We start from the raw sequence: 55,438 nt of genomic DNA, 5'->3' as shown, positions 1-55,438 counted from the left end.
CGACGTCTTTGACCGGTTCCCGGACGTCCCGGTGTTTGTCGGCAGCGCCGCGCTGCTGGAAGACATCACCGGTTTCCACCTGCATCGCGGCGCCATGGCGGCCATGCACCGCCCGGCACCCGTGCCGCTGCCCGAACTCCTGGCCGGTGCACACCGGGTGGCGGTCCTCGAAGACATCGTGGACCACACGAACGTGGGTGCCATCTTCCGCTCGGCAGCCGCCCTCGGCGTGGACGCCGTGCTGGTCTCGCCACGGTGCGGGGACCCCCTGTACCGGCGCAGTGTCCGCGTGAGCATGGGTACCGTGTTCCAGGTTCCTTGGGCCCGCCTGGAGTCGTGGCCGGACGATCTCAAAGTCCTCCGGGAGCAGGGTTTCACGGTGGCAGCCATGGAACTCACGGGAGATGCCGTGGACCTCGATGAACTGGCCGCCCGCAACCCGGACAAGCTCGCCCTGGTGCTGGGCACCGAAGGTGCGGGCATGAGCCCGGAGACCCTCGCCGCCGTGGACCTCGCCGTCAAGATTCCCATGCGGGCGGGAGTCGATTCGCTCAACGTCGCGGCGGCTTCCGCCGTCGCGTTCTGGGAACTCCGCCCGAAGGGCTGACCCCGGTTCGTACCGGGAGCCTCTTTAGGCTAGGATTGAGTGTTGGTCCGGGCACCTGATGTTATTGATGTTGTTCCGCACCTTCATCCCATTCATACCTGGCAGCTGGCAAAATCCAGTTGTGCGAACGAAGGTCCAATTATGAAGTCTAATACTCACCCGAAGTACGAAGCTGTTGTTTTCAACGACCTGGCTTCCGGCGTCAAGTTCCTGACCAAGTCGACTGTGTCTTCCAAGAAGACCATCGAATGGGAAGACGGAAACACCTACCCGGTCATCGACGTCGAAATCTCCTCCGAGTCCCACCCGTTCTACACGGGCAAGCAGCGCATCATGGACTCCGCAGGCCGCGTCGAGCGCTTCAACGCTCGCTTCAAGGGCTTCGGCGGCAAGAAGTAATAACTTCTCCCCAAGGCAGTTGGAAAAGCCCGCATCCTCCGGAATTCCGGAAGGTGCGGGCTTTTGCGTTGGTGGGGCAGGATGGGATGCATGACATTCCCTTCTTTTGAGACCGGCGCGGCGGACGGCACTCACGACGACGGCGGCCGGCGCCACGGTGAGTACAAGGTCCCGGGCGGCAAGCTCGTGGTGGTGGATTTCGACGTCGTCGGGGGCCGCCTCGCGCACGTTTCCGTCAGCGGTGACTTCTTCCTGGAACCCGATGAAGCGCTGCTGGACATCAACCACGCCCTGACGGGACTACCGGAAACGACTGCGGCGGCGGACATCTCCGCCGCCGTGGCCGATGGCCTCCCCGACGACGCCGTGCTCTTCGGGTTTTCGGCCGACGCCGTGGCCGTCGCCGTCCGCAGGGCCCTGGCGAAGGCCACCGGCTGGGCGGACCACCACTGGAATGTCATCGCGCCCTCGGTCCTTCCGACCCACATCAACGTTGCCCTGGACGAGGTGCTCACTGAGGAAGTGGGGGCAGGGCGCCGCAATCCAACCCTCCGCTTCTGGGACTGGGAGGAACCGTCCGTGGTGATCGGCAGTTTCCAGTCGGTCCGCAACGAGGTCCATCCCGAGGGCGTGGCCCGCCACGGCATCAGCGTGGTCCGGCGGATCAGCGGCGGGGGAGCCATGTTCATGGAAGCAGGCAACTGCATCACCTACTCGCTGTACCTGCCCCAGACCCTTGTGGACGGCATCAGCTTCGCTGATTCCTACGCCTTCCTGGACGCCTGGGTCATGGCTGCGCTGAAGAAACTGGGCATCAGTGCCTTCTACGTGCCGCTCAACGACATTGCCACGGAGCAGGGCAAGATCGGCGGTGCCGCCCAGAAACGGCTGGCCAACGGCGGCATGCTGCACCACGTCACCATGAGCTACGACATCGACGCCGACAAAATGGTGGAGGTCCTCCGGATCGGCAAGGAGAAACTCTCGGACAAGGGGACCGCCAGTGCCAAAAAGCGCGTCGATCCGCTGCGCCGCCAGACCGGGCTGGCCCGGACGGAAATTGTTGAGGCCATGATGGATGTGTTCAGCGGCCGGTACGGGGCCACGCCCTCGGTCCTCACCGAGGCCGAACTTGCCGCCGCCCGTGACCGCGTGGCGGCGAAATTCGGCACCTCGGAATGGCTGCACCGGGTGTCCTAGTAATGACGTCGATTGCTCCGCAACTGCCGTTATGAGCGGCCTAAACGGCGGTTACGGAGCAATCGACGGTGCTTTCGCGGCTGCTGCCTGTGCCGTGAGGGAACGGTGGAGGTGGCTCCGCTGCTCGATGACGATCCGGCGAAGCGCCCGTGGAGCGTCCGGGTGGCCGGCCAGCCAGTTGTCCGTCCGGACGATCACGGGGTGGGTGGCCGGATCGCCCCCGTCCAAATCCTGGCCTGCCGGATAGAGCCCGCGGACAATCCGGCTGGCGATCTCGATGCTGCGCTCCGCCCAGACGTTCTCGAGGCACTCGAAGTACGGTTCCACAAACGGGTCCAGCAGGCCGTCCGGGGCCGTGTTGAATCCGGCAATCGTGGCGCTGAGCAGCTGGTTGGAGAGGGCGCTGCCTGCGACGGCGGCATCCCAGGCTGCGGCTTTGACCGCCGCCACCGGGCGGGCGGCGAGTGCCGTGGCATGGCCCGCACGGCCGGATGCCGTGGTGTCACGGGAAAGTTCGGCGTCGAGTTCGGCCTCCGTTGCCTGACCGTTGGCCGCCAAGGCATGCCACAGGCTCCAGCGGAGCTCGGGGTCCACGGCAAGGCCTTCGATGACCGTTGTGCCGTCCAGGATTCCCCTCAGCAGGTCCAGGCGGCCTGCCGACTGCCGGCTGGCGGCGGCGAGGGTCCTTGCCCAGGCGAGCTGGTGGTCCGAACCCGGCCGGGCTGCGGCAAGTTCCCCGGCAGCCGCGTCCAGGAAGCGGCGGCGCACCGTATCCCGTTCCGAAACCGGGACATAGCGGTCGATGGCAGTCGACGCGTTGCCCAGCACGTTCAGCAGGACGCCGATGCCGTTCTCGGCGGCGCCGAATTTCTCCACTGCCGCAACGTAGCTGTCCGCCGGTGCCACACCGTCGCGGGCGGCATCCCAGAGCGCCGTCCAGCAGAGCGCCCGGGCCATCGGGTCCTGCAGGGCTCCCAGGGACGCACGCGCGGTGGCTTCGGAGCGGAGATCAAGCCGCACCTTCACGTAGCTGAGGTCGTCGTCGTTGACCAGGAGGAGGGCGGGCACCGGCTTGCCCTCCAGTTCGGGAACCAGCGTGCTCTGGCCGGTCAGGTCGGTTTCCACGCTGTCCGTGCGGACCAGCAAACCGTCGGCGTCGAAATCGTACAGCCCGACCCGAAGCCGGTGCGGCCGCAGTTCCTGCCGTCCGGTGACCGGGTCCACTGCCTCCTGGACGAGGGCAACCCTGCCCAGCACGCCGTCGTGCTCATCGATTTCTGCCGTGACGGTGGAGATCCCTGAAGTCTGCAGCCACTGGCGGGCCCATGCCGCCAGGTCCCGGCCGGACGCCTCGCCGAGGGCGGCGAGCAGGTCCGCGAGTGTGGTGTTGCCGTACTCGTGGTCCCGGAAATACCGGCGCGAGCCGGCGATGAACGCCTCGAAGCCGACGTAGGCCACCAACTGCTTCAGCACGGACGCGCCCTTGGCGTAGGTGATGCCGTCGAAGTTCTGCTTGGCCGCTTCAAGGTCGGGAATGTCGGCGACGATCGGGTGGGTGGTGGGCAGCTGGTCCTGGACATAGGCCCACGCCTTGCGGTTATTGGCGAAGTTCACCCAGGCCGTGTCCCAGTCCGTGGCGCGGTCCACGCCCAGGGTGCCCATGTAGTCGGCGAAGGACTCTTTGAGCCAGAGATCGTTCCACCACTGCATGGTCACCAGGTCACCGAACCACATGTGCGCCATTTCGTGCATCAGGGTGTTGGCGCGTGCCTGGTACTGCGAATCAGCGGCGCGGGACGTAAACACGTAGTTTTCGGTGAAGGTGACCAGCCCGGGGTTTTCCATGGCGCCGAGGTTGTATTCGGGCACGAACGCCTGGTCGTACTTGCCCCAGGGGTAGGGGTAGTCGAAGAGGTTGTTGAAGAATCCGAGGCCCTGCTTGGTGAGCTGGAACAGGTGCGCGGTGTCGAAGGATCCCGCCATGGAATTGCGGCAGTAGAGGGCCAGCGGGATTTCCAGCGCTGTGCCGTCCTCAAGGGTTCCGCTCCAGTGGTCCTCGGCCTTGAAGTACGGCCCAGCCAGCACGGTGGTGATGTAGGTGGACATCCGCCGGGTCGGTGCGAAGTCCCAGCGGCTCGTTGCGGGATCGCTGGTCAGCTGGGTGCGGTTGGCCTCTGTGCCGTTGGAAGCGACCTGCCAGTCGGAGGGAGCCATCACATGGAACGTGAATTCCGCCTTGAGGTCGGGCTGTTCAAAGTTGGCGAACACGCGCCGGGCATCAGCCGGCTCGTACTGCGTGTAGAGGTAGCACTGGCCGTCGGCGGGGTCGAAGAAGCGGTGCATTCCCTCCCCGGACGTGCTGTACAGCGCCGTCCCGGTGACGGTGACCTGGTTTTCGGCCTGCAGGTTGTCAAGCCTGATACGGGATCCGTCCACGACGTCGGCGACGGACAGCCCCTTTCCGTTCAGGAACACGCTGTGCACGTCGCTGCTGATGAAGTCCAGGAATGTGGAGCCGCCGGGTTCCCGGGCGGAGAAGTTGATTACGCTGCGGCTGGTGTAGCCGGTGACCTCCGGATCCTGCGCCGTGCGGACGTCGAGTGAAACGTCGTAGCTATGGGTGGTGATCAGGGCTGAGCGATTTGCCGCTTCATCGCGTTGCAGGTTCTCATTCGACACCAAGCTATTGAATCATGGCGCAGGCGGTTCACCGGTGCCGCGTCGGTGCAGCGGCTTCGGTGCAGTTGTCCAGGCGGGACCTGGTCCGTCACGGCTGAACGATCAGCATGGCGGCCCCAAGGCCCAGGGCGGCGATCAGGAGCCACGCCGCGAGGGCTGCCAGCAGGGCCCTGGCGCCGGTGTGGAGCAGGGTTTGCACCCGCACCGCCGAACCCAGGCCGAAGAGCGCCGTGCCGAGCAGCACATCCTGCACGGCTGCTGCGGCCTCCAGCCAGCCGGGGGAGAGCCAGCCGGTGGACCGCAAACCCACCATGGCCACAAATCCAATGACGAACAGCGGGACGACGGGCGGCATCCGCAGCTCGGCGCCGTCGGTTTCGGAGGCCGGGCCGGCCGGCTCCGCACCTGCCAATCCATCCGGTCCGTCACCGTTCCGTCCGGCGCCGTTCCGGGTTTCGCGGCTGATGGCCGACCGCTGGTGGATCCCTGCGGCGGCCACCATGGGGGCCAGCAGGATCACCCGCGTCAGCTTCACGACGACTGCGATCGCCAGGGCACCGGTGCCTGCGGTCTGTGCGGTGGCCACCACCTGGCCGACGTCGTGCACCGACGCCCCGGTCCACGCACCGAACACTTCAGGGGTGAGCTGCAGCGGGTGCAGGAGAAGCGGCAGCACACCGATGGCCAGGGTGCCGCACAGCGTGACCAGCGCAACCGGCAAGACGGTGTCCACGTGGCGGATCCTGCGGACCGCAGCCATGGCGCCAATGGCGGAGGCTCCGCAGATCGAGAACCCGGTGGCGATGAGCAGGGAAGCATCGCGGGTCAGGCGGAACATCCGGGAAATCCCGTAGGTTCCGGCGAAGCTCACCAGGACCACCCCCGTGATCAGCAGCAGCGACTGCCAGCCGAGGCCCAGGACGTCCAGGACGCTGACTTTCAGTCCGAGGAGCACAATCCCGGCCCTCATCAGGTGCTTGCCGGCGAAGTCGAGTCCCGGACGAGCCCGCCCCGCCGTCCAGGTTCCGGTGCCGGGGAGGTTGGCAGAAAGCAGGCCAAGCACGACGGCGACGGTCATGGCGGGCAGGGCGGGCACCATTGCGTGTACGGTAAAGGCCACCCCGACGGCGAAAACGGCAGTGAGCAGTCCCGGCAACAGGGGTGGGATCCGTGCGGAGATCCGCCCGTGGGGGGCGGCGGGGAGTCTGGGCAATGGCACTCACCTACCTTGCCGGAACAGTGCGGAAAAACACGAACCGGCCGGGTGGCTTCAACACGCCCCAATGGGCATCAGTAATGAATTCGAAACAAAAAGGTGGTTGGCTAATGACCATGTCTGACCTATTCCAGGATTACTCCGAGGCCGCCGGCCGCACCGGCGCCTACGACGAGATGTTTGCCCCCGGCCAAGAAGCCAGGAAGTCCTACGGACAGGTCGCGGGTGCCCTCCGGGAACTTTCCCTCACCGATGTCACGGCCCGTGCCGATTCGATGGCGCGGACCTTCCTGGACCGCGGTGTCACCTTCGACTTCGCCGGGGAGGAACGTCCGTTTCCCCTGGATATCGTCCCCCGGGTGATCCCTGCCGACGAGTGGACCGTGCTGGAGAAGGGCGTAGCCCAGCGGGTCCGTGCCCTCGAGGCCTTCCTCAACGACGTTTACGACAAAATGACGGTGGTGGCCGACGGCGTCATCCCGCGCCAGCTCGTCACCACCAGCGCCCATTTCCACCGCCAGGTCCACGGCTTCGAACCGGCCGGCGGCGTCCGCGTCCACATCTCGGGGATCGACGTCGTCCGCGACGCCGCGGGAACCTTCCGGGTGCTCGAAGACAACGTGCGCGTCCCCTCCGGAGTGAGTTACGTGCTGGAAAACCGCCGCGCCATGGCCAAGGGCCTGCCGGAGGCGTTCGGCCAGCAACTGATCCGTCCGGTGGAGGAATACCCCCGCCGCCTCCTGTCCGCCCTCCGCAAGACGGCACCGTCCGGCGTGGACGACCCCACCGTAGTGGTCCTCACGCCCGGCGTGTTCAACAGCGCGTATTTCGAGCACACCCTGCTGGCCGGCCTTATGGGCGTGGAGCTCGTGGAAGGCCGCGACCTCATCTGCCGCGGCAACAGGGTCTACATGCGTACTACCGCCGGCGAACAGCGCGTTGACGTCATCTACAAGCGCATCGACGACGACTTCCTCGACCCGCTGCAGTTCCGCGCCGATTCCATGCTTGGCTGCCCCGGACTGGTCAATGCGGCCCGCGCCGGAGGCGTGACCATTGCCAATGCCGTCGGCAACGGCGTGGCCGACGACAAGCTCGTCTACAGCTACGTGCCCGACCTCATCCGCTATTACCTCAACGAAGAGCCCGTGATCGCCAACGTGGACACCTTCCGGCTGGAGGAGAAGGAAGCGCGCGAGCACGTTCTGGACAGGCTGGATGAACTGGTGGTAAAACCGGTGGACGGCTCCGGCGGCAAGGGCCTGGTCATCGGGCCCGACGCATCGAAGGAAGAACTTGAGGCGCTGCGTAAGCGCGTCATCGCCGATCCCCGTGGCTGGATTGCGCAGCCGGTCCTGCAGCTGTCTACGGTTCCCACCCTCAGCGGTGATAAGTTTGGCCCTCGGCACGTCGACCTGCGGCCGTTCGCCGTCAACGACGGCGACGAAGTCTGGGTGCTCCCGGGCGGACTGACCCGCGTGGCCCTCAAGGAGGGTTCGCTGATCGTCAACTCCAGCCAGGGCGGCGGGTCCAAGGACACGTGGGTGCTCTCGGACTCTCCCGAGGTTCCGGTGGAGCTCCTGCCCAGGCCGTCCATCACCGTCCGCGAGCGGGTTTCGGTGTGGCCGGTCGAAAGCAACTGGCGCGACCGCCAGACGGAGCAGCAGCAGTGAGCCGCCGCCGTCGGGAGCTCACCGCACCAGTTTCCCTATTTATGTACATGCAGATTTCGGACCCGCAGGAGGTAGCCGCGAATGCTTAGCCGTATTGCTGAGTCCCTATTTTGGATCGGCCGCTATGTGGAGCGGGCTGACGGTACCGCCCGCATCCTGGACGTCCACCTCGAACGCCTCAACCACCTGCCCACGGAGGAACGGGACAATGTGGCCCGGGAACTCCTGGCTGTTATGGGAGCCCGGCCCGAGAGCGACGAATTCGGCCTCGAGGAGCTGCTCCACGCTCTCGCCTACGACAAGCAGAGCGCCACATCGATCGCCGGGTCGCTGGGGGCTGCCCGCGAAAACGCGCGCCGTGCCCGCGAAACGGTTTCCTCCGGGCTTTGGGAAAGCCTGAACACCACGTACTACGGCCTGAACCAGCACCGCAAGGATGTCGTCGGCACCTACCGGTTCTGCCACTGGGTGCTGGAGCGCACGGCCATGGTCAGCGGACTGGCGGACACCACCGTCAGCCACGACGACAGCTGGTTGTTCCTGGCCCTGGGTCGTTCCCTGGAGCGTGCCGACATGACGGCACGCATGCTTTCAACCCGCGACGTGCTCTCCGCGGGCATGTCATGGGTCAATATGCTCCGTTGCGCGGGGGCATATGAGTCTTTCCTCCGGACCCGCAGGGCCGCCTTCGGGGACCAGCATGCCGCAGAGTTCCTGCTGCTGGACCGCCTGTTCCCGCGTTCCATCGTCTACGCCCTGCGTGATGCTGACGAGTGCCTGGCGAAGCTCGACCCTTCCGCCCAGCGTGTCGGTTTCATCAACGACGCACGCCGGATCGTGGGCCAGGCCCGCACCTTCCTCGAGTTCCACCGGACGGACGACCTCATGTCCGAACTGCCGGAGCACATGGAGCGCGTCCAGAAGGCTGTGTCGCAGGCGTCCGACGCCATTTCCCGTAAGTACTTCAATCAGGCGGACGAACTGGCCTGGGTGGGAGAAGTTTCATGACCCGGCTGAGCATCATCCATAAAACCGGCTACAAATACAACAAACGCGTCACGCTCTCGTACAACGAAGCCCGCATGACGCCGTTGACGGATCCGCAGCAGGTGGTGCTGGAATCGTCCATGAAAGTTGCGCCGTCGCAGGCTGCCATCAGCAGCTACCGCGACTACTGGGGCACGCGCGTTACGGCCTTCGACATGCAGATGCCGCATGAGTACCTGGAGGTGGTCTCCACCACGACGGTTGAAGTCCACCGTGCAGAGCGCGTCCCGGCGGAGGGTGACATCGTCTCCTGGGACGTGCTGCAGGCGCCTGAGACGCTCAACCAGTTCAGTGACTGGGTCCCGCAGTCCCGGCTGAGTGGTCCCGGAGACGAAGTCCTCGGCATCATTCCGGGAATCGTCGAAGGCAGGAACCCGCACGGGTCCGCCATGGCCATCTTCGAATGGATGCGCGGCGAGATGACGTACATGAAAGGCTCCACCGGCGTCACCACCAACGCCGCGCAGGCCTGGGGGCAGCGCCAGGGCGTGTGCCAGGACCTGGCGCACCTCGCGATCGGGGCGCTGCGCAGCTGCGGTATTCCCGCGCGGTACGTCTCCGGTTACCTTCACCCGCGTTCGACGGCGGACATCGGCGAAACGGTTGCCGGCCAGTCGCACGCGTGGCTGGAGTGGTGGGACGGCGAATGGCGCAGCTGGGACCCGACCAACCACAAACCGGCCGGCGACTTCCACGTCACCGTGGCACGCGGACGCGATTACCGGGATGTGCCGCCGCTCAAGGGCATCCTGTCAGGCGGCGGAGGGTCCGCGTTGAACGTGAGCGTGGAAATCACCCGCCTGGCCTAGCCAGGCACCCCTTGCGGGCCTATTCGTACCCGGACCGGGTGGCGTCATCCAGCGGCGTCCACCAGGTCAACGGGGGAGTGACCTTGAAACGGCGGCCCGTGACTGTGTCCGGCGTAATCCGGACGAAGTGCTCTTTCTTGCCGGCCTGCCAGGGGAAAAGCAGCAGTCCCACGGTGTCCAGAACCTCCTGCTGGTTCTTGACCGGGGCGGCCTGTCCCTTGATCACCACGCTCCAGGCGATGCCGCTGTCCGCGTCCACGCCGTCGGCCTCCACGGCCACCGGAGTGTCACCGGTGGCAGCCTGCAGCTTGGTGCCGTCCGCCGTGCGGAAGACGAGGGTTCCGTGGTCCACCTTGTAGTTGATGGGGAAGATGTCCGGGTGGTCGTCCACCCAGACGGCCAGCCGGCCCACTGAGACGCTCCGCAGCAAGCGCCAGCATTCGTGATTGTCAAGGTTTTCGACTTCGTGCGGATGGTCAGCGCCCGGTTTAGGATCAGTGCTCATGACGCCGAGCCTAGGCGAGGGAACGTCCGGAAAGCTAGGGCCCAAGGTCCCTGCCGCCAAATCGACAGCCTCACGCCATGTTGAATGCCTTAACGGTATTCTGGCCTCACGACGCCGGAGCGGACGGACGCGGTCAGGAGTGGTTTGTGGATAAGCATGCCGATGGCGACGGCCCCGAGCGATACACCGCGGCAAGCGGCACCAGGATCGAAGACCTGCTCAAGGACTTTGTGTCCCGGGCCGGTGAGCTCCTCCAGTTCCAGGAGCGCATGGGTGGCCTGCTCGAAGCGGTCGTGGCCGTTGCCGAGGACTTGAGCCTCGACGCCGTTCTGGAACGGGTTGTCCAGTCCGCCTGCCAGCTATTGCGCGCCCGTTACGGGGCCCTGGGTGTCATCGGGGATGACCGCGCCCTCAGCCACTTCATCACGGTCGGGATCGACGGCGAACTCGCAAAGCACATCGGCCCCCTCCCCACCGGCCATGGCGTCCTGGGATTACTGATCTCCGACCCCCGGCCGCTACGGCTTCATGACCTGCGGACCCATCCCGAGGCCTACGGCTTTCCCGAACACCACCCGCCCATGCAGTCATTCCTTGGCGTTCCGGTCCGGGTGCGGGACGTCGTCTTCGGAAACCTGTATCTAACGGAAAAAGTGGGCGGCGGCGACTTCACGGTGGAGGATGAAGAGCTGGCCGTTGCCCTGGCGGCCGCTGCCGGCGTCGCCATTGAGAACGCCCGGCTCTACGACGACGCCAGGCGGCGTGCCCAATGGCTTGAGGCGTGCATGGATGTTGCCGGGCTGATGCTGGGGACCGATCCGGCCCACTCCGCCGGACTTGGTCCCATCGCCGGAAGGGCCCTTCGGGAATCCGGATCCAAGCTGGCCCTGATCGTGGAGCCCGCTGCGGGCGGCGACGGCTACGTCGTCGCCGGGGCCGATGGCGAAGGTGCAGAGCTGTTTTCCGGCCTCCCGCTGTCCTTGGACTCGGATGCCCTCCGGGGCGTGCTCGAAGGCGGCGACCCCCTTCTCGTGGACAACGCCGCCGACGTGCTCGAAGTGCTGGGGGATACCGTTGCCGGACCGCTGCTTGCAGTGGCACTCAGCACCCAGGGCGCCCACCATGGCCTGCTCCTCCTCGTCCGGGACTCCGGGGCGGGCCCGTATGGCCGGATAGATGTGGAGATGGGTGCTGTTTTCGGGTCCCATGTGGCGCTGGCGCTGGAACTCGCCAGGGTCCACCGGCTGCGGGAAGAATTGTTGGTTTATTCGGATCGCGACCGTATTGCCCGCGACCTTCATGACCTCGTGATCCAGCGGCTCTTCGCCGCCGGCCTGAGCGTCCAAAGCCTGAACCGTTTCACGAAGGAAGGGCTTGCGCTGGACCGGATCCGCGCCATCACGGGGGAGCTCGATGAGGCCATCCGCAGCCTCAGGGACACCATCTACTCGCTCAGGACCGGCAACGGCGACACAGAGTCGCTCAGCGCCCGCCTCCGCCGCGTCACCCGGAGCGCGGCCAAATCCATGCACTTTACACCCGGACTCATCCTGGAAGGACCGGTTGACTCAGTCCTTCCTGACAAGGCCGAACATGTGGTGGCCGTTGTTTCGGAGGGGCTGAGCAATGCCATCCGCCATTCGGGAGCAGACTCGATCGAGGTGTCCGTTTCTGCCCTGGACGGCATGATGACTGTCCTGGTCACGGACAACGGCAGCGGGTTCAATGGTTCCACGAAGCGCAACGGCCTCAACAACATGGAGGAGCGCGCCAGGATATTGGAGGGAACCTGCACCATCACCGGCGCACCGGGCAGCGGGACAAGCCTTGAGTGGTCGGTTCCGCTTTAGTGCCTGTGCCCGTCTGTAGTGCGTGCTGCCTCTAATGCCTGTGCCCGTCGGACTCGCTGCCGGCTGAGTGGGCTGTGGACGAATGCGCCGCAGCGGAGTGCCCTGAAGGCGACGGGGCCGGCATGGAGCTGTTGGCAATGTACACCGCAGCCTGTGTCCGCCGTTCAAAGCCAAGTTTTGCCAGTAGCGAGGACACGTAATTCTTGACGGTCTTCTCCGCCAGGAACATTTCAGCGGCAATCTGCCGGTTCGTCAGGCCGCCGCCCACGAGTTCCAGGACGCGCCGTTCCTGCGGTGTGAGCCCGGCTATCCTAGGGTCCACCTGCTGGGGAGTAACGAGGCTGTCGACGACGCTGGCCGCCACGCCGTCGTCGAACAGCGACTCACCGGCCGCCGCACGCCGGAGTGCCCCGATGAGGTCCGTGCCGCCGATTTCCTTCAGGACGTAACCGCGGGCGCCGGCGAGTACCGCGCCCCGCAGTGCCTGCTCATCGTCGAAACTCGTCAGGATCAGGCAGTTGAGGTTCGGGTCCACCGACCGGACGTCCCGGCAGACTTCGATCCCCGTGCCGTCCGGAAGGCGGGCGTCGAGCACGCTGACGTCGGGGTGCAGCGCCGGAATCCGCCGCGTTGCCTCGACAGCAGACCCTGAGCTGCCCACCACCTGGAAACCCTCGCCCTCCAGGAGCTCCTGCAGCCCGCGCCTGACAAGTTCATGGTCATCGAGGATGAACACACGGATCAGGTCGGTATGCACGTCCTGTGCGGTGGGAACCTGGTCTGCCCGAGGAATCATGGTCCTCCTGTCCGGCGGCCGGAGCTGCCATCATCGGTCCGCAACCGGCTTGCGGTGCTGTGCAGATCCCATTATGTCTCTCCGGACCCGGTTTCCCTCATCCGGCTCTGCCATTCTCGTTGACGCCTCCGGACGCAACAAGGGTCCTTGGACCCACAGCGGGCATGACTTTAGGCCCTAGCACCGGGCGGTTCCGGCACACATCCTTGAAGAACCCCTGCCGCTCCGCGGCCGGGTTCTACGCGCGACAGCCCTGCGAAAGGGAACGACATGAATGAGGCCAGGGACGTCCGTACCATCGTTGTCGGAGTGGATGGGTCGGACGCGTCGGTGGAAGCCCTGAAGCGGGCGCAAGGCCTTGCGGGACAACTCGGAGCCCAGGTTGTGGCGCTGGCGTGCTGGGATTACCCGCCGGTATACGACGGCTACGTGGCCATGGGAATCAACGACTTCGATGTCCGTGCCGGGGAGATCCTGAACGACGCCGTAGCCAAGGCTTTCGGGCCGGAGACGCCGCCGAACGTCGAGGCCCGGCTGGTGCAGGGGCGCCCGCGCCATACCCTCATCGATGCCAGCCGGACTGCGGACATGCTGGTGGTCGGCCGTCGCGGCCACGGCGGCTTCGGCGGCCTGCTACTCGGGTCCGTAAGTTCGGCCTGCGTTGCGCACGCGCATTGCCCGGTCCTGGTAGTGCACACGCCGGAGAAGCATTGACGCCCCGAACGCAGGCGCTGCCTACTCGAAAGCCGCGCGCCGGGGATCGGAGAGCCGGGTGTTCCACAGGTCCGGCTTCTTGACCTTGAACCGCCGGCCCGTCAGGGCCTTTGGCGCCACGCGGACGTAGTAGTCCTTGTCGCCGGGCTGCCACGGTTCCAGGAAGAGGGCATCTACCTCGTCCTTTTCGTCCTGGGTCTCGATCAGTTCGGCTTCGCCGCGGGCTACGACGCTCCAGGCCTTCTCTTCATGGGCGTCATAGCCGTCGATTTCGAAGGCCACGGGCTTGGCGGTCATGGCGGCCCACAGCTTCGTCCCGCCGGCGGTTCGGAAGACGATGCTGCGGCGCTGGAGCACGAAGTTCACCGGGAAGATCTCGGGGTGGCCGTCGACGATGAGGGCGATCCTTCCCACCGTTTCCGTGTCGAGCATGACCCAGCACTGGTCAATGGACAGCTGGCCTTCGGGCGGCGTCATGTTGTTCATGTAAACCCACGTTACGGTCCCGCCGCCATGCCCATTAGGGCCATAGGGCCCCTAGCGGCACCACGACAGCCTCTGATAATGGACAGGCGCGTTGTGTCCCCCCGCCGGCGTTATGGCGCTACGGTCGTTGTGGCGCCTACCAGGGGCTGGGCTTGTAGTCCTTAAGGAAGACGCCGTACTGGTCCTCGCCGTTTTCCCCCATGACAATCGGGTCGTAGACCCTGGCTGCACCGTCCACGAGGTCCAGCGGCGCATGGAAGCCTTCCTCCATGAGCCTGACCTTGGTGAAGTGGGGCCGCTCATCGGTAATCCAGCCGGTGTCCACCGCGGTCATCAGGATGCCGTCGGCATCGAGCATTTCCTGCGCGCTGGTCCGGGTCATCATGTTCAGCGCGGCTTTGGCCATGTTCGTATGGGGGTGGCCCGGGCCCTTGTAGGCGCGGGAGAACTGGCCCTCCATGGCGGAGACGTTCACGATGTACTTCCGGTGCGCGGTGGACCGCTTCATGGCTGCACGCAGCCGGCTCACCAGCAGGAAGGGCGCCGTGACGTTGCAGAGCTGCACCTCGAGCATTTCCAGCGGATCCACTTCGTCCACCACCTGGGTCCAGCTGTTGATCGTGGCAAGATCCGGGACCAGTCCGCCGGCGTCAATGGCCGTGCCGGAGGCAATGCGCTCCAGCGATGCCGAGCCTGTCGAGAGGGCAAGGGAGGTGATGGCGTCCCCGGCCAGGACCGGGTGCTCCATGACGCTGCTGGCAAGGGCGAGCGGGTGCTTGTCGTGGGCATGGCCGAACGTCACCAGTTCCGGGCCGCCATTGGCTGCCTCAAGGGCTGCCGGCAAGGGCTCGTCCTCGGCATCAACCAGGGGTTTGTACGCGTTCCCGGACCGGCGGACTGTCTGGGCGGCGTTGTTGATGATGATGTCCAGGGGACCCGCAGCATCGAGGGAGTCGGTCAGGGCCATCACCTGGGAGGGATCACGAAGGTCAATGCCCACAATCCGGAGCCGGTGGAGCCAGTCCCCGCTGTCCTCCATCGCCGCGAAGCGACGTGCAGCATCCTTCGGGAACCGTGTGGTGATCGTGGTGTGCGCGCCGTCGCGTAGCAGCCGCAGGGCAATGTACATGCCGATTTTCGCGCGTCCGCCCGTCAGCAGCGCACGCCGGCCCGTGAGGTCGGTGCGCGCATCACGCTTGCTGTGGCTGAATGCGGCACATTCAGGGCACAGCTGGTGATAGAACGCGTCAACCTGCGTGTAGTGGTTCTTGCAGATGTAGCAGGGGCGGGACCTGATGAGGTGCCCGGCCACCTTCCCCGTCGCTGAGGGTTCCAGCTTGTTCCCGCGCGTTTCGTCGTCGATCCGGTCGGGTGCAGCCGTGGCCGTCTGGGCGATCACTGCCCGGTCCGACTCCGCGATCAGGTCGCGTTTGGTGACCCGTCGGTGTCGTTTGACAGCCTTGAACATCTTGCCGGTGGCGCGGCGCACCGAGACGTAGTCAGGGTGTTCCTCGTCGTAGGCGTGGATGGTGTTGAGAACCTTGAGGCAGGCCTGGATGTCCTCAGGCGTCAAATCGGGGGTGTTCATTGGTCCAATTTTACAGCCTGGGAATCCTACGGCCTGCCGTCAGGTTTCGGGGGACAGGGATCCGGTCCTAGTCGGCGACACTCACACCCAGTGTCGCTGCGTGGGCTTCACCCAGTTGGGTCACGGATTCCCGTGCGGCCGGGTAGTTTTCAGTGGCCGCCTTCACTGCGTTGGGCACCTGGTGAAGGTTGGCGGCTGACAGTGCGCGTTCGGCCTCGTCCGGTTCAGGAACTTCCTGGCCCTTGGACAACACGGTGATGCCCGAATCGGTGACTTTGAATCCGCGGGCGCGGTCGCGCTCCGGGTCCAGGCCGATCGCAGCACCGGCAGGCACCTTGACGTTTTTGTCGATGATGGCGCGGTTGACCACGGCGCCCTCGCCGATCTGCACCTTGTCCATCAGGACCGAATCAACCACCCGGCTGGACGTTCCCACGTAAACGTCGTTGGACAGGACTGAACCCTCCACGATGCCCCCGGAGATCACCACACCGCTGGCCACGATCGAATCGAGTGCCGTACCCACGGTGTTTCCCTTGCCGCGGACGAACTTTGCGGGCGGGGAAATGCTCTGCCGGGTGTAAATGGGCCATTCCGAGTTGTACAGGTTGAAAACCGGCATCGGGGAAATAAGGTCCATGTGCGCATCATAGAAGGAATCGATGGTGCCCACGTCGCGCCAGTAAGTGCGGTCCCGTTCGGTGGAACCCGGAATGTCGTTCAGCGTGAAGTCATAAACGCCTGCTTCGCCCTTGTTGACGAAGTACGGAATGATGTCGCCGCCCATGTCGTGCTTGGTGTCCAGGCGCTCGGCATCAACGTGCAGGGCGTCCACCAGTGCATCGGCATCGAACACGTAGTTGCCCATGGAAGCCAGGAACTGCGTCGGATCGGCGGCCAGGCCCGGAGTTGAGGACGGCTTCTCCACGAAGGCCGCAATCTTCTGGGGATCGTTCTGGTCCACTTCGATGACACCGAACTGGTCGGCCATGTTGAGGGGCTGGCGGACGGCGGCCACCGTGGCCTTGGCGCCGCTGGCCACGTGCTGCTCCACCATCTGCGCGAAGTCCATGCGGTAGACGTGGTCCGCGCCAACAACGACCACAATGTCGGGGTTGGCGTCATGGATCAGGTTCAGGGACTGGTAAATGGCATTAGCGCTGCCAAGGAACCAGCTCTTGCCCACACGCTGCTGCGCGGGGACGGATGCAATGTAGTTTCCCAGCTGCGTGGACATTCGCCACGTTTCGGAAATGTGCCGGTCCAGGCTGTGGGATTTGTATTGCGTCAACACCACAATCTGCAAGTAGCGGGAATTCACGAGGTTGGAAAGTGCAAAGTCAATCAGCCGGTAGCTCCCGGCAAAAGGCACGCCGGGTTTGGCCCTGTCCGCCGTCAATGGCATCAGACGGTTGCCCTCGCCGCCTGCGAGGACAATAGCCAGGACTTTCTTATTCAACGGCATGGTGGTCGCTCCTGTACGCCTTCGTATCTTTCCCCAATAGTCCGGCACGCCCGGACCCCTTCACACTAGAACAGATACGCCGTAAGGACTACCTTGGGTATCGTGCGAATAGACATTGTGACTAAAGAGTTCCCGCCCGAGATTTACGGTGGCGCCGGGGTCCATGTGGCTGAACTAAGCCGTGTGCTGGCCAAGCATGTGGATTTGCAGGTGCGGGCCTTCGGGGCGCCCCGGGATCCCGACTATCACGGGGCGAAGGTGACGTCCTACTCCGTTCCGGAGGATCTGGGGGCCGCCAACGCCGCCGTCCAGACGCTCGGGGTCGATCTGCGCATCGTGCCGGACATCGCGGGGGCAGACCTTGTGCATTCGCACACCTGGTACGCCAACATGGCGGGCCACCTCGCCTCGCTGCTGCACGGCATTCCGCATGTGTTGAGCGCGCATAGCCTGGAGCCGCTCCGGCCGTGGAAAGCCGAACAGCTTGGCGGCGGCTATGCCTTGTCCTCCTGGGTGGAAAAGACCGCCTACGAGGCCGCCGCTGCAATCATCGCCGTGTCCGAGGGGATGCGGCAGGACATCCTGCGCAGCTACCCGGACGTGGACCCGGCCAAGGTCCGCGTGGTGCACAACGGCATCGACGTCGAACTCTGGCAGCGTGACGAGGCAGATGACGCCATCCGCGCCCTGGGCATCGATCCGGCGCTGCCCAGCGTAGTTTTCGTAGGCCGCAACACCCGCCAGAAGGGCGTTCCGTACCTGCTGCGTGCCGCAGCCAAGCTGCCGGCCGATGTCCAGCTGGTCCTGTGCCTCGGCGCGGCGGACACTCCGGAGCTCGCCGCGGAAACTGCCCGCCTGATCGAGGAGCTGCAGACTCAGCGCAGCGGAGTTGTCCTTATTGAACGGATGCTTCCCCGCAACGAACTGATCCAGGTCCTCAGCCACGCAACCGCCTTTGCCTGCCCGTCCATCTACGAGCCGCTGGGCATCGTGAACCTGGAGGCCATGGCCTGCGGTGCGGCCGTGGTGGCCAGCGCCACCGGCGGGATCCCGGAGGTTGTCCGGCACGGCGAAACCGGACTGCTGGTGGATCTCGAGCAGGTCACCGACGGCACCGGAACCCCGCTGGATCCGGAGAAGTTCGTCAACGAATTCGCAGCCGCCTTGACCGAGGTGGTGTCCGATCCGGAGCGCGCCCGCGCCATGGGACAGGCCGGCCGCCGCCGCGCGGAGGAGCACTTCTCCTGGGACTCCATCACGCAAACCACCCTTGAGGTGTACCGCTCGGTCCTCGCCTAACGCGGTCCTTGCCCAAAAGGACTTAAACGACGACGGCGCCGCCCCCGCTTAAGGGGGCGGCGCCGTCGTGGTTTCCTGCCGGCGTGAGTTTTACCTAGCGGCGCGGAGGCTTGGAGTCACGCGCCTTCTTCGCAAGAAGGACTTTCTCGTCAACGGGGGCCTTGCCGTCGGCGCGCTGCGTACGGAAGTACGCCCGTGCTTCGTCCTGCCGTATCTGCTCAGCGCCGGTCGCAATCGCCGCCCGGAGATGTTCCGGTCCGTACCCGAAGGCATCCACCAAATCCACGGCGTGCGGCCGGATCTTGACCAGAAGCCGGTTGATATAGTCGCCCACCGTGCGCGCACGCTGCATCGACAGCCGCCCGTTCATGAGGTACCAGGACAGGTTCTTCTCGATGAGCGAGAGTCCGAACAGGTCCCGCAGCCAGGTCAGCACCCGCCTGGTGCCCGGGTCCTTCACGTTCGCCAGGGCCTCGGTGAAGGCCTCCCACTGCAGTAGTTCCGCATGTGCCTGCGCCGCTTCGATGAGTTCGTGCTGGTGCTGGTTGAACGCCTCGGCAGCCTTCTGCTGCGGCAGTTTGTTCGTCCCCTTCAGTGCGGCACCCGCTTCGGCAACCATCGTCTGCACCCGGTCGGTCAGCAGCAACCGCTGGGTGCCCTCGTCCCGCAGCGCGATGGCAGCCTTCTGGACGGAGCCCGTGTCGGCCACGAACTGGGCTACCTGGCGAAGGCCCGTCCGGTGGACCGCGGTCCCGGCGGCCTGGCTCACCACGTAGCGGGCCAACACCCCGACGTCGACGTTGCGGAATTCCTTGGCGTAGTCCGCCAGGAGCCGCTTGGCCACCAGCTGGAGCAGCACCGTGTTGTCACCTTCGAAAGTGACATAGACGTCCAGGTCGGCGCGCAGGGATGCAAAGCGGTTCTCAATCAGGAACCCGGCGCCGCCGCAGGCCTCGCGGCATTCCTGGAGCGTGTCGAGGGCATGCCAGGTGCTGAGCGGTTTGAGCGCGGCGGCCAGGGTCTCGAGGTCCTGGCGGTCCTCGTCGGTGTCGTGGGCGCCTGAGAACACGTCGTCGAACTTCTGGAGCAACTGCTCGTGGGCAAAGCCTGCGGCGTAAGTCGTGGCAAGACGGGTGAACAGCCGCCGCTGGTGGCGCTGGTAGTCGAGCAGCACCTCCTCGTCAGTGTGCGATGAAGCGTTGAACTGGCGGCGTTCAGTGGCGTACTGGATGGCGGTCTTAAGGGCGATCTTGCTGGCAGCCACCGCAGCACCGTCCAGCGAGACCCGGCCCTGGACCAGGGTTCCCAGCATGGTGAAGAAACGGCGGCCGGGGCTGGCGATGGGAGAGGTGTAGGCGCCGTCGGTGTCAACGTTGCCGTAGCGGTTGAGCAGGTTGGTCCGGGGGATGCGGACGTTGCTGAAATGCAGCCGGCCGTTGTCGATGCCGTTCAGGCCGCCTTTGACGCCGTCGTCCTCACCGCCGACGCCCGGCAGGAATTCCTTGGTTTCCGGATCCCGCAGGTCCACGTAGAAGGCGTGGACTCCGTGGTTGACGCCGCCGGTGACCAGCTGGGCGAACACCACGGCGCCAAGTCCGTCTATGGCGGCGTTGCCGATGTAGTCCTTCCATGCGGCACGGAACGGTGTGTTGATCACGAATTCCTGCGTGGCCGGATCAAAGGTCGCCGTGGTGGCAATGCTGGCAACATCTGAGCCGTGCCCGGTTTCCGTCATCGCGAAGCAGCCGGGGATGTCCAGATTCATGATGCCGGGCAGCCACTTGGCATGGTGTTCCTCCGTGCCCAGGTGCATCACAGCCGAACCAAACAGGCCCCACTGGACGCCAGCCTTGATTTGCAGCGACGGATCGGCCGTGACGAGTTCCTCGAACCCGGCGATGTTGCCGCCGTGATCATCGGAACCGCCCAGCGACGCGGGAAAGGCGCGGTGGACGGCACCGTTGTCCACCAGGTACTTGAGCTGGCCGAATGTGCGCTTCCGGTGCTCCGTATGGGTCAGGCCCTCCGTCTTGTACAGTTCGGGGCGGCCTGCCAGCTCGCGCGAATGCAGGCGGATCCGGGCCCACTTGCCCAGGAGCTGCTCACCAAGCGCAGCGACGTCGACGGACGGCGTCGCGTCGGCGCGGTGGTGTGCGCGGGCGGCGGGGCGGCTTGCCTGGCTGGCGGGGCGGTCAACTACGTCAGTCATGTCGATTCCTTCTTTGGTTCTGACAATTCACTAGGGGTCGGATTGAGTGGATCCAGGACTTCGAGTTCCGGGGCTATCCCGACGCACAGCCAGGCCGTGATCTGGCGGGCCATTGTTTCCTGGTCGGGTTTGTTCGTTGATTCCGGCGTGGCAAGCCACTGCTCCCCGGCGTTCCGGACGAGACCGATCGCCGCCGTGGGCCAATACCCGATCACGGCTTCTTTGCCTGCGCCGAGGTGTTCCCGCATGGGCCGGGCGATCATGTCGCGGACTTCTTCGAAGAAGTGGCCAAGGGCGCCGGCGGCGGCCATTCCTCCGGTGGTCGTTCCCGGCTCGCCCGCAGAGTAGGTGGTAACGAAGGTGTAGACGTGGGGGCTGGTTTCGGCCATTTGAAGGTACGCGGAGACCATGGCCAGAAGCCCTTCCCGCGGCGTTTGCGCACTTTGCGCGGCTTCCTGGATACGGCGCTGCATCTGGCTGAGCACTACCTCGCCCACTGCTTGCTGCAGCCCGGCCTTGTCGCCGAAATAGCGGTAGAACACGGACTTTGACGTGCCTGCTGCGGCCGCGATGTCCTCCATGGAAGCGTCGCTCCCCAGGGCATGGACCGCCTTTCGAGCCGATTTGATCAGTTCGCGCCGTCGCTCCTCACGGTGCGACTGCCAGCGGGCAGCGCGTCCGTCGACGGCCGTGCCGCTTGCGGAAATACCGCCGGGGGAGTTGCCGTCCCGGGGCTCGGGAGGATCAACGGGGGGAATGTTCACGATACTCAGCGTATCAGGTACGCTGGGTATCGGTAATCAGAGTTCAGCAAAAGGAGACAGCACATGTCCTTTACCGGACAGTCCGCCACCGGACCAGAGGAATCATCCACCAGCCAAGCGGCCACACATGGACGGGGCTCGTTGCGCAAAGCTGTGGTGGTCGGCGGAAACCGGATTCCGTTCGCGCGGACCGGCGGCGCCTACACCAAGTCTTCAAACCAGGACATGCTGACGGCAGCCCTGGACGGCCTGATTGCCCGTTTCGGCCTTCAGGACGAGCGGATCGGCGAGGTTGCCGCCGGCGCAGTGCTTAAGCACTCCCGCGACTTCAACCTCACCCGGGAGGCAGTTCTGGGCTCGGCACTCTCCGCGGAAACTCCCGCCTACGACCTCCAGCAGGCATGTGCCACAGGACTCGAAACGGTCCTGGGCCTGGCCAACAAGATCAAGCTTGGACAGATTGATTCGGCGATTGCCGGTGGCGTCGATTCCGCGTCCGATGCGCCGATTGCCGTGAGCGAGGGCCTGCGCGAGGTGCTGCTGGACCTCAACAGGGCCAAAACACTGCCCCAGCGGATTCAGGTCCTGAGCCGCCTGCGTCCCAAGGACCTGGCACCCGACGCACCCAACACGGGGGAGCCCCGGACCGGACTCTCCATGGGTGAGCACCAGGCGCTCACCACCGCACAGTGGAAGATCACGCGGGAAGCCCAGGACCAGTTGGCGTACAACAGCCACCGCAACCTCGCCGCCGCCTACGATGCAGGCTTTTTCGACGATCTGCTCACGCCCTATCGCGGCCTGACCCGGGACTCGAACCTCCGCGCTGACACCACCTTGGAAAAGCTGGCGACACTCAAGCCCGTCTTCGGCAAGAACCTCGGAGCCGAGGCAACCATGACAGCGGGCAACTCCACGCCGCTCACCGACGGAGCGTCCACCGTGCTGCTTGCCTCGGAGGAATGGGCGGACGCCCACGAACTGCCCAAACTCGCCACGGTGGTCGACGGCGAGGCGGCCGCCGTCGACTTCGTCCACGGCAAGGACGGTTTGTTGATGGCGCCGGCATTCGCAGTGCCGCGCCTCCTGGCCCGCAACGGCCTGACGCTCGATGACATCGACTTCTTCGAGATCCACGAAGCGTTTGCCGGCACCGTCCTCAGCACCCTGGCCGCCTGGGAAGACGAGGAATTCGGGCGCACTCGCCTGGGCCAGGACGGGGCGCTGGGCAGCATTGACCGGTCCACCCTGAACGTCAACGGTTCGTCACTGGCAGCGGGGCACCCGTTCGCTGCGACCGGCGGCCGGATCGTGGCCTCCCTGGCGAAGATGCTCCACGACAAGGGCCGGGTGGACGGACGTCCGGCCCGCGGCCTGATTTCCATCTGCGCTGCCGGCGGCCAGGGCGTCGTCGCCATTCTTGAAGGATTCTAAGGAGGCCGGCGTGACGGACAAATACACCCAATTCGTAAGCCATGGAATCGGCAAGGATGTTGCCAGGAAGTTGGGCCTGCCGCAGCCGGTAGTGCTCCGGCGTCACCAGCCGGGACAGCCCCTGGTCCCCGGTCCGATCCTGGTCCAGGGCTCAAGTGACGGCGCCGACGAACTGGCGGCCGCCCTTTTGTCCTGGGACCTCGACGTCCGCCGGCATGCGGTGCCCCGGGAAAAGCTGGGCGCCATCATCCTGGTTCTGGACGAACTGTCCCGCCCGGAGGATCTGGAACGGCCGGTCCTCGCCGCAGCGGCGTCCATCCGGGATTTGTCACCCAGCGCCCGGGTCGTGACGGTGTCCCGGACTGCGGCTGGTGCGCCGGGTCCGGCGTCTGCCGCAGCACGCCAGGGTGTGGACGGGCTACTGCGATCCCTGGCCAAGGAGTTGCGCGCCGGCGCCACGGCAAACGGCATCGTCCTTGCGGACGGGGTAACCACCACCAGTCCCAGCGCCCTGGGAGCACTGCGGTTCTTCCTCTCCGGCCGGTCGGCTTTCGTCGACGGCCAGTTCCTGACCGTCGCCTCCGGGGAGGGGACGCTGCCGGCCGATCCGGACAAGCCGCTGGCCGGAAAGGTCGCAGTCGTGACCGGTGCCGCCCGCGGCATCGGCGCGGCAATTGCACGCACGCTCCACCGGGACGGCGCTACCCTGGTGGTTGTTGACATTCCTGCCGCCGGCGACCACCTGGCCGCCGTGGCCAACGAGGTCCGCGGCACGGCACTGCAGCTCGACATCACCCGGGAGGACGCCGGGCAGCGGATCATCGACCACGCCGTGGGCAGGCACGGGCGCCTGGACATTGTTGTGCACAACGCAGGCATTACCCGGGACAAGTTGCTGGCCAACATGGATCCGGACCGCTGGAATTCCGTCCTTGCCGTCAACATCGCCGCCCAGCTGCGCATCAATGATGCCCTGCTGGCCTCCGAGCATTTCCGCAACTCTCCACGGATTGTTTCGGTTGCCTCCACCAGCGGTATCGCAGGCAACCGCGGTCAAACCAATTACGCGGCGTCGAAAGGCGGCGTGATGGGCATGGTGCGCGCCACGGCACCCCTCCTGGCGGAACGCCACGGATCCATCAATGCCGTTGCTCCGGGCTTCATCGAAACCGAAATGACTGCCCGGATTCCGTTTGCCACCCGCGAAGTTGCCCGGCGCCTGAACTCCCTCCAGCAGGGCGGCCGGCCCGGAGACGTCGCAGAGGCGATCGCTTTCCTGGCGAGCGATGCCGCCGGCGGCATTACCGGCGACGTGCTGCGGGTGTGCGGACAGAACCTGGTGGGCGCATGACCGGTGCCCAGCCCGTGATCCTCGGGGACATGCCGTCGTTATCCAAGCTCTATGTGAATGCCGCGGCCACCGCCGCACGGCGCCGGGTGCTGGGCACTGACGCGGGGATCACGCTTCCACCCTGCGGGCATGAAGTGAGGGGGGTGACGGCCGAGGTAGGAAACCTCACCGCCTACCAGCATCTGGTGGGCGAGACGGCAAGCGACATTCTGCCTGCCGGATTCATTCACGCCCTGGCGTTTCCGGTATCCATGAGCGTCATGAACCGCGACGATTTTCCGCTGCCGCTGCTGGGAATGGTGCACTTGGCCAACAGAGTGGAGCAGCACGGAGCCATCCTGTTCACTGAAGCCCTGGACATCACGTCTTGGGCAGAGAACCTGGGCGGCCACCGTGCCGGCACGCAGGTTGATATCGTCGCGGTGGTCCGGCGAGCCGGTGAATCCACGGTCCTTTGGAAGGGAACTTCCACATACTTGGCCAAGGGCGTCTTCCTCCCCGGCATCGACAAGCCCTCAGCACCGGCTGAACCTGCGACGTTCTCAGCGCCGGATCCCACGGCGCTGTGGCAGTTGGGGGTTGACACGGGAAGGGCCTACGCGGCCGTGTCCGGCGACTTCAACCCCATCCACCTGAGCGTGCTCTCGGCCAAAGCCCTGGGTCTACGGCGTTCCATAGCGCACGGCATGTACCTGGCCTCGCGGGCACTTGCCGACGTGGGCGCCGTGAAGGGGGAGTCCTTCCGCTGGGATGTGGCGTTTGAAGCGCCGGTGTTCCTGCCGGCACGCGTCGCACTGGACATCAGTTCGGTCAATTCCCCTTCGGGGGCCTGGCTGCGCTCCGGCTACGCCGCATGGAATCCGCGGTCCGGCCGCAGGCATTTCACGGGCAGCGTAAGTGCGCTATAGCTCAGGACTGCCCGGCCGCGACCACCCGGAGGATCCGGTGGAGATTCAACACGATTGATTCGGCGGCGCTGGGGGCATCCGGGTTGACGTCATCGGATGCCATCCGCTGTGCCAGTGCGTCCACGGCCGTTTTGGCTGCCTCAATCAGCTCGTTTTGCTTTTCCGGATGCTCGTCTTCCATGGACCGCAGGACCTCGCTGACCGCGGCCAGTGCATCGGCCAGCGGCTCGCTGTAGGGCAGCGGGATGACGAAGGGCACGTCCTTGTCCCAGATGACATCGGACAGCACTTCGGTCATGTCCTGAATGTGGAAGGTCACGCTCTCAAGGCCCCGGACGTTTTTGTAGTCACGGTCCAGATCGTGCGGGTGGAGCCGGCGCCGTGGATTGACCTGCCGGCTTGCATCGGCCTTCTGGACGGCGGCCCTGACGGCCCGGGCGGATTGGGCGAGCTCCTCCGAACGCACTGCCCAGTCGGCGTGTTCGGGCGGCCATTTTTCCCTCAGCGCTTCGCCCATGTCCGACAGCTGCTTGGCGAGCGCCCAGCGGAGTTCGGCGAGGCTGAGGGCTGCGGCTTTGAAGTGCAGCGGCGGGAAAACCAGCATGTTGACCGCGATACCCACGGCGACTCCGACTCCCATCTGAACCAGGTAGCCGAAGGAGAAGTCGTCCGGGTTGTTTCCGCCCACCAACAGGACGAGCAGGGCCGCCGTCGGAATCCAGTCCCGGCCGGCCCCAAGTCGGGGCAGCCCGGCCAACAGGACCCCGAGCCCCATAAAGATGGCCACGGTGATTGGCGAGGGATCGCTGACGCTGACCAGCAGGAAGGCCAGGCCGATGCCCATCGCGAGCCCCACCAGCGTCTGGACGCCCTGCTTCATGGAACCCGACACGTTCTCGTACATGGCGACCAGCGCGCCGAGCGGGGCGTAATACGGGTACTGGGCCGCGGCGCCGGGCATCAGCGGAGCAATGAGGAAGGCGAGGCCGGCTGCCAGGCCTGCCTTGGCGGCCAGCTGAAGCCGCGGACTGGACAAGGCAACGGCAACGCTGTCCGTCAGGGATTGCCGTATATTGCCGACCCGCGAAGGGGTGGCCTCGTCCTGCTGTTTTGAAGTAGCCATCTGGCCCCACCATAAAGGTGTCCGGAGACTGCTACAAGTGGATAAACCTACTCACGGGTAGGCACTGGGGCCGTGGCCCGATCGGTGGAGGCGGCCGCCTGACGGACCGCGTGGGCCAGCCGGTGTGCGCGGCCCGGGGTCCTGCCTTCCTCCTGGGTTCCAGGCACGTAGCCGAAGGCGAGGTCGTAGGCGGGGTCCGCAAAGCCCAGCGCGGCACTGGCACCTTCGTGGCCGAACGCGCGGTGGCTGCCGAAGTTGCGGCTGGGGTGCGGCTTCATAAAGACAACAGCAAAGGCATTGTCGAGCCCGGACGCACGGTCCAGCCCCCAGACCTGTTCCTCGGACATGGTCCTGATGGTTTCCGGTGACAGGAAGGCCGGACGGCCCTCGACGCCTGTGGTGGCGGCGGCGTATAGCCGCGCCAGGCCCTCAGCCGATCCCACCCCTCCGGCACTGCTCATGCCGTGTTCGCGAATGACTCTCTGGTTGGGCAGTTCCATCACCATGCTCACCGCCGCATTCCCGTTGAGGCCTTCAATTCCCAGGGGATCCAGCCACGGCTGGCCGGGATCGAGGGTGTACAGCACGTCCCGGTAACGGGGCTCCTGCTCCGCCGGGAGCCCAAGGAAAAAGTCGACGCCGAACGGCAGCCGGATGCGTGAAGCGTACAGCTCCTGGAGGGTACTGCCGGCGACGCGGCGGCAGAGTTCCTCCATGATGATGCCTATGGTCAGGGCGTGGTATCCGAACGTGGAGCCCGGCCGCCACAGCGGCGGCGATGCCGCCAGCTTTCCGGCCGCATCCGCCGTCGTGAATTCACTGAGCGCGAATCCTCCTTCCACCCCAAGCAGCCCGGCCCTGTGGGAGAGCGCCTCGCGGACTGTGATGGTGTCCTTTCCGTGGGCGGCGAATTCGGGCCAGTAGTGCGCCACCGTGCGGTCAAGGTCCAGCAGTCCGTCCTGGACCAGGAGGGCGATGACGAACGCACCCGCACCCTTCGAGCAGGAGTAGGTGCCCGTGATCGAGTCCGCTGCCAGGCGCGGCCCGCCGCTGAGGTCGAGCACTTTCGTGCCTGAACGGTAGGCGGCAAGCTGCGCGCTGTACTGCGGGTCATCGCGGAGGAACGAATCAAACAGGTCCCGGACGGCTTGGTATTCGGGCGCGGCAAAGCCTGACGAAAGTTGCATGGGACAACCCTAGCGGCGCGCCAGGATCACTTCCGGTCAGCGTGCACCGTGTCCCGCGGCAACTTCCTCGCCGCGGCGGACGGGACCGGGAGCCGTGCCGGCACCGAACGGGCGGCCGCCAAGGGCCTCGCGGCCGTGGGCTGTCAGCCATCCTGCCAGGTCCGGCCCCTGCGGGACGATTCCGGTGGGGTTGATGTCCTCGTGGACGATGTAATAGTGCTGCTTGATCTGCACGAAATCGATTGTGTCGCCGAATCCTGGTGTCTGGAACAGATCCCGTGAGTAGGCCCACAGAGCCGGCATCTCGCTGAGTTTCTGCCGGTTGCACTTGAAGTGGCCGTGGTAGACGGCGTCGAAACGGACCAGTGTGGTGAACAGCCGCACGTCCGCTTCGGTGATGGTGTCGCCCACCAGGTACCGCTGGCCGGCAAGGCGTTCCTCCAGCCAGTCCAAGGCGGTCCACAGGCGCACGTACGCGGCGTCGTAGGCGTCCTGCGAGCCCGCAAAACCGCAGCGGTAGACGCCGTTGTTCACCTCAGTAAACACCCGCTTGTTGACCTCGTCGATCTCGGTCCTGAGGTGGGCGGGGTAGAGCTCCGGGGCTCCGGGCCGGTGGAACGCCGTCCACTCGGTGGAGAAGTCCAGCGTTATCTGCGGGAAGTTGTTGGTGACCACGCCGCCTGAGCGTATGTCAACGACGGCCGGCACCGTAATTCCACGGGGGTACTCCGGGAACCTCTTGAAATAGGCGTCCTGGATCCGCTCAATCCCGAGGACTGGATCAACGCCGCCCGGGTCCAGGTCAAAGGTCCATGACCGCGCGTCATGCGTGGGACCGGGCTGTCCCAGGGAGATGGCATCCTCCAGCCCGAGCAGCCTGCGGACGATGACTGTCCGGTTCGCCCACGGGCAGGCACGGGCCGCGATCAGGCGGTACCGTCCGGCTTCCACCGGCCAGCCCGGCTCCCCGTTCCGGCCCGGCGCGCCATCCCTGGTGATCCGGTCCTCGATGTAGTTGGTGTCCCGGGTGAATTCTTCACCGCCGGTGACGTATGCGCCCTTGGTGCTGAAGCCGGGGTCGGAAGAGTGATCGGCCGCGGTGCGGGAAACTGAAGTCATACGTCCACCCTATTGGCTCAGTAGTGCCGCAAACACCCGGGCCATGGGCTGCCACGCCACCCACCACGAACCGGCGACCACTGCGGCGAAGAGCAGGATCCAGACGGCCGCGGGGACCGACGTGGCCCGGTAGAGCAGATGCGCGTCGGATGTGGGCAGCCTGTCCCGCCGCCGCAGGTGCAGGTTTGACAGTTTGGCCAGGTCGCGGACGGCGGCCACCAGCAGGGCGAGGCCCAGCGCAATCACCACATGGCCGGTGAACTGCGGCGGGACGAAGAGCACCAGGAGTGCGCTGCCCGCGACTGCTGCGGATGTGATGAGCAGTCCCATGGCGTTGCGGATGAACAGGAACGAACCCACCAGGATCAACGTGCCGACGGACATCGCCGCCGGTCCCCAGCCGTTGAAACCCGACCACACCATGGCCGCCCCCACCACCCCGGGTACGGGGTAGCCCCAGAAGGTGGACCAGACCGCGGGGAAACGGCCCCTGCTGTAGGTGGTGGTGGTCCCGGAGTGGTCCAGGCTCAGCCTGATGCCGCCCAGGCGCTGCCCGGACATGAGGGCAGCAAACGCATGCCCGAGTTCATGGGTGACGGTGGCCAGCAGCCCGAAGTACCGCCAGGAAGCCCGGGGGAGCGACAACACCGTGGCAAGCACCACCACAATCAATAGTTCTGTCGCCGTCACCTGCGGCGCGGGCAACTGGGAGAAGCCCGCAACGATCCGCTCCCATAAAGGGCCGGCTACATCCGTCATCGCTTCGGACCTGACGTGCCGTCGGCGTGATCGATGCAATAGGGCGTCCAGGGGCGGGCTTCGAGCCGGCCTTCGGCAATTGCCACGCCGCAGATTTCACACTGGCCGTAGCTGCCGTTTGCTATCCGGGCAAGGGCAGCCTCAACCTGCGCAAGCGTGGCGCTGCTTTGCTTCATCAGCGCTGCAGCCTGCGAGAGTTCAAAGGCAATGGTGGCGCCTTCCGGATCATGCTCGTCATCGACGTTCGAGTTCTGGCGCGCGGCGTTCGCGGCGGTGATGTCGGCACGAAGCGCCGGCAGCAATGTCGTTTTCCGGGCGCGCTCGGATTCAAGCAGGATCCGGAACCTCTCGACGTCGACCATAGTATTCAAGGCTAGCCCGGCGTGGGGGCGGAGCCTAAAGGGCGCAGGTTTTTCGGGCCATAAGACCCCTCACCGCCGGACCGTGCGTACGTAGAGTGAAATTGCGAATAGTCAGTAACCGCCCGGTGAGGGGCCGCCCGCCGGACGGCAGGCGCGCACGAGACCGGGAGGGACCATGAACCATCCGTCAGAGAAGGACCAGGCTGCGGAGAACGAAGCACTGGAGGCTGTGGAAAGGCACCACGCGGGCATGCTGAAACGCCTCACAGCCCTTGTTACCGCTTTGACGAACTCGGTGGAGAACCGCGACGCCGGGGGCGAGCATGATGCGCACGAGGTATTGCTGGAGTGGTGCGAAAACGAGCTGGTGCCCCATGCCCTTGCCGAAGAAGGTCCCCTCTATGGCGGGCCCCGGAAAACGGCCGAAGCGAGGCTGCTGGTTGAAGGCATGCTGGCAGAACACCAGGTGATCGTGGCTCTCGTGGAAGAGTTCCGCGGCGCCCGGGGCGTGGCCGCCGCCGTAGCAGCGGGCGCCATTCAACGCATCTTTGCCCTGCACCTGGATAAAGAGAACAGGCTCCTGATGCCATTCGTGGTGTCATCATCCGATCTGTCCCTGGCCGAAGCCGTCTCCGGGCTGCACGAGCTCGTGGGGGAGGAACACGCGCACCACCCGGGGAGTGCGCATCACTAGGACCGCGGACGCAGCAGCACGAAAATACGTGGCGGCGGTGTCCTTGCCGAAGCCCGGCGACCCAATAGAGTAAGGGCCATGGCGGATGGAACGGGACAAGAAACCACACGGATGGCCGATGAACTGCTGCGTCAACTGGCGGCTGCCCGCGGCGTGAGCACTTCCTTCCGCGGCTGGGATGGCCAAGAACATCCCGTCGCTGCCCGCACGCTGCACGGCGTGCTGGCCGCGCTGGGGGACCGAACCGGGACAGTTGATGACCTCCAGAACGCCCTGCGCGGTGCAGAACAGGCGTCGTGGCGGCGTTTCCTCCCGCCGTCGGTCGTTTCGAGGGAAGGCCGCGAAATCCACGTCGCCGTCCATGTCCCGCACGGAACACCGGTCAGTGTATGGGCGGTAACCGAGGACGGGCGCCGCGTGGACGCCGAGCAGCGCGAGAACTGGGAGGAGCCCCGGGACGTGGACGGCACGCTCACCGGGCAGGCGTCCTTTGCCATTCCCGGTGATCTGCCCCTGGGCTGGCACACCCTGCATGCAGACGCCGGCGGGGACCTCGCTGAGTGCGCCCTGGTCATTACGCCCGAGCGTCTGGACACCACCCGGCGCCTGGCGTCCGAACGGCAGTGGGGGCTGACAGCACAGCTGTATTCAGTCCGGTCTTCCCGCTCATGGGGCATCGGCGATTTTTCCGACCTTGTGGACCTGGCCGCGATTGCAGGAAAGGACGGCGCGGGTTTTGTCCTGGTGAATCCGCTGCATGCCGGGGAACCATGCCCGCCCATCGAGGATTCGCCGTATCTGCCCACCACCCGCCGTTTCTTCAACCCGCTCTACATCCGCGTGGAGGACGTGCCCGAGTACGGATACCTGGACAGTGCATCCCGGGCAGGTATTGAGGAGAACGCGGCGTTGCTCCACACCGCCAATACGGCGGACGGCCTGCTGGAAAGAAACGCCAGCTACAAGGCCAAACTCGAGGCCCTTGAACTCATTTTCAAGGTCCGCCGCAGCCCCGGCCGTGTCCGCCTGTTTGAAAATTTCTGTGCAGCGGAAGGCAAAGGCCTGGATGACTTCGCCCTGTGGTGCACCCTCGCGGAACGGCTTCCGCCGACGGCGCCTGAGTGGTCCGGCGAGGCACTGTCACCGGACACCCCGTACTGCGACGCCGTGCGGCGTGAGCAGGCGGACCGGCTCGAGTTTTACCGCTGGTTACAGTGGATCTGCGACGAGCAGCTGGCCACCGCCCAGCGGACAGCGAAACAATGCGGGATGGCCATCGGCGTCGTCCATGACCTGGCCGTGGGCGTCAAGACAACCGGAGCAGACGCGTGGATGCTTCGCGGCGTACTCGCCCAGGGTGTGACGGTCGGCGCCCCGCCGGACGTCTTCAACCAGCAGGGTCAGAACTGGACCCAGCCACCGTGGCACCCCGGACGGCTGGCGGCGGCGGGGTACAAGCCGTACCGCGACATGCTGCGGACAGTACTCCGCCATGCAGGCGGCATCCGCGTGGACCACATCCTTGGACTCTTCCGCCTCTGGTGGATCCCGGAAGGGGCCGGTCCGGCCGAGGGCACGTATGTGTACTACGACCATGAAGCCCTCATCGGCATCCTGGCCCTTGAGGCCCAGCGGGCTGGTGCGACCGTCGTCGGGGAGGACCTCGGCGTGTTCGAGCCGTGGGTGCGGGATTACCTCATGGAGCGGGGGATCCTGGGCACATCCATCCTGTGGTTCGAACACAATGATTCGGGTCCGCTGTCCCCGGAGGAATACCGCCAGCAGTGCCTGACCAGCGTCAACACCCACGATCTGCCGCCAACGGCGGGCTACCTTGCAGGGGAGCACGTCACGCTCCGCGAATCACTGGGCCTGCTGCTGCGCCCCATCGAAGAGGAACGGGCTGAGGCAGCGGCCGAACAGGAGTCCGTGCTCGCCATGGTGCGCGAACGGGGGCTACTTCCTGATCCGCCGGGCGGTGTCCAGCGCACCGTCGAGGCGCTGTATGCCTTCACGGCCCTGACACCGTCCGCCTTGCTGGGTGTAGCCCTCGTGGATGCCGTCGGGGAGACCCGTACGCAGAATCAGCCGGGAACGGACGCGGAACACCCCAATTGGCGCATCCCGCTTGCGGGGCCGGACGGTCCGGTACTCATCGACGACCTTCCGGAAAACAGCCGCTTCAATTCTTTGGTTGGAGTGGTCCGGAACGCGCTGAGGCCGTCCGGCTAAGCCCGCCAGGTATTACTTAGCGTTCCGGAGCTTACTTAGCGTTCCAGGGCTTACCTAGCGTTCCGGGGCCGGCGGATGGCCGGGGTCACCCCTTGCCGGTCCCAGGATCCGTAGTGCCTCATTCTGCGACTCAACCTCCGCGGCGCGCAGGGTCTGTCCGCGCATGAAGCCGGCGCCGGCCAGCATCTGGCGCAATTCCGAAAGCGCCCTGGGTGTGGACACCCCGATGTGCGCCATGGCATGGCAGTTGGCGCAGAGCGGCACCAGGTCTGTGACGGGATCCAGCAGGTAGTTGCTGTCCAGCATCGAAACCGGGACGGTGTGGTGGACGTCGATGAAGTCCCTGCCGGCTTCGCCGTACACGATTTCAAAGGAAAAGCCGCAGGCCGCGCAGCTCGTCCCGTAGTGGGCGATGCAGGCCCGCCGGGCCTCGGGATCCCGTTCGTACCGGTTCACCACAACGGTACTGACGGCCCATGAAGGGTAGCTCCCCGGCAGCGGAAAGGTCGTCTCCGGAATCGGCGCCGGGCCCTCCAGGCGCCAGAGGTCGCGGATCCGGGCCTCTGCGGCCGGGTCCATGGCCTGGCCGTTGCGGAGGTCGTCCCACACCACTGCGGGGAGGTTGACGCTGAGGAGCTCCGGCCCCAACTGGTCGCCGAGTGGAAGAAGGGAGTCGAACGCGACAATAAGCCGGTACGACGGCGTGCCGGCAACCTCGGAGCGCGGCCCGGCGCAGGGCTCTGCTGATATCACCACACCGTGCCCGAGCAGGCCCCGCCAGTGCTTTCCCCGCAACAGCAGCCAGGCGTCTGATCCGGCGGCGGCGATACCTGCCGCGCCGGCAACGCGCCACTCTTTGTGGGACTGCCCGGTTTCCTGCACCTGCTCGACGAGGGACGTGTAGTTCCAGTCGTCCTCGCGGTCCTGGTTCCACACCAGGAAGATGGCTGTCATGCACCTATTCTTTCAGGGCCACCGCTGATGGGACCCGATGGGCCTCCGAAGCGGCAAGTCACCCGCTGACGGTGCGAAGCCAGGTCAGTGCCTCTTCCTCGTCCGTGAAATATTCGCTGGGACAGGCCGGCAGCGGGAGACCCAGCAGTCCGTGGGCAATGACGCGGTCCACGGGAGTACTGCCCAGGATGGCGAAGGCACTGACGGTTACCGCCGAGCTGTACACGCTGATCGCTTCCCTGCTGACCGAGCCCACACCTGTGATCTCCAGCAGCACGCCGCCCCGGATGCCCCCGGTCAGCGCCAGCAGTTCCTCGCGTGTGCGCCTCCCGTCTTCCTCGGTAATCCGGGCGCTGGGCCGGAGCCTGATCCGCGATATGCCTTGGCTTACCCGGCCCACGCTGACGTTGGCCCCGATGTTGTGTGTCATTGACTCCCCCAAATGGGCAGTCCCGAGTGCAGCCGGACGGCTGCATTTCCCCCGGCGTTTCAGGGCCGGGAAACCTGCCCCGGCGTCAATCTAACGGGGCAGGCCACCGTTGTCCATCAACCACGCAGGTGGCCGCCGCGCATCATGTCCGGGGGAGGTGGTGGTGCTCCAGTACGTAGTCTGCAATCGCCATCGCGGAGGTCGCGGCGGGGGAGGGGGCGTTCCGAAGGAGCGTCACCAGTCCCATTTTCTGGATGGCAAAGTCGTCGAGGAGGCTGCCGTCCAGTGACCATGCCTGGGCGCGCACGCCGGCGGCGGTCTTCGCCGTGAGGTCATCCATCTGAAGGTCAGGGATAAACCTGCGGGCCTGCTGGAAGTAGAGCGGCTTGAGCAGTGACGCGGCGATCTCCTTGGCCCCCATTCGCCAGTGTTGCCTTGCCAGCGCCAGGGCGCCCGGCCACATGATCGACGCCGCGGTGTCCCTGAAGGACACCTTGTTCCAGCCGTAGCCCTCGCGGGCCAGGGCGGGGACGGCGTTGGGTCCCACATGGATGGTGTCGTAGACGCCGCGGGTGAAGTGGACGCCCAGGAAAGGAAAGCGGGGGTCCGGGACCGGGTAGATCATCCCCCTGACGAAGTGTTGCTTCGCCGCCGACAATCCCCAGTACTCTCCGCGGAAGGGCAGGATCCTGGGAGCCGGAGAGGCCCCGGCGAGTCCGGCGACGACGTCGGACTGCAGGCCGGCGCAGACGATGAGGCGATCGAACACAAAGTCGCCGTGGGTTGTTGCGACGCGGACCTCGCCGCGCCCCGGGGTGATGGCGACAGCTTCATGCCCGAACATGATCCGTCCGCCCGCGGCCCGGATGTCATCGGCCATGGCCTCTGTGATGGCCACAAAATCCACGACGGCGGTGTGCGGCGAATGCAGTGCCGCAACCCCCGCGACGTGGGGTTCGACCTCGCGCATCGCGGCGGCACTGAGACGCCTCAGCCCGGGCACGCGGTTGGCCACGGAGCGGCTTTCAATGTTTGCCAGGGCGGGAAGTTCGTCCTCCGTGAGGGCAACGACCAGTTTGCCCAGTTCCCGGTAGGGGAGATTCCTATCACGGCAGAAGTCACGTGTGAGGACCCGGCCGCGTTGGCACAGCCGGGCCTTCAGGGAGCCCGGCGCGTAGTAGAGGCCCGCGTGCACTACTCCGGAATTGTGCCCGGTCTGGTGCGCGGCGACCCGCTGTTCCTTTTCCAGGACGGTGACGTCCGCGAGCCCGCGGCTGCTCAGGGCGCGTGCGATCGCGATGCCGACGATGCCCCCGCCGATGATGCCTACGCGTTCAGTCATTGATACCGCCTTCCGACACGTTTCCTGACTGAATCCCGCTCGGTCAAATCCAGGCGTCCCGCCGCAGCGGCGGTTCGGTTCCGCCGGGGCGTTGTACGAGCACCTGGTTCACGCCGGTCAGGCCGTCCTCGAAGCCCAGGGCACTGGCGGCCATGTAGAGTCTCCAGATCCGTGCCCGCCCGGGGCTGGTGGCGCTGACGGCCTCATCCCAGTGCTGCTCCAGGTTTCGCACCCACGCCCGGAGGGTCAGGGCGTAGTGGCGGCGAAGCGCTTCGACGTCGAGCACCTCGAGTCCGCCGGACTCCAGCGCACCGATCATGTCCGCGAGGCTGAGCATTTCGCCGTCGGGAAAGACGTAGCGGGGTATGAACGAGTCCGGGTCCGGGCTTGTCGGACCCGCGTTCCAGGAGATGGCGTGGTTCAGGAGCCGACCGCCGGGACGCAGCAGTCCGTGCAGCTGGGATACGTAGCGGGAAATCTGTTCACGGCCCACGTGCTCGGACATGCCAATGGAGCTGATCGCATCGAACGGGCCGTCGTCCACGTCACGGTAATCCTGGACCCGGATCTCCACGCGGTCAGTCAGGCCGGCGTCGGCCACGCGTTTGCGGGCCAGCCCCGCCTGTTCGTTCGAGAGGGTAACGCCCACGACATCGACGCCGTAGCGCTGGGCTGCGTGGAGGGCGAAGCTGCCCCAGCCGCAGCCGACGTCCAGTACGCGCATGCCGGGCTGCAGTCCGAGCTTCCGGCAGACCAGGTCGATCTTGGCTTCCTGGGCGGCTTCCAGGCTGTCCGGGCCGCCAGGATCGTCCGTTGGGTCGTTCCAGACAGCGCAGGAGTAGACCATTGAGGGACCCAGGACGAGGGCATAGAAGTCGTTGCCCACGTCGTAGTGATGCGAGATCGCTGCGGCGTCCCGGCTCTTGGAGTGGCGACTGCCGTGTCGGTGGATCTTGGATTCCTCCGGTGGCGGGGCAGGATTCGGACCAATTGCGCCGACCCTGACCGCAGTCTTGGCGAGTGTCCACATTTCCTTGACCGTCAGCGGAGGAAACGGCCCGGGCTCGGCGAACTTACCGGCGGAGCTTAGCGCCGCGAAGCTGGCGAAAACGTCCCCCGGCGCGTCAATGTCCCCGGCTACATAGGCCCGGCTGAGGCCCAGTTGCCCGGGCGACCAAAGGATGCGTCGCAGTGCCCGTTTGGAGCGGAATTCGAGGACCGGGGCGTCCTGCGGACCTGCCTCCGAGCCGTCCCAGGCGCGCAGCCTCAGCGGGATCCCTTCAGTGCCGAGGACTACGGCCAGTGCTTCGGCCAGCCGTGATGCCACACCCGTTGTCTTCGCCATGTGCATTGCCTCTCATCCAAACTGAAACTGCTGCCTGCCCGTTCCTCATCCGTGGTGGCGTGAGCTCCCTGCCGGGCCCACCCACCTGTGGTTGTTCAATCTATGGTGCAACCCCCGCCGGTGTCATGGGCCGAACGACACCCCATGAGCCTGGGTCCAAAAACTGTCGACCTGCGCGCAAATTGGGAGGAGGATAAAAGGGCAGTCACTATGAGGAGGTCAGGGATGTGCTATCCGTATAACAAGGACTTCCGGAGGGACATTCGGAAAGAGGACTCGCGGGAACCTGAGAAGCAGCCCGAGCCCCGCGTGGAGGCGAAGGACTTCAAGTTCTGGGCCTTCCCCCGCCGGGAACGGAAGTTCACAGGTTCAGAGCCGGTGGTGGACCGCACCCCCGAGAAGGTCTAACGGAACCTGGGCAAAGAAGAAAGGCCCCGCGTTGCGGGGCCTTTTCCGTGGGCACTGGTTTCGTGGGGCTGCGGCCTAAAGGTCTTCCTTGGAGAGCGCCTTGGTCTCCGCCGGGGTGGACCGGCCCAAACGTTCGTCGAGTGCAACCCGCAGCCTTGCCGCGGCCACCTGGACCCTGTGCTCCGAAGGGGTCAGCTGCCTATCGCGGGCAGCGGAGACGTGACGGGGTGTCCGCGATTTCTTTTGTTCCGGTGTACTGGTACTCATGGCGCTCCCTCCTCCGTTCGGTCCGTGCTCGTTGTTCCATTGTCGCCGATTGGTTCCGCGGAGTCCACGGCGTCGGCATCCTCGTCCCACGTGCCGTCGTCGCCGTTGGCCTCGGTCACCGATTGCCACGCAATGTCCAGCAGCTCAAGTTCTTCTTCCCGCGCGAGGTCGCTCCGCGCGAGTACAGCAAGTGAGGCCAGGCCAAGGGCCTTGGCATCCTCGTCCCCGTCGAGGGCCTTGTCCAGTGCCCACTGCGTCCGTTTCCACCACTCGGCCCGGTCGTCAGCCCGTGTTCTTTGCCTCAATACCTGCGCGTCCGCCACAGCTTTTTGCCGCAGGGTCCGCCAGCCGATGAAGGCGGCAAGGACGGCACCGGCCAGGACCGCCAGCGGTCCCAGTGCGGCCACTATCTGCCACCACTCGGCAGGGGCAGAAAGTGCAGCTTCAAGGGGGGCGGGGGACAACGTCACATGTTCAGCGTAGGCCTTGGACGCCGGCCGGGCCTGCATTAAGGAAGCTGCCGCCGCGAGTCTCACGGTCCGTCGCACCATTGGCCGGTACCGTTATTTTGGGGGTGGATGACATGGAGAACGGCGTTACGGACCGGCTGTGGGACAAGGCCGTGCAGGAGTTCATTGCCGCGTGCCGGCAGGAGAACCTGAGCGACATCACGTTGAACCACAAAGCCTTGGACAACGGGCAGCAGGTCCTGGCCGTGTCCGCGATGTATCTGTCCAGGAAGGACCGCAGCGTGCCGGTCGGTTTCCGATGGACGGCTTCAAAGTCCGGCCCCCGGGCCGAAGTCTACGTCGGTAAAGCAAAAGCCCCCGCAGGTCTGGAGCTGGACGGACTGTTCAGGCTGGCGTTGCGGGCCGGCCTGTGGAAGGAGCGGCGACATGTCGCCTTTGCGCTCCTGGCGGTCACGGACATTCACTCAAAGGCCGACGGCGTCCGCGGCCGCCTGGAGCTTGAGTACCTGAAGGTACTGGCCGGCGAAGGATCAGTTGCACAGGCGCGGGAGCTGACCCTGCAGACACTCAACGATCTCGCGTACCTTTACGGCGCCCGCGCGGCCTACAGCACGCCCTAGGGTCCGCCCTGGGCTTTTCGCGGGCGGCGACACTGGGCCGACTGACTGCTGTGACGGGCGCCACCCCCGCTCCTGCAAGGTCAGTGCCCGCTGCGGAGATAACCTGAGCTGGACGCCGTACCAATGAAGGACAAGACGATTCCACGCCGCAGTTCCAAAGCACTGACCCTTGTGACCGCCGTTCTACTCGTAGGAGGCCTGGCCGGCTGCGGCGCAGCGGAATCCGCCGGAACTGCAATTGCAGAAGTCCTCCGCAGCGCCGCGCCTTCTGTTGACGGGAAAGATCCGGCCGCACGGCCGGCCATGAACCCCGATGACGTTGCTGCCGCCGTCGCCCGGCTCGCTTCCCTTCCGGTGAAGGGGCGCGCACCGAAGACCGGCTACAGCCGCGACCGGTTCGGGCCCGCCTGGGCTGACACGGACCACAACGGCTGCGACACACGCAACGACATCCTGGCCCGGGACCTGACCGGGGAGACGTTCAAACCCGGCACTCGTGACTGTGTCGTTGCCACCGGAACCCTGGCGGACAAGTACACCGGCAAGACCATTCGGTTCGTCCGGGGCGCGGACACCAGTTCGGCGGTCCAGATAGACCACATCGTTCCGCTGTCGCTTGCCTGGCAGACCGGGGCGCAGCAGATCAACGACGGCCAGCGCCAGGAGTTCGCGAACGATCCCCTGAACCTCATGGCCGCCGACGGTCCTTCCAACATGGCCAAATCCGACAAGGATGCCGCCACCTGGCTGCCCCCGAACAAGGCCTTCAGGTGCGAATATACGGCCCGGATCACCGCAGTAAAGGCAAAATATAAGCTGTGGGTCACCCAGCCCGAGCATGACGCGATCCAAGGCATCCTGGCCGCCTGCGCGTGATCCCGGCGATGGGCCTGTCCCGTCACGGTACTTTTGACTCTGGGGATCGTTGCCCCTGAGCACCACACTGGTGCAATGAGTGTGGTCCTGACGCTGATTCCCCCGGTTGAACCCAACGCGGGCGCCAACCGGGCCTTGCGTCCGGACCGTCCCCGGATCCGCCTGGTGCTCGCAGCCTTCCTCATAGTCGGGGCGCTCGTGCATCTGGCCGGCAAGGCACGGGCGGGGCTCGCCTGGGAACCCGGAAAGGATCCCCATGCCCAGTGACCTGCCCTGGGCGGCTCGACTCGGGGTCACGCTCGTGGCCGTGTCCGCCCTGCTCCTCGCAGGGTGCTCCCGGCCTCCGGGCCAAAGCGGGCCGTCGTCATCGGCTGCGCCCTCGTCCGGCACGGGCAGCCCGGCCTGCAATCTCATTACCCCGGACATCGCGGCGAAGGTCGAACCCGGGCTGATCCCTGTGGGCCAGAACAGCCCGGCAAGGCCGCCCGGCAGCAAGGCCTACCTGTGCACCTATTCCAGCAAGTCAAAGGAGGGAGGCCTGACGGCACTGTCAGTGGCACTCACGTCCCCCGCTTCGGCCGCCGACATCTCCAGAGCCAAGTCAACGGCCGACTGCTCACCCGTCACCGGCATCGGCGACTTCGCATGCCTGCAGTGGACGGGATACTTCCGAGGTGAGGCCGGTGGCGCCTCCGCGAACGTCGTCCTCATGGCTGTCCGGGGCAACGAGACCCTCGAGATGCCCTACGTGGCTTCACCGCCCATGCCTGGTTCCGGCGTCCCGGACGGCGACACGATGGCCCGCGCGCTCTCGCAGGCAGCAGTGGACGCCGGCTGGGGCAACGGCACGGCACTCAGCGTCCCCTCCGCTCCGCCGATGGGTTCGACGCGGTAAGCCGCATCGGGATGCCTCCGTGCGGGCTGGCTTCCGTCGCTGACCTGTGCGAGGAGTTCCGCTAAAGAACCCGGCGACACCGTCCCGTTCGGCGCGCGCTACGAGGCGGAGTCGGCGCTGCGTTTCACTGGACGCTCGCCCGCACCGCCGTCCCCTTCGGGTCCGTTCTTCTTTTTGCCGAACGGCAGCGCCTTCACCAGGGGGCCCACAACTGCCATGACGACGAGGCCCCAGGCGATACCGAGGACGGCCGAGCACAGAGTGTTCACGAGCCAGGCCAGAAAGCCGCCTGCCACAGCGATCCCGGCGAAGGGGTGCTCGAGGACATGGACCAGGTCGTAGGGCGCGTGCCAGCCGAGGTCGTATGCTCCCTGCAGCATGATGTGCCCGCCGACCCACAGCATGGCGACCGTCCCGACCACGGTTATCGCTCCCAGCACCGAGGGCATGCCCTTGACGAGCAGCTCGCCGACGCGCCGGGATCCTGCGGAGTCCCTGGCCGCCAGGTGCAGGCCGACGTCGTCCATTTTGACGATGAGTGCGACGGCACCGTACACCGCCACCGTGATCAGCAGAGCCACGACGACGAGGATGAGCGCCCGGACCCACAGGGACTCGGCGGCCACCTCGTTCATGGAGATGACCATGATCTCGCAGGACAGGATGAAGTCGGTGGTGATGGCGCCCTTGATGACAGTGGCCTCCGCCGCAGGTCCCCGTTCGACCGCCGGGGTATCTTCTTCGGCGGAGTGGTGGCCGCGGAGTTTGTGCCAGACCTTCTCGGCACCCTCATAGCAGAGGTAGGTGCCACCCAGCATGAGGATGAACGGGATGGCTCCCGGAAGGAAGGCACTGACGGCCAGCAATGCCGGCAGAATGATCAGCAGCTTGTTCCGGAGCGATCCCCAGAAGATCTTCTTGATCATCGGCAGTTCACGGGAAGGGTCCGCACCGGATACGTACTGCGGGGTGACGGCGGCGTCGTCAATCACTACGCCGGCGGCCTTTGCCCCGGCCTTGGCGGCGCCGGCAGCGACGTCGTCCACGGAGGCGGCCGCTATGCGGGCAATGGCTGCGATGTCGTCCAGCAGGGCGACAAGGCCGCCGCTCACTGGGGGCTCCCGGACGGCTTGAGGTTGGGCTGCTGGGCATGGAGGCCTCGGTCGAGGCGCGTGATCGGCATGCAAAGATTATATGAGGGCTCACCGGGCAGGGCAGTGCCGGCGTACCGGGCCTGGAACCTGTAGGCGTAGGCGGTCCCCTCTTCGACCGTGACAGCCGGCCCTTTCTCCTCCTCCCGCACCGTCAGTTCGGCGGCCAGGAGTAGCCCCGGTTTTGCCGCCCGGCAACTGCTTGCCAGGTCGTTGGCTTCCTCTGCCTCGCTGGATCTGTCGCGGCCGGCGTCGCTGACACTGTCAGTGCCCGGGGCCCACATGTTTCTGACATATTAGTGCGCTGTCAAAGGCAGCTGGGGCTGCGTCGAGGCGCTGGCGGTCAGCGTCGCGGCGAAACCCCTCGCACCTGTCGCTCATCCATCACAACGTGGTTGGCTACGGGGTTCGCGTGGTTGGAGACAGAAAAAAACCCCCGGAATCCTTGGATTCCGGGGGTTTTCCCTTGTGCGCGGAGGGGGACTTGAACCCCCACCCCCTTTCGAGGACTAGCACCTCAAGCTAGCGCGTCTGCCATTCCGCCACCCGCGCAGGTGGTAATTCGGAGATTGTTTCCGCCTTTCAGCGTTTTGGATTTCTCCGAAGCAGCGAGAAAGACTCTAGCACGACTTTTCGGGAAACAAATAATCGAGGGTTGGAGGGGGCTTGTGGGTAGGCTGAAACCAGCAATCAGGCCGCCCCCACGAGGAGTGAAACATGACTGAAGTACGCCCCGAGGATGAAGTCGTCAGGATCTGCCAGGAACTGATCCGGATCGACACTTCGAACTACGGCGACGGAACAGGACCGGGGGAGCGCGCGGCCGCGGAATACACCGCCGGCCTCATCACCGAAGTGGGGCTGGACGCGGAGATCTTCGAATCGGCACCCGGCCGCGCGAATGTTGTCACCCGGATTGCGGGCGAGGACCCGTCGGCCAGCGCCCTGGTGGTTCACGGGCACCTGGACGTTGTACCGGCACTCCGGGAACAGTGGTCAGTGGATCCCTTCGGCGCGGAACTCAAGGACGGCTTGATCTGGGGCCGCGGAGCCGTGGATATGAAGGACATGGACGCCATGATCCTCTCCGTCATGCGGAATTTTGCCCGGACCGGGCGCAAACCCAAGCGCGACCTGATCTTCGCATTCTTCGCCGACGAGGAGGCCGGCGGAACCTACGGCGCCCGCTACGCCGTCGATAAGCGCCCCGAACTTTTCGACGGCGCCACCGAGGCGATCTCTGAAGTCGGCGGCTTCTCCGCCACCATTGGCGGCCAACGGACGTACCTCCTGCAAACCGCGGAAAAGGGTCTCTCCTGGCTGCGGCTGGTGGCCCACGGCCGTGCGGGCCACGGTTCGCAGATCAACACCGACAATGCGGTGACACGCCTCGCCAGCGCAGTGTCACGTATCGGCGAGTACAAGTGGCCGGTGGAGTTGACGCCCACCACCCGGCAGTTCCTTGACGGCGTGACGGAACTCACGGGCGTGGAATTCGATCCGGACGATCCGGACAAGCTCCTCAAGGAGCTCGGAACCGTGGCGCGCTTCGTGGGCGCCACGCTGCAGAACACCACCAACCCGACGCTCCTCAAGGGCGGGTACAAGCACAACGTCATTCCCGAGTCGGCCGAGGCACTGGTGGATTGCCGGACACTGCCGGGCCAGGAACAGCAGGTGCTGGAGATCGTCAGGGAGCTGGCCGGCAAGGGCGTCGAGGTTTCTTACGTCCACAACGACGTTTCGCTCGAGGTGCCCTTTGCCGGAAACCTGGTGGACTCCATGATCGACGCCCTGCACGCCGAGGACCCCGGCGCCAAGGTCCTTCCCTACACGCTGTCCGGTGGTACGGACAACAAGTCCCTGAGCAGGCTGGGTATCACCGGGTACGGCTTTGCCCCGCTCCAGCTCCCGGACGAGCTCGATTTCACCGGCATGTTCCACGGCGTGGACGAACGGGTCCCCGCAGACTCACTCAAATTCGGCGCCCGGGTGCTGGACAGGCTGTTGACCACCTACTGAGCCCGCCCTGTTCCCAAAGCCACAGAAAGCTGAAGTAAGCCACGCCATGACACCGGACCAGATCCTCACCGAGCCCCTGCTGGAACGCATCCGGGCGCGTGCCGCACGCTACGACCGGGAGAACGCCTTCTTCACCGAGGATCTGGAGGAACTCGCCGCAGCGGGATACCTCAAGATGTTTGTTCCAGCGTCCGACGGCGGTCTGGGCCTTGGGCTGGCAGATGCAGCTCAGCTGCAGCGGAGGCTTGCGACGGCGGCCCCCGCCACCGCGCTGGCGGTCAACATGCACCTGGTGTGGACCGGCGTCGCCCATGTGCTGGCAGCCCGCGGCGATTCGTCGCTGGACTTTGTCCTCCACGAGGCCGCGCAGGGGGAGATCTTCGCGTTCGGAAATTCGGAGGCCGGCAACGATTCGGTGCTGTTCGATTCACGGACGGCGGCCACCCCGCATGCCGACGGCAGCTACAGCTTCACCGGGCGGAAGATCTTTACCAGCCTCTCTCCTGCGTGGACCAGGCTCGGGATCTTCGGCAAGGACATTTCGGCCCGGGCAGGCGAAGGCGAACTGGTCCACGGATTCATCGCCAGGGACACCGCCGGCTACGAGATCCTTAGCGACTGGGACACCCTGGGCATGAGGGCCAGCCAGTCGAACACCACGGTGCTGGACGGCGCGGTGGTGCCCGCGGGCAGGATCTTCCGGAAACTTCCCGTGGGACCGAACGCGGACCCCTTGATATTCGCGATCTTCGCCTGTTTCGAGACCCTGCTGGCCGCTGTCTACACCGGCCTGGGAGAGCGTGCACTGGAGTTGGGCGTCGACGCCGTCAAACGCCGGACGTCCTTCAAGAACGACGGGCGGAGCTACGCGCAGGATCCAGACATCCGGTGGAAGGTGGCGGAGGCCGCCATGGCGATGGACGCCCTCTATCCGCAGCTGGCCGAACTCTCCCGCGATGTTGATGGCCTGGCCGATCACGGCGGCCAGTGGTTTCCCCGGCTCGTTGGCCTCAAGGTCCAGGCCACGGAAACTGCGCGCACGGTGGTGGACCTGGCAATCCGGGTCTCGGGAGGCTCCAGCTACTTCCGGGGGAGTGAACTCGAACGGCTCTACCGCGACGTACTGGCCGGGATTTTCCACCCTTCGGACGACGAGTCGGCGCACAACACCGTGGCCAATGCCTGGCTCGGGCCATTGGAGACCCCGTAGCACCGCCCGCACTCTAAAGCGCGGGCACCGATAACCGGCACCTGCTAATCGGGGCGCTGGACGCTATACCGTCCGCTGGACCTGGATGACTTTCCGGCGGAGCCAGAAGCGCCGCCCGCCACCCAGATAGAGGACGCTGCGCTCCAGTTCCCACTTGCCGTATTCGGAGTGTTCAACCAGGCGCCGCCGGGCTTCCGGCAGCGAATCCTCAGGGCTGACCGTCAGTACGAGGTACTCGTACTGCCTCGCGTAGTCCCGCTCCCGCTGGACTGAACTGCTCAGAAAATGTTCTTTCATTGCTCTCCATTTTCGTCCATTTCCGACTAACGTGAAGTCATGAGCATCGATCCGCGTGTCGCGCTTCAGTCCCTGACCACAGCCCTTGAAGAACACCTGATCGCAGCCTCCGCACGGCGGGGCGAGGGAGACCCAACGGTCGAAGCGGCGTTCTTTGCCGTTGCTGATGCCTTCGAAGTCTATGACGATTCACTCTACGAGGCCTATGGCGAAGTGACTCCGCTGGAGGTTATCGACGATGTGGATGACGACGACGATGAGCAGGATGCCGAGGACGACGAGGACCTGGAAATCGTCCAGGACTGACCAGTAGCCCGGCTCCGGCCGGACTCCATGCTCACAGGCCGGACTGCCTACTCCGGCGCGGAAACGTCTTCCAGCGCCCGGGCGATTTCCGCAGGAACGTGGGTCAGTTGTGCGTCCAGGATCTCCTTGAGCTGCACGGGGGACCTGGCACCCACGATTGCGGTGGCCACGCCGTGCTGCGACAGCAGCCAGCTCAGGGCAACATCGACCGGTGACCGGCCGAGTCCCCGCGCGGCCATCGCCACGGCCTCAACAATCCTGGACGCAGGCTGACCCAGATACGGCTCCACGTAGCTGGCCAGCCGCTTCTGTGAAGCCCGCGAATCCGCCGGAATGTGTCCGCGGTACTTGCCGCTCAGCACTCCGCGGCCCAGGGGTGCCCAGGCAAACAAGCCCAGGCCTGCGTCCTCGATGGCCGGAATCAGCTCGGATTCAGGCTTCCGTTGCAGCAACGAGTACTCCGACTGGCTGGCCACCAGCGGGAAGCCGGCCACCGCGGCAGCCTTGGCCGTCTGCCAGCCTGTGAAGTTCGACACACCGGCATACCGGGCGCGGCCCGTGCGCACGGCAAATTCCAGGGCCGACAGCGTCTCCTCCAGGGGGACGTTGGCATCCCATGCCTGCGCAAACCAGATGTCGACATAATCGGTGCCGAGCCGGGCGAGGCTGGCATCGAGCCCGGACAGCATCCCGTTACGGGAGGTGTCTACGCTCCGCCGGCCGTCCGACGTCGAAATTCCCGCCTTGGTGGAAATCACGACTTCCGAACGGGAGACGACGTCGCCCAGCATGGACCCCAGGAGGGCCTCCGCCTGGCCGTCTGCGTAGGACGCTGCAGTGTCGATCAGGGTTCCGCCGGCGTCAACGAACGAACGCAGCAGCTCGGAGGCGTCCTGCTCATCCGTCTCCCGTGCCCACGACATGGTTCCAAGGGAGAGTGAGGACACGCGCAACCCACTGTTGCCGACATAACGCTGCTGCATAGCAGTTAGCTTACGGGGATTCACCCTGCTCCATGACGTAGGGTCTATAAACGTGAACTGGTTTGAAGCGGCCCTGCTGGGTCTTGTCCAAGGGCTGACCGAATTCCTCCCGATTTCCTCAAGCGCCCACCTGCGCATCGTCGGTTCTTTCCTTCCCAATGCGGCGGACCCGGGAGCGGCGTTTACGGCCATCACGCAGCTCGGAACCGAGACCGCCGTGATCATCTACTTCTGGCGGGACATCGTCCGGATCGTCAAGGCCTGGTTCGGCTCCCTGACGCGGCGCGTACCGTCGAACGACCCGGATGCCCGCATGGGCTGGCTGGTGATCCTGGGCAGCCTTCCCATCATCGTCCTCGGCCTGATCTTCCAGGACCAGATTGAGTCAGTTCTCCGCAGCCTCTGGATCGTGGCCACCATGCTCATCGTTTTCGGCCTGATCCTCGCCGTGGCGGATGCTGTAGGCCGCCAGGAACGCGACCTGACGAACCTGACGTACAAGCACGGCATCCTCTACGGGTTCGCGCAGGCCATGGCGCTCATCCCCGGCGTGTCGCGGTCCGGCGGAACCATTACGGCCGGCCTGCTGATGGGATACACCCGCGAAGCAGCGGCCCGGTATTCGTTCCTCCTGGCCATTCCGGCAGTGTTCGGCAGCGGCCTCTACCAGCTGTACAAGGTCGTCTCCAAGGAAGGGATCACGGGGCCCTACGGCCTGCCGGAAACAGCTTTGGCCACCGTGATCGCCCTTGTGGTCGGCTACGTCATCATCGGCTGGTTCCTGAAGTTCGTCTCCACCCGCAGCTACCGGCTCTTCGTCTGGTACCGCATTTTCCTGGGCCTGGCGTTGTACTTGCTGCTCGGTTTCAATGTCATCAGCGCCTAGCACTAGGCTTGGTCTGTGAAATCCTGGATCTCCCGCCCTGTCCCTCAGCTCCCGGGCCGAATGCCCGCTGTTCGGATTTTCGACACCGCCGAGGGGGCATACAGCACCCTTGCGGCGACCGGTGAGCAATCACTTTATGTCTGCGGAATCACCCCGTATGACGCCACCCACATGGGGCACGCGGCCAGCTATGTCGCCTTCGACCTGCTGAACCGTGCGTGGCGGGACGGCGGCCAGCGCGTCGCCTATGTCCAGAACGTGACCGACGTCGACGACCCCCTGCTCGAGCGGGCAACCGCCACGGGCGTGGACTGGCGCGACCTGGCCGCGAGCCAGATCGATCTCTTCCAGACCGACATGGCGGCCCTCAACGTCCTGGCGCCGGACCACTACGTGGGGGCAGTCGAGTCCATCCCGGAAATCGTTCCCGCGATCGAACGCCTCCTGCACCTGGGCCTGGCCTACCGCGTCGCCGGCACCGCCGGCGAGCCGGACGGCGACGTCTATTACGACGTCGAGGCCGCCGGCAAGCAGTCAGCAGAGGCCGGTGCCTGGACACTGGGATCGGTGTCGGGACTCTCCGAAACCGAGATGCTTGAACTCTTCGCCGAACGCGGCGGGGACCCCGGCCGCGGAGGCAAGCGGCAGGCCCTGGACCCGCTGCTTTGGCGCGTGGCCCGCGACGGCGAACCCAGCTGGCCCGGCGGCGAACTGGGGGAGGGCCGGCCCGGCTGGCACATTGAATGCACGGTCATCGCGCAGAAATACCTGCCTGCGCCGTTCACCGTCCAGGGCGGCGGCTCAGACCTGATCTTCCCGCATCACGAAATGGGCGCGGGCCACGCCTATTCACTGGCCGGGGTTCCCCTGGCGCAGCACTTCGCCCACGCCGGGATGGTGGGACTCGACGGCGAAAAGATGAGCAAGTCCAAGGGAAACCTGGTGCTCGTGTCCAAGCTCCGGGCTGCCGGCGAGGAACCCGCGGCCATCCGCCTCGCAATCCTGGCCCACCATTACCGCACTGACTGGTCCTGGACCGACGCCGGCTTCGCCGAAGCGAAGGCCAGGCTGGAGGAGTGGCGCAGTGCGCTGGCCACGGCCCCGGAAGGATCAGCCGCCGCCCTTATCGCCGAAATGCGGGCCCAGCTCGCGGACGACCTCAATGCCCCCGGCGCGCTCTCGGCCGTGGACCGCTGGGCCGCCGACGCGCGGAAGCAGCAGCTTGCCGGCTCGCCGATGGACCAGGCGCTGGTGAGTGACGCCGTCAACGCACTGCTCGGCGTCGAACTCTAGACCCCGCGTCTGATTTCAGACCCCGCCAGGCCCTACTGCTTGTCCTTGCCGCGTCGCTTGAGGTACCGCTCGAATTCGCGGGCGATCGACTCCCCGCTCGCTTCGGGAAGGTCCGCGGTGTCCTTGGCCTCTTCGAGTTGCCGCACGTAAGCGGCAATCTCCGGGTCTTCGGTGGCGAGCTCGTCCACCCCGCGCTCCCAGGCGTCCGCCTCTTCCGCAAGTTCGTGCGTGTCGAGCGGCACCTGGAGCAACTCCTCAATCCGGTGAAGGAGGGCGAGCTGCGCCTTGGGCGAAGGTGCCTGGGCGACGTAGTGCGGCACTGCAGCCCAGAGGGACACGGTGGGCAGCCCGGCCAGCAGTGCCACTTCCGAGAGCACGCCGACAATGCCCACCGGGCCCTCGTACTGGGACGCCTCCAGGTTCATCCGCTCCCGCAGGGCGCTGTCGTCCGTGGACGTGCTCACCGGGATCGGACGGCTGTGGGGCACGTCGGCGAGCAGGGCGCCCACCAGGATGACGTAGTCCACGTGCAGCGCCTCGGCATGCACCAGCAGCTCAGCCGTGTAGGCCCGCCACTTGTAGGACGGCTCGGTGCCCTGGACAAAAATCACATCGACGTTCGCGTCCGGGGCACTGGCCTTGTAGATCCGCGTGGACGGCCATTTGATTTTGCGTTCCCCGGATGAGGTCCGGCGGATGGTGGGCCTTGTGAACTGGAAATCGTAATATTCGTCGGCGTCTATCGAGGCCACCTTCTTGCCGCCCCACAGTTTGTTCAGGTAGCGCAGGGCGTCGCTCGCGGCTTCACCGGCATCGTTCCACCCCTCGAAGGCGGCGAGCATTACAGTGATGCGCTGGCCTTCTGGCACGGGCTGCAGCAGCCGTTCCGGCTCGGGCGTGGCACCCGGTTCGCTGGTGTCTCCGTCGAAGCTATTCATTTCTTCACCCTACGTCCAAGACCCCGCCGGGTGCATGGAATGAAGCGCCACAAATCTTCGGCGGGCCGCATCCGGACCGCGGCAGCGCCGGGGTGTCCTGCAGGATATTCGCCAAGGGCGTAGTGCCGGCCTGCTGCGGATGTCAGCACCGTAGACTTGGAGCCATGCGATCCTCAGCCTCCCAGCCCCTTCTCAAAGCCGCTTTATGGGACATGGATGGCACCATCGTCGACACCGAACCGTACTGGATCGAAGCCGAGCATGCGCTGGTCGCAGCCCATGGCGGGCAGTGGTCCCATGCCCAGGCGATGCAGCTCGTGGGACAGTCCCTGGTTTTCTCCGCCGGTGTCCTCCAGAAGGCCGGAGTGAAGCTCGAGGCCCGTGAGATTATCGATTCACTGACGGCCCAGGTGGTCAGCAAAGTCCGCAAGTCCGTTCCGTGGCGGCCCGGGGCCCGCGAACTGCTGGACCAGCTTCACGCGGAAGGCGTCCGGTGCGCTCTGGTGACGATGTCCGAGGGCCCCCTGGCGCGCGAGGTGGTCGCGGCACTGCCGAAGCCCTACTTCGAATTCCTGGTCACCGGGGACACCGTCACGCACGGAAAGCCCCACCCGGAGGCATACCTCAAAGCAGTTGAACTGCTCCAGCAGGAAGACCCGGCGCTCACCGTCCACCACTGCGTGGCGCTGGAAGACTCGGCACCGGGGGTCGCGGCCGCCATGGCCTCCGGAGTGGCCACTGTGGCCATCCCGCACATCGTTCCGCTGCCCGCCGACCCCGCCAGGGCAACATGGCATTCCCTGGAAGGACGCACCGTGAGCGACCTGCAGCAACTGGTGGCCCGCCGGGCCGACTTCCCGGCCGACTTCCCGGCCGGGAACATCGGCCTGGAGGATGCAACCGTCCGGAGCCACGGCCTTGACTGAACCTACACGCGGCGCGGACCCGAAGGCACCCAACGGCCGCAGGGAAGGCATCTCACTGGGCCGCATCGCGGGGATCCGGGTGGTCCTGGCATACTCGTGGTTCATCATCGCCGCGTTCACGGTGATCGTCTACGGGCCGGTACTCGAAGGCCAATACCCGGACATGGGCATCGCCGCCTATTACGTGGCCTTCGCGTATGCGCTGCTCCTGCTTATCTCAGTCCTGGTCCATGAGCTTGCGCACGCCCTGACGGCCAAGATCTTCCACTGGCCCACGGAAAAAATCGTACTCAACCTCTGGGGCGGCCACACCCAGTTCGAGGGCTTTACCGCCACGCCCGGACGCTCGGTGCTGGTGGCCATGGCGGGGCCCGCTGCGAACCTGGCACTGGCCGGCGCCGGCTGGCTGTATATCCTCGCCGCGGACCCCTCCGGCGTGGTCGGCATCTTGTCCAACATCTTTGTCTGGGCGAACATGCTCATCGGCATCTTCAACGTCCTGCCGGGGCTGCCACTGGACGGCGGCCGCCTCGTGGAGTCCGCCGTCTGGAAAGCCACCGGCAGCCAGGAAAAGGGCACCGTCGCCGCGGGCTGGGCGGGCAGGATCATCGTCATTGGCCTCGCGGTCTGGTTCGTCCTGCTCCCGCTGGCGCGCGGTGACCGCCCAGACGTGTCGCTGATGCTCATCACGGTGCTGGTGGGCAGCTTCCTCTGGATGGGGGCCTCGGCTTCCATCCAGCACGGACGGCTCCGCAGCCGGCTGCACCTGGTGAACGCCGCCGCCCTCGCCGACCCGGCCGTTGGAATCCCGGAATCATCCACGGTGGCCGACATCCTCCGGCTGTCCCCCCAGGGAACTCCGGTAATTGTCCTGTGCGGACCGGACGGGCGGCCCGCCGGAGTCGTCTCCGATGTCGCCGTCGCGTCCGTCCCTGCGGCGTCGGCAGCCGTGACGCCGGCCACCGCGGTTTCGCACGCCCTTGGCGCAGGCGCCTACGTGCCCGAGTGGTCCCAGGGGCAGGAACTCGTGCAGTTCCTTGCCCAGCTTGAAGGCCAGGAGTACGCAGTGGTCGATCACCACGGCAGAGTGACCGGCCTGCTCCGCCAATCCGCCGTAGTGACCGCCATTACAGGCAAGGAAATGCGCCGCAGCGGGCGCGCCAAGGCGCAGAACCGGTAGAGTTACCTGCCGGTCGTGAAATACCGGCGCCCCGGGCCCGGCGACTGATGCCGGGCCATCCTGATGCACGGCCACACAGGTTTACAAAAGCGAGGAATATTCCATGAGCAGCGAAACTGCCGCCAACAACATCACGCCGGTCGACACCGCAGACGCCGCCGGCACCACCGGGGCAATGCCGGTGGGTGCTGCCCGGCGTCGCGGACCGTTCCGCGAGGGCGAACGTGTGCAGCTGACTGACGAGCGCGGCCGGATGAACACCATCACTCTGGAGGCCGGCGGAGCATTCCACACCCACCGTGGCTTCCTCAACCATGATGAAATCATCGGCAAGGTGGACGGGTCCGTGGTCACGAACAACGTGGGCCAGCAGTACCAGACCCTTCGGCCGCTGCTCTCGGACTTCGTCCTGTCCATGCCCCGCGGCGCTGCCGTGGTGTACCCCAAGGACGCAGGCCAGATCGTCACCATGGCGGACATCTTCCCCGGCGCCCGCGTGGTGGAGGCGGGCGTCGGTTCAGGCGCGTTGTCGATATCGCTGCTGCGCGCTGTCGGAGACAACGGCTACCTGCACTCCTTCGAACGGCGTGAGGAATTCGCGGACATCGCCCGCGGCAATGTGGAAACGATCTTCGGCGGCCCGCACCCCGCCTGGAAGATTTCCCTCGGCGACTTCCAGGAGGAAGTGGTTCGCAGCGAAGCTCCCGGTTCCGTGGACCGCGTGGTGCTGGACATGCTGGCGCCGTGGGAATGCCTGGACGCGGTGGCCACGGTCCTGGCCCCCGGCGGTGTGTGGATCAACTACGTGGCAACCGTGACGCAGCTGTCCAGGACGGCGGAGGCCATCCGTGCCGACGGCCGTTTCACCGAGCCCGATGCCTGGGAATCCATGGTCCGCGGCTGGCACCTGGAAGGCCTGGCGGTGAGGCCGGACCACCGCATGGTTGCCCACACGGGCTTCCTGCTGGTCACGCGCAGGCTCGCGGACGGTGTCACCGGCATCTCGGTGAAGCGGCGGCCGTCCAAGACGGACTTCAACGAAGAAGACGTCAATGCCTGGACTCCGGGCGCCGTGGGGGAGCGGCTCGTTTCGGACAAGAAACTCCGCCGCGCCGCCCGCGATGCCATTGCCGGAACCAACGTGAAGGACGATCCGGAGGTCACGAACTAGTCCGTATTTCGGATGTCTCCCGCAGTACCCGGCTTCTTGGGGCTATGGTCTTAATAGAAGCGCAGGAAGGGGCTGATGCATGATGGAAACTCCGAACAACGACTCCTCATGGACACCGGACGAGGCCGCAGGGGCTGTGGAACCTGAGAATGCCCGCTATGTGGCCAACGAACTCTCAGTTGCAGACCGGCAAGTGAACATCCTCCGGGACAAACTGCGGCACATAGACCGCCAGCTTGCTGCCGCGACGCAGAACAATTCAAAACTGGTGGGCATGCTGGAAACCGCGAAGGCGGAAATCCTGCGTCTTAAGAACGCCCTGGACCAGGAGGGCCAGCCGCCCTACAGCTTTGGCACCATTCTGCAGCTGAACCCTAAACGGCAGCCCACTGCCGGCAACAGCGGGCAGGCCGCGACGGAAGAATCGGTGGACATCTTCAACGCCGGCCGCAAAATGCGCGTGGGGGTGAGCCCGCTCGTGAACATGAACCAGCTAGCCGTGGGGCAGGAAGTCCTCCTCAACGAAGCCTTGCTGGTGGTGGCCGGCCTCGGCTACGAACGCGCCGGAGAACTGGTCACGCTCAAGGAAATGCTGGGCACGGACCGTGCCCTGGTGGTGGGCCGCGCTGACGAGGAACGCGTCATCCGCCTCTCGGGGGCACTGATGTCGGAGAAGCTCCGCGTCGGCGACGCCCTGTCCATCGATTCCCGGACGGGGTATGCCCTGGAGAAGGTTCCGCGCTCCGAGGTGGAAAACCTGGTACTCGAAGAGGTCCCGGACATCACCTACGAGGACATCGGCGGCCTGGGCCCGCAGATTGAGCAGATCCGGGATGCCGTCGAGCTTCCGTTCCTGCACCCGGACCTCTACCGCGAACACGGCCTGAAGGCTCCCAAGGGAATCCTCCTCTACGGTCCGCCGGGATGCGGCAAGACGCTGATCGCCAAGGCGGTGGCCAATTCACTGGCCGCGCGGGCAGCGGAGCGGACCGGGAACGTGGACCTCAAGAGCTACTTCCTCAACATCAAGGGCCCGGAACTGCTGGACAAATACGTGGGCGAAACGGAGCGGCACATCCGCCTGATCTTCTCCCGTGCACGGGAGAAGGCATCGGACGGCAGCCCCGTCGTCGTGTTCTTTGACGAGATGGACTCGCTGTTCCGCACCCGCGGCACCGGCATTTCCTCCGACGTCGAAACCACCATCGTGCCCCAGCTCCTGAGCGAGATCGACGGTGTTGAACGCCTGGACAACGTCATTGTCATCGGTGCGTCCAACCGCGAGGACATGATCGACCCGGCCATCCTGCGCCCCGGCCGGCTGGACGTCAAGGTCAAGATCCAGCGTCCGGATGCGGAAGCCGCAGCCGACATCTTCTACAAGTACATCACCACGGACCTGCCGTTCCACGAGTCCGACCTCGCCGAACACGGCGGCGACGTGCAGGAAACCGTCGATGCCATGATCCAGCGCACCGTTGAAGCGATGTACTCCACCGAGAAGTCCAACGAGTACCTTGAGGTGACGTACGCCAACGGGGACACCGAGATGCTCTACTTCAAGGACTTCAACTCCGGCGCAGTGGTGCAGAACGTCGTGGACCGTGCCAAGAAGTACGCCATCAAGGACCTCCTGACCACACAGCAAAAGGGCCTTCGCATCGACCACCTGCTGCGCGCCGTCGTCGACGAATTCCGTGAACATGAGGACATGCCCAACACCACCAACCCGGATGACTGGGCACGCATCTCAGGCAAGAAGGGTGAGCGCATCACCTACATCCGCACCATCGTCCAGGGCAAGGCAGGACAGGAGCCCGGTAAGTCCATCGAGACAATGCCCAACACGGGCCAGTACCTGTGACGGCCCGCAGCGGAGGAGCACCGGGCAGCCCGCTCCCTGCAGGCGGGGCAATGCGGGTGATGGGATCAGAAACCGAATACGGCATCCACGCACCGTCGGCGCCCGGCGCCAACGCCACGATGATGTCCGCCCGGGTGATCCAGGCCTACGCCCAGCTGACCCGCCAGCGGGCCGCCGGCGGCGCGGAAACCCGGTGGGACTACACCGACGAGGAACCGCTGCATGATGCCCGCGGCTGGACCCTGGAAAGGAACCAGGCAGACCCCAGCCAGCTGACGGACCAGCCGCCGGTTCTGGATGCCGAGGCGGTGGCACTGGCCTACGGACGGGAAGAACTGGAGCAGGACGGCGAGGACGAAACCGGCTCGCTCCTGATGAATATGGTGCTGGGCAACGGCGCGCGCCTGTACGTGGACCACGCGCATCCCGAATATTCCAGCCCCGAGGTCACGAGTCCCGCGGACGCGGTCACATGGGACGCTGCCGGGGACGTTGTGGCACTCTCCGCGGTGCGCAGGATGGCAGCCGACCCGCAACTGCCGCCGGTGAACCTCTACAAGAACAACACCGACAACAAGTCGGTGTCCTACGGCTCGCACGAGAACTACCTCATGCCGCGCGTGGTCCCCTTTGGCGACATTGTCCGCGGGTTGACGCCGTTCTTCATCACGCGCCAGATCATGTGCGGCGCCGGCCGCGTGGGCATAGGCCAGGACAGCTCCCGCCCGGGGTACCAGATCAGCCAGCGGGCCGATTTCTTCGAGGCGGAGGTGGGCCTGGAGACCACCATCCGCCGGCCCATCATCAACACCCGGGACGAACCGCACGCCACGGCGGACAAGTACCGCCGGCTGCATGTGATCATCGGCGATGCGAACCTCAGCCAGGTGGCCAACTACCTGAAGTTCGGCACCACAGCAATGGTGCTCAGCCTGATCGAGGCCGGGCTCGCTCCGCGCGTCGAAGTCCACGAGCCGGTGGCTGCCCTCCAGGCCGTCAGCCACGACACTTCCCTGACGGCCACCCTCCGGCTTCTGGATGGACGACGGGTCACGGCCCTGGACCTGCAGTGGATCTATTACGAAGCCGCCGCGAAGCTCGCCCAGGACACGGGAGTGGGCGATGCCGT

Annotated in this window: 54 protein-coding genes and 1 tRNA gene (2 of these 55 running past the window's edge); 29 read left to right on the top strand and 26 right to left on the bottom strand. The window is 65.7% G+C overall.

What is annotated here, in order from left to right; translation table 11 throughout:
* The 3 genes from AC6JAC_RS11540 to lplAB form a co-directional block, all read left to right on the top strand.
* Positions 1–607, top strand: partial view of a TrmH family RNA methyltransferase gene (locus AC6JAC_RS11540; RefSeq protein ID WP_497964759.1) — the 3' portion only. 203 nt of this gene lie to the left of the window's left edge; 607 of the gene's 810 nt are visible here — the last part of the coding sequence; its start codon lies off the left edge, out of view; it ends in the stop codon at positions 605–607.
* A 141-nt stretch (positions 608–748) separates the two neighbouring features.
* Positions 749–1,006: a type B 50S ribosomal protein L31 gene (locus AC6JAC_RS11535; protein ID WP_011691973.1), complete on the top strand. Its 258-nt coding sequence runs from the start codon at positions 749–751 to the stop codon at positions 1,004–1,006.
* 90 nt (positions 1,007–1,096) lie between these two features.
* Entirely contained in the window at positions 1,097–2,206 is a 1,110-nt protein-coding gene (gene lplAB / locus AC6JAC_RS11530) for a lipoate-protein ligase LplAB (protein WP_497964757.1), read from the top strand.
* 51 nt (positions 2,207–2,257) lie between these two features.
* On the opposite strand, the gene pepN is transcribed toward lplAB, so the two are convergent.
* Both pepN and AC6JAC_RS11520 read right to left on the bottom strand, forming a co-directional pair.
* Positions 2,258–4,885, bottom strand: coding sequence for an aminopeptidase N (pepN, locus tag AC6JAC_RS11525; RefSeq protein WP_497964755.1), 2,628 nt, complete (start codon positions 4,883–4,885; stop codon positions 2,258–2,260).
* A gap of 88 nt (positions 4,886–4,973) precedes the next feature.
* On the bottom strand, positions 4,974–5,984 hold the full coding sequence (locus AC6JAC_RS11520; protein ID WP_497964753.1) for a YeiH family protein: 1,011 nt from the start codon (positions 5,982–5,984) through the stop codon (positions 4,974–4,976).
* A 233-nt stretch (positions 5,985–6,217) separates the two neighbouring features.
* On the opposite strand from AC6JAC_RS11520, the gene AC6JAC_RS11515 reads away from it, so the two are divergent.
* The 3 genes from AC6JAC_RS11515 (at position 6,218) to AC6JAC_RS11505 (ending at position 9,630) form a co-directional block, all read left to right on the top strand.
* Positions 6,218–7,774, top strand: coding sequence for a circularly permuted type 2 ATP-grasp protein (locus AC6JAC_RS11515; protein ID WP_028269258.1), 1,557 nt, complete (start codon positions 6,218–6,220; stop codon positions 7,772–7,774).
* A gap of 81 nt (positions 7,775–7,855) precedes the next feature.
* Positions 7,856–8,782, top strand: a complete 927-nt coding sequence (locus AC6JAC_RS11510) for an alpha-E domain-containing protein (RefSeq protein ID WP_011691978.1) — start codon at positions 7,856–7,858, stop codon at positions 8,780–8,782.
* Positions 8,779–9,630: a transglutaminase family protein gene (locus AC6JAC_RS11505; protein WP_028269257.1), complete on the top strand. Its 852-nt coding sequence runs from the start codon at positions 8,779–8,781 to the stop codon at positions 9,628–9,630. Before AC6JAC_RS11510 ends, AC6JAC_RS11505 begins: the two co-directional genes overlap by 4 nt.
* Positions 9,631–9,649: 19 nt before the next feature.
* On the opposite strand, the gene AC6JAC_RS11500 is transcribed toward AC6JAC_RS11505, so the two are convergent.
* Positions 9,650–10,135: a pyridoxamine 5'-phosphate oxidase family protein gene (locus tag AC6JAC_RS11500; protein WP_347899927.1), complete on the bottom strand. Its 486-nt coding sequence runs from the start codon at positions 10,133–10,135 to the stop codon at positions 9,650–9,652.
* Between the two features lie 269 nt (positions 10,136–10,404).
* Between AC6JAC_RS11500 and AC6JAC_RS11495 the strand changes: the two genes are divergently transcribed.
* On the top strand, positions 10,405–11,985 hold the full coding sequence (locus AC6JAC_RS11495) for a GAF domain-containing sensor histidine kinase (RefSeq protein WP_231510992.1): 1,581 nt from the start codon (positions 10,405–10,407) through the stop codon (positions 11,983–11,985).
* Positions 11,986–12,016: 31 nt separating this feature from the next.
* On the opposite strand, the gene AC6JAC_RS11490 is transcribed toward AC6JAC_RS11495, so the two are convergent.
* The gene (locus tag AC6JAC_RS11490; RefSeq protein WP_028269254.1) at positions 12,017–12,781 is read right to left on the bottom strand and encodes a response regulator; all 765 of its coding nucleotides are present in this window, start codon (positions 12,779–12,781) and stop codon (positions 12,017–12,019) included.
* Between the two features lie 270 nt (positions 12,782–13,051).
* On the opposite strand from AC6JAC_RS11490, the gene AC6JAC_RS11485 reads away from it, so the two are divergent.
* Positions 13,052–13,495 (top strand): universal stress protein, encoded by a 444-nt coding sequence (locus tag AC6JAC_RS11485; protein WP_454698637.1) that lies wholly within the window; start codon positions 13,052–13,054, stop codon positions 13,493–13,495.
* A gap of 21 nt (positions 13,496–13,516) precedes the next feature.
* On the opposite strand, the gene AC6JAC_RS11480 is transcribed toward AC6JAC_RS11485, so the two are convergent.
* The 3 genes from AC6JAC_RS11480 to glgC all read right to left on the bottom strand — a co-directional run bounded on the left by AC6JAC_RS11480 (position 13,517) and on the right by glgC (position 17,034).
* The gene (locus tag AC6JAC_RS11480) at positions 13,517–13,981 is read right to left on the bottom strand and encodes a pyridoxamine 5'-phosphate oxidase family protein (RefSeq protein ID WP_028269252.1); all 465 of its coding nucleotides are present in this window, start codon (positions 13,979–13,981) and stop codon (positions 13,517–13,519) included.
* 136 nt (positions 13,982–14,117) lie between these two features.
* Positions 14,118–15,569, bottom strand: coding sequence for an SDR family NAD(P)-dependent oxidoreductase (locus AC6JAC_RS11475; RefSeq protein WP_347900006.1), 1,452 nt, complete (start codon positions 15,567–15,569; stop codon positions 14,118–14,120).
* Positions 15,570–15,636: 67 nt separating this feature from the next.
* Positions 15,637–17,034 (bottom strand): glucose-1-phosphate adenylyltransferase, encoded by a 1,398-nt coding sequence (glgC, locus tag AC6JAC_RS11470; protein WP_028269250.1) that lies wholly within the window; start codon positions 17,032–17,034, stop codon positions 15,637–15,639.
* 102 nt (positions 17,035–17,136) lie between these two features.
* Here glgC and glgA point away from each other — a divergent pair, with 102 nt between their 5' ends.
* Entirely contained in the window at positions 17,137–18,333 is a 1,197-nt protein-coding gene (gene glgA, locus AC6JAC_RS11465; RefSeq protein ID WP_028269249.1) for a glycogen synthase, read from the top strand.
* 94 nt (positions 18,334–18,427) lie between these two features.
* Here the strand turns inward: glgA and AC6JAC_RS11460 are convergent, their stop codons facing one another.
* Together AC6JAC_RS11460 and AC6JAC_RS11455 are read right to left on the bottom strand one after the other, a co-directional pair.
* On the bottom strand, positions 18,428–20,542 hold the full coding sequence (locus AC6JAC_RS11460; protein ID WP_497964748.1) for an acyl-CoA dehydrogenase family protein: 2,115 nt from the start codon (positions 20,540–20,542) through the stop codon (positions 18,428–18,430).
* Positions 20,539–21,306, bottom strand: coding sequence for a TetR/AcrR family transcriptional regulator (locus AC6JAC_RS11455; RefSeq protein WP_081818776.1), 768 nt, complete (start codon positions 21,304–21,306; stop codon positions 20,539–20,541). The genes AC6JAC_RS11460 and AC6JAC_RS11455 overlap by 4 nt, the downstream gene beginning before the upstream one ends.
* A gap of 63 nt (positions 21,307–21,369) precedes the next feature.
* On the opposite strand from AC6JAC_RS11455, the gene AC6JAC_RS11450 reads away from it, so the two are divergent.
* The 3 genes from AC6JAC_RS11450 to AC6JAC_RS11440 are packed head-to-tail and all read left to right on the top strand — an operon-like array spanning position 21,370 to position 24,999.
* A complete protein-coding gene (locus tag AC6JAC_RS11450) occupies positions 21,370–22,740 on the top strand; it encodes an acetyl-CoA C-acetyltransferase (protein WP_497964745.1) in 1,371 nt (456 codons plus the stop codon).
* 10 nt (positions 22,741–22,750) lie between these two features.
* Positions 22,751–24,091: a 3-oxoacyl-ACP reductase gene (locus AC6JAC_RS11445; RefSeq protein ID WP_454698642.1), complete on the top strand. Its 1,341-nt coding sequence runs from the start codon at positions 22,751–22,753 to the stop codon at positions 24,089–24,091.
* A complete protein-coding gene (locus tag AC6JAC_RS11440; protein WP_454698643.1) occupies positions 24,088–24,999 on the top strand; it encodes a MaoC family dehydratase in 912 nt (303 codons plus the stop codon). The genes AC6JAC_RS11445 and AC6JAC_RS11440 overlap by 4 nt, the downstream gene beginning before the upstream one ends.
* Before the next feature lies 1 nt (position 25,000).
* Here the strand turns inward: AC6JAC_RS11440 and AC6JAC_RS11435 are convergent, their stop codons facing one another.
* From AC6JAC_RS11435 to AC6JAC_RS11415, 5 genes are read right to left on the bottom strand one after another with little or no spacing between them, the layout of a single operon-like run.
* Positions 25,001–26,122: an FUSC family protein gene (locus AC6JAC_RS11435; RefSeq protein WP_497964743.1), complete on the bottom strand. Its 1,122-nt coding sequence runs from the start codon at positions 26,120–26,122 to the stop codon at positions 25,001–25,003.
* A gap of 47 nt (positions 26,123–26,169) precedes the next feature.
* The gene (locus tag AC6JAC_RS11430) at positions 26,170–27,309 is read right to left on the bottom strand and encodes a serine hydrolase domain-containing protein (RefSeq protein ID WP_497964741.1); all 1,140 of its coding nucleotides are present in this window, start codon (positions 27,307–27,309) and stop codon (positions 26,170–26,172) included.
* 36 nt (positions 27,310–27,345) lie between these two features.
* Complete coding sequence (locus AC6JAC_RS11425) at positions 27,346–28,428, bottom strand: glutathione S-transferase family protein (RefSeq protein ID WP_497964739.1); 1,083 nt, start codon at positions 28,426–28,428, stop codon at positions 27,346–27,348.
* 9 nt (positions 28,429–28,437) lie between these two features.
* Positions 28,438–29,187, bottom strand: a complete 750-nt coding sequence (locus AC6JAC_RS11420) for a M50 family metallopeptidase (protein WP_497964737.1) — start codon at positions 29,185–29,187, stop codon at positions 28,438–28,440.
* A complete protein-coding gene (locus tag AC6JAC_RS11415) occupies positions 29,184–29,549 on the bottom strand; it encodes a TraR/DksA family transcriptional regulator (protein WP_497964735.1) in 366 nt (121 codons plus the stop codon). Before AC6JAC_RS11415 ends, AC6JAC_RS11420 begins: the two co-directional genes overlap by 4 nt.
* A gap of 175 nt (positions 29,550–29,724) precedes the next feature.
* Between AC6JAC_RS11415 and AC6JAC_RS11410 the strand changes: the two genes are divergently transcribed.
* Positions 29,725–30,243, top strand: coding sequence for a hemerythrin domain-containing protein (locus tag AC6JAC_RS11410; RefSeq protein ID WP_028269239.1), 519 nt, complete (start codon positions 29,725–29,727; stop codon positions 30,241–30,243).
* 78 nt (positions 30,244–30,321) lie between these two features.
* Entirely contained in the window at positions 30,322–32,475 is a 2,154-nt protein-coding gene (gene malQ / locus AC6JAC_RS11405) for a 4-alpha-glucanotransferase (protein WP_497964733.1), read from the top strand.
* Between the two features lie 54 nt (positions 32,476–32,529).
* On the opposite strand, the gene AC6JAC_RS11400 is transcribed toward malQ, so the two are convergent.
* The 4 genes from AC6JAC_RS11400 to AC6JAC_RS11385 form a co-directional block, all read right to left on the bottom strand.
* Positions 32,530–33,429, bottom strand: coding sequence for an HNH endonuclease (locus AC6JAC_RS11400; RefSeq protein ID WP_497964731.1), 900 nt, complete (start codon positions 33,427–33,429; stop codon positions 32,530–32,532).
* Positions 33,430–33,487: 58 nt separating this feature from the next.
* The gene (locus AC6JAC_RS11395) at positions 33,488–33,859 is read right to left on the bottom strand and encodes a SpoIIAA family protein (protein WP_347894264.1); all 372 of its coding nucleotides are present in this window, start codon (positions 33,857–33,859) and stop codon (positions 33,488–33,490) included.
* A 142-nt stretch (positions 33,860–34,001) separates the two neighbouring features.
* Entirely contained in the window at positions 34,002–35,201 is a 1,200-nt protein-coding gene (gene lhgD / locus AC6JAC_RS11390; RefSeq protein WP_497964729.1) for an L-2-hydroxyglutarate dehydrogenase, read from the bottom strand.
* Positions 35,202–35,244: 43 nt separating this feature from the next.
* Positions 35,245–36,546 (bottom strand): class I SAM-dependent methyltransferase, encoded by a 1,302-nt coding sequence (locus AC6JAC_RS11385; protein WP_028269235.1) that lies wholly within the window; start codon positions 36,544–36,546, stop codon positions 35,245–35,247.
* Between the two features lie 225 nt (positions 36,547–36,771).
* Here AC6JAC_RS11385 and AC6JAC_RS11380 point away from each other — a divergent pair, with 225 nt between their 5' ends.
* Entirely contained in the window at positions 36,772–36,954 is a 183-nt protein-coding gene (locus tag AC6JAC_RS11380) for a hypothetical protein (RefSeq protein WP_028269234.1), read from the top strand.
* Positions 36,955–37,029: 75 nt separating this feature from the next.
* On the opposite strand, the gene AC6JAC_RS11375 is transcribed toward AC6JAC_RS11380, so the two are convergent.
* A complete protein-coding gene (locus AC6JAC_RS11375; protein ID WP_028269233.1) occupies positions 37,030–37,221 on the bottom strand; it encodes a hypothetical protein in 192 nt (63 codons plus the stop codon).
* Entirely contained in the window at positions 37,218–37,691 is a 474-nt protein-coding gene (locus AC6JAC_RS11370; protein WP_497964726.1) for a hypothetical protein, read from the bottom strand. The genes AC6JAC_RS11375 and AC6JAC_RS11370 overlap by 4 nt, the downstream gene beginning before the upstream one ends.
* 104 nt (positions 37,692–37,795) lie before the next feature.
* Here AC6JAC_RS11370 and AC6JAC_RS11365 point away from each other — a divergent pair, with 104 nt between their 5' ends.
* The 4 genes from AC6JAC_RS11365 to AC6JAC_RS11350 all read left to right on the top strand — a co-directional run bounded on the left by AC6JAC_RS11365 (position 37,796) and on the right by AC6JAC_RS11350 (position 40,082).
* Complete coding sequence (locus tag AC6JAC_RS11365) at positions 37,796–38,311, top strand: hypothetical protein (RefSeq protein WP_497964724.1); 516 nt, start codon at positions 37,796–37,798, stop codon at positions 38,309–38,311.
* A 123-nt stretch (positions 38,312–38,434) separates the two neighbouring features.
* On the top strand, positions 38,435–39,187 hold the full coding sequence (locus tag AC6JAC_RS11360) for an HNH endonuclease family protein (RefSeq protein WP_497964722.1): 753 nt from the start codon (positions 38,435–38,437) through the stop codon (positions 39,185–39,187).
* Positions 39,188–39,262: 75 nt separating this feature from the next.
* The gene (locus AC6JAC_RS11355) at positions 39,263–39,454 is read left to right on the top strand and encodes a hypothetical protein (protein ID WP_497964720.1); all 192 of its coding nucleotides are present in this window, start codon (positions 39,263–39,265) and stop codon (positions 39,452–39,454) included.
* Positions 39,444–40,082 carry a hypothetical protein gene (locus AC6JAC_RS11350; protein WP_197024871.1) on the top strand — a complete coding sequence of 213 codons (639 nt, stop codon included), beginning with the start codon at positions 39,444–39,446 and terminating at the stop codon, positions 40,080–40,082. The genes AC6JAC_RS11355 and AC6JAC_RS11350 overlap by 11 nt, the downstream gene beginning before the upstream one ends.
* Before the next feature lie 98 nt (positions 40,083–40,180).
* On the opposite strand, the gene AC6JAC_RS11345 is transcribed toward AC6JAC_RS11350, so the two are convergent.
* The 3 genes from AC6JAC_RS11345 to AC6JAC_RS11335 form a co-directional block, all read right to left on the bottom strand.
* Complete coding sequence (locus AC6JAC_RS11345; protein ID WP_028269229.1) at positions 40,181–41,194, bottom strand: DUF808 domain-containing protein; 1,014 nt, start codon at positions 41,192–41,194, stop codon at positions 40,181–40,183.
* Entirely contained in the window at positions 41,191–41,517 is a 327-nt protein-coding gene (locus AC6JAC_RS11340; RefSeq protein ID WP_028269228.1) for a hypothetical protein, read from the bottom strand. Before AC6JAC_RS11340 ends, AC6JAC_RS11345 begins: the two co-directional genes overlap by 4 nt.
* Before the next feature lie 185 nt (positions 41,518–41,702).
* Positions 41,703–41,785, bottom strand: a tRNA-Leu gene (locus AC6JAC_RS11335).
* 165 nt (positions 41,786–41,950) lie between these two features.
* Here AC6JAC_RS11335 and AC6JAC_RS11330 point away from each other — a divergent pair.
* Together AC6JAC_RS11330 and AC6JAC_RS11325 are read left to right on the top strand one after the other, a co-directional pair.
* Positions 41,951–43,255 (top strand): M20/M25/M40 family metallo-hydrolase, encoded by a 1,305-nt coding sequence (locus tag AC6JAC_RS11330; protein WP_028269227.1) that lies wholly within the window; start codon positions 41,951–41,953, stop codon positions 43,253–43,255.
* 46 nt (positions 43,256–43,301) lie between these two features.
* Entirely contained in the window at positions 43,302–44,465 is a 1,164-nt protein-coding gene (locus AC6JAC_RS11325) for an acyl-CoA dehydrogenase family protein (protein WP_028269226.1), read from the top strand.
* A 63-nt stretch (positions 44,466–44,528) separates the two neighbouring features.
* Here the strand turns inward: AC6JAC_RS11325 and AC6JAC_RS11320 are convergent, their stop codons facing one another.
* Positions 44,529–44,762, bottom strand: coding sequence for a DUF5703 family protein (locus AC6JAC_RS11320; protein ID WP_028269225.1), 234 nt, complete (start codon positions 44,760–44,762; stop codon positions 44,529–44,531).
* A gap of 39 nt (positions 44,763–44,801) precedes the next feature.
* Here AC6JAC_RS11320 and AC6JAC_RS11315 point away from each other — a divergent pair, with 39 nt between their 5' ends.
* Positions 44,802–45,068, top strand: a complete 267-nt coding sequence (locus AC6JAC_RS11315; protein ID WP_028269224.1) for a hypothetical protein — start codon at positions 44,802–44,804, stop codon at positions 45,066–45,068.
* Positions 45,069–45,115: 47 nt separating this feature from the next.
* Here AC6JAC_RS11315 and AC6JAC_RS11310 read toward each other — a convergent pair whose 3' ends face one another.
* Positions 45,116–46,051: an aldo/keto reductase gene (locus AC6JAC_RS11310; protein WP_028269223.1), complete on the bottom strand. Its 936-nt coding sequence runs from the start codon at positions 46,049–46,051 to the stop codon at positions 45,116–45,118.
* 52 nt (positions 46,052–46,103) lie between these two features.
* Between AC6JAC_RS11310 and AC6JAC_RS11305 the strand changes: the two genes are divergently transcribed.
* Positions 46,104–46,937, top strand: coding sequence for an undecaprenyl-diphosphate phosphatase (locus tag AC6JAC_RS11305; RefSeq protein WP_028269222.1), 834 nt, complete (start codon positions 46,104–46,106; stop codon positions 46,935–46,937).
* A gap of 15 nt (positions 46,938–46,952) precedes the next feature.
* Positions 46,953–48,230: a cysteine--1-D-myo-inosityl 2-amino-2-deoxy-alpha-D-glucopyranoside ligase gene (gene mshC, locus AC6JAC_RS11300; RefSeq protein WP_028269221.1), complete on the top strand. Its 1,278-nt coding sequence runs from the start codon at positions 46,953–46,955 to the stop codon at positions 48,228–48,230.
* A 32-nt stretch (positions 48,231–48,262) separates the two neighbouring features.
* Here the strand turns inward: mshC and AC6JAC_RS11295 are convergent, their stop codons facing one another.
* Complete coding sequence (locus tag AC6JAC_RS11295; RefSeq protein WP_028269220.1) at positions 48,263–49,168, bottom strand: PAC2 family protein; 906 nt, start codon at positions 49,166–49,168, stop codon at positions 48,263–48,265.
* A 164-nt stretch (positions 49,169–49,332) separates the two neighbouring features.
* On the opposite strand from AC6JAC_RS11295, the gene AC6JAC_RS11290 reads away from it, so the two are divergent.
* The 5 genes from AC6JAC_RS11290 to dop all read left to right on the top strand — a co-directional run.
* Entirely contained in the window at positions 49,333–50,094 is a 762-nt protein-coding gene (locus AC6JAC_RS11290; RefSeq protein ID WP_051628659.1) for an HAD family hydrolase, read from the top strand.
* Positions 50,063–51,274: a site-2 protease family protein gene (locus AC6JAC_RS11285; protein WP_028269218.1), complete on the top strand. Its 1,212-nt coding sequence runs from the start codon at positions 50,063–50,065 to the stop codon at positions 51,272–51,274. The genes AC6JAC_RS11290 and AC6JAC_RS11285 overlap by 32 nt, the downstream gene beginning before the upstream one ends.
* Before the next feature lie 103 nt (positions 51,275–51,377).
* The gene (locus tag AC6JAC_RS11280; RefSeq protein ID WP_028269217.1) at positions 51,378–52,445 is read left to right on the top strand and encodes a tRNA (adenine-N1)-methyltransferase; all 1,068 of its coding nucleotides are present in this window, start codon (positions 51,378–51,380) and stop codon (positions 52,443–52,445) included.
* An 82-nt stretch (positions 52,446–52,527) separates the two neighbouring features.
* Positions 52,528–54,309, top strand: a complete 1,782-nt coding sequence (arc, locus tag AC6JAC_RS11275) for a proteasome ATPase (RefSeq protein ID WP_028269216.1) — start codon at positions 52,528–52,530, stop codon at positions 54,307–54,309.
* Positions 54,306–55,438 carry the 5' portion of a depupylase/deamidase Dop gene (gene dop, locus AC6JAC_RS11270; RefSeq protein ID WP_028269215.1) on the top strand. Its footprint extends 541 nt past the window's final position, so only the first 1,133 of its 1,674 coding nucleotides appear in the window; it begins with the start codon at positions 54,306–54,308; its stop codon lies off the right edge, out of view. The genes arc and dop overlap by 4 nt, the downstream gene beginning before the upstream one ends.

This window comes from Arthrobacter sp. KUASC02 (assembly GCF_059739395.1).
This window is presented reverse-complemented; position numbering and strand designations above follow the sequence as displayed.

What these genes read in the sequence shown, in the direction of transcription:
- AC6JAC_RS11535 (WP_011691973.1), top strand. Translation starts at nt 749, where the DNA reads ATGAAGTCTAATACTCACCCGAAGTACGAAGCTGTTGTTTTCAACGAC.
- lplAB (WP_497964757.1), top strand. Translation starts at nt 1,097, where the DNA reads ATGACATTCCCTTCTTTTGAGACCGGCGCGGCGGACGGCACTCACGAC.
- AC6JAC_RS11520 (WP_497964753.1), bottom strand. Translation starts at nt 5,984, where the DNA reads ATGGTGCCCGCCCTGCCCGCCATGACCGTCGCCGTCGTGCTTGGCCTG.
- AC6JAC_RS11515 (WP_028269258.1), top strand. Translation starts at nt 6,218, where the DNA reads ATGTCTGACCTATTCCAGGATTACTCCGAGGCCGCCGGCCGCACCGGC.
- AC6JAC_RS11510 (WP_011691978.1), top strand. Translation starts at nt 7,856, where the DNA reads ATGCTTAGCCGTATTGCTGAGTCCCTATTTTGGATCGGCCGCTATGTG.
- AC6JAC_RS11505 (WP_028269257.1), top strand. Translation starts at nt 8,779, where the DNA reads ATGACCCGGCTGAGCATCATCCATAAAACCGGCTACAAATACAACAAA.
- AC6JAC_RS11500 (WP_347899927.1), bottom strand. Translation starts at nt 10,135, where the DNA reads ATGAGCACTGATCCTAAACCGGGCGCTGACCATCCGCACGAAGTCGAA.
- AC6JAC_RS11495 (WP_231510992.1), top strand. Translation starts at nt 10,405, where the DNA reads ATGGGTGGCCTGCTCGAAGCGGTCGTGGCCGTTGCCGAGGACTTGAGC.
- AC6JAC_RS11490 (WP_028269254.1), bottom strand. Translation starts at nt 12,781, where the DNA reads ATGATTCCTCGGGCAGACCAGGTTCCCACCGCACAGGACGTGCATACC.
- AC6JAC_RS11485 (WP_454698637.1), top strand. Translation starts at nt 13,052, where the DNA reads ATGAATGAGGCCAGGGACGTCCGTACCATCGTTGTCGGAGTGGATGGG.
- AC6JAC_RS11480 (WP_028269252.1), bottom strand. Translation starts at nt 13,981, where the DNA reads ATGAACAACATGACGCCGCCCGAAGGCCAGCTGTCCATTGACCAGTGC.
- AC6JAC_RS11475 (WP_347900006.1), bottom strand. Translation starts at nt 15,569, where the DNA reads ATGAACACCCCCGATTTGACGCCTGAGGACATCCAGGCCTGCCTCAAG.
- glgC (WP_028269250.1), bottom strand. Translation starts at nt 17,034, where the DNA reads ATGCCGTTGAATAAGAAAGTCCTGGCTATTGTCCTCGCAGGCGGCGAG.
- AC6JAC_RS11460 (WP_497964748.1), bottom strand. Translation starts at nt 20,542, where the DNA reads ATGACTGACGTAGTTGACCGCCCCGCCAGCCAGGCAAGCCGCCCCGCC.
- AC6JAC_RS11450 (WP_497964745.1), top strand. Translation starts at nt 21,370, where the DNA reads ATGTCCTTTACCGGACAGTCCGCCACCGGACCAGAGGAATCATCCACC.
- AC6JAC_RS11440 (WP_454698643.1), top strand. Translation starts at nt 24,088, where the DNA reads ATGACCGGTGCCCAGCCCGTGATCCTCGGGGACATGCCGTCGTTATCC.
- AC6JAC_RS11435 (WP_497964743.1), bottom strand. Translation starts at nt 26,122, where the DNA reads ATGGCTACTTCAAAACAGCAGGACGAGGCCACCCCTTCGCGGGTCGGC.
- AC6JAC_RS11430 (WP_497964741.1), bottom strand. Translation starts at nt 27,309, where the DNA reads ATGCAACTTTCGTCAGGCTTTGCCGCGCCCGAATACCAAGCCGTCCGG.
- AC6JAC_RS11425 (WP_497964739.1), bottom strand. Translation starts at nt 28,428, where the DNA reads ATGACTTCAGTTTCCCGCACCGCGGCCGATCACTCTTCCGACCCCGGC.
- AC6JAC_RS11420 (WP_497964737.1), bottom strand. Translation starts at nt 29,187, where the DNA reads ATGACGGATGTAGCCGGCCCTTTATGGGAGCGGATCGTTGCGGGCTTC.
- AC6JAC_RS11415 (WP_497964735.1), bottom strand. Translation starts at nt 29,549, where the DNA reads ATGGTCGACGTCGAGAGGTTCCGGATCCTGCTTGAATCCGAGCGCGCC.
- AC6JAC_RS11410 (WP_028269239.1), top strand. Translation starts at nt 29,725, where the DNA reads ATGAACCATCCGTCAGAGAAGGACCAGGCTGCGGAGAACGAAGCACTG.
- malQ (WP_497964733.1), top strand. Translation starts at nt 30,322, where the DNA reads ATGGCGGATGGAACGGGACAAGAAACCACACGGATGGCCGATGAACTG.
- AC6JAC_RS11400 (WP_497964731.1), bottom strand. Translation starts at nt 33,429, where the DNA reads ATGACAGCCATCTTCCTGGTGTGGAACCAGGACCGCGAGGACGACTGG.
- AC6JAC_RS11395 (WP_347894264.1), bottom strand. Translation starts at nt 33,859, where the DNA reads ATGACACACAACATCGGGGCCAACGTCAGCGTGGGCCGGGTAAGCCAA.
- lhgD (WP_497964729.1), bottom strand. Translation starts at nt 35,201, where the DNA reads ATGACTGAACGCGTAGGCATCATCGGCGGGGGCATCGTCGGCATCGCG.
- AC6JAC_RS11385 (WP_028269235.1), bottom strand. Translation starts at nt 36,546, where the DNA reads ATGGCGAAGACAACGGGTGTGGCATCACGGCTGGCCGAAGCACTGGCC.
- AC6JAC_RS11380 (WP_028269234.1), top strand. Translation starts at nt 36,772, where the DNA reads ATGTGCTATCCGTATAACAAGGACTTCCGGAGGGACATTCGGAAAGAG.
- AC6JAC_RS11375 (WP_028269233.1), bottom strand. Translation starts at nt 37,221, where the DNA reads ATGAGTACCAGTACACCGGAACAAAAGAAATCGCGGACACCCCGTCAC.
- AC6JAC_RS11360 (WP_497964722.1), top strand. Translation starts at nt 38,435, where the DNA reads ATGAAGGACAAGACGATTCCACGCCGCAGTTCCAAAGCACTGACCCTT.
- AC6JAC_RS11355 (WP_497964720.1), top strand. Translation starts at nt 39,263, where the DNA reads ATGAGTGTGGTCCTGACGCTGATTCCCCCGGTTGAACCCAACGCGGGC.
- AC6JAC_RS11350 (WP_197024871.1), top strand. Translation starts at nt 39,444, where the DNA reads ATGCCCAGTGACCTGCCCTGGGCGGCTCGACTCGGGGTCACGCTCGTG.
- AC6JAC_RS11340 (WP_028269228.1), bottom strand. Translation starts at nt 41,517, where the DNA reads ATGTGGGCCCCGGGCACTGACAGTGTCAGCGACGCCGGCCGCGACAGA.
- AC6JAC_RS11330 (WP_028269227.1), top strand. Translation starts at nt 41,951, where the DNA reads ATGACTGAAGTACGCCCCGAGGATGAAGTCGTCAGGATCTGCCAGGAA.
- AC6JAC_RS11325 (WP_028269226.1), top strand. Translation starts at nt 43,302, where the DNA reads ATGACACCGGACCAGATCCTCACCGAGCCCCTGCTGGAACGCATCCGG.
- AC6JAC_RS11320 (WP_028269225.1), bottom strand. Translation starts at nt 44,762, where the DNA reads ATGAAAGAACATTTTCTGAGCAGTTCAGTCCAGCGGGAGCGGGACTAC.
- AC6JAC_RS11315 (WP_028269224.1), top strand. Translation starts at nt 44,802, where the DNA reads ATGAGCATCGATCCGCGTGTCGCGCTTCAGTCCCTGACCACAGCCCTT.
- AC6JAC_RS11310 (WP_028269223.1), bottom strand. Translation starts at nt 46,051, where the DNA reads ATGCAGCAGCGTTATGTCGGCAACAGTGGGTTGCGCGTGTCCTCACTC.
- AC6JAC_RS11295 (WP_028269220.1), bottom strand. Translation starts at nt 49,168, where the DNA reads ATGAATAGCTTCGACGGAGACACCAGCGAACCGGGTGCCACGCCCGAG.
- AC6JAC_RS11290 (WP_051628659.1), top strand. Translation starts at nt 49,333, where the DNA reads ATGCGATCCTCAGCCTCCCAGCCCCTTCTCAAAGCCGCTTTATGGGAC.
- AC6JAC_RS11285 (WP_028269218.1), top strand. Translation starts at nt 50,063, where the DNA reads ATGCAACCGTCCGGAGCCACGGCCTTGACTGAACCTACACGCGGCGCG.
- AC6JAC_RS11280 (WP_028269217.1), top strand. Translation starts at nt 51,378, where the DNA reads ATGAGCAGCGAAACTGCCGCCAACAACATCACGCCGGTCGACACCGCA.
- arc (WP_028269216.1), top strand. Translation starts at nt 52,528, where the DNA reads ATGGAAACTCCGAACAACGACTCCTCATGGACACCGGACGAGGCCGCA.